Origin of the sequence: Bradyrhizobium erythrophlei (assembly GCF_900142985.1) — a bacterium.
Lineage (GTDB): Bacteria > Pseudomonadota > Alphaproteobacteria > Rhizobiales > Xanthobacteraceae > Bradyrhizobium > Bradyrhizobium erythrophlei_B.
Window position 1 is genome coordinate 1,942,012 of sequence record NZ_LT670849.1, and the last position, 57,513, is coordinate 1,999,524.

General features: G+C 61.9%; 54 protein-coding genes (2 of these 54 cut by a window edge). 15 read left to right on the forward strand and 39 right to left on the reverse strand.

Translation table 11 applies throughout. The features are described 5' to 3' along the window. The 7 genes from BUA38_RS09105 to aspA form a co-directional block, all read right to left on the reverse strand. A protein-coding gene (locus BUA38_RS09105) for an ABC transporter ATP-binding protein (RefSeq protein WP_156898459.1) crosses the window boundary here: on the reverse strand, positions 1-313 show its 5' portion. It extends 422 nt beyond the left edge of the window; 313 of the gene's 735 nt are visible here — the first part of the coding sequence; its start codon is at positions 311-313; its stop codon lies off the left edge, out of view. After that, positions 303-1,049, reverse strand: a complete 747-nt coding sequence (locus BUA38_RS09110) for an ABC transporter ATP-binding protein (RefSeq protein ID WP_072817633.1) — start codon at positions 1,047-1,049, stop codon at positions 303-305. Before BUA38_RS09110 ends, BUA38_RS09105 begins: the two co-directional genes overlap by 11 nt. Beyond that, positions 1,046-1,999 (reverse strand): branched-chain amino acid ABC transporter permease, encoded by a 954-nt coding sequence (locus tag BUA38_RS09115; RefSeq protein ID WP_072817634.1) that lies wholly within the window; start codon positions 1,997-1,999, stop codon positions 1,046-1,048. Before BUA38_RS09115 ends, BUA38_RS09110 begins: the two co-directional genes overlap by 4 nt. Continuing rightward, positions 1,999-2,868, reverse strand: coding sequence for a branched-chain amino acid ABC transporter permease (locus BUA38_RS09120; protein WP_244553295.1), 870 nt, complete (start codon positions 2,866-2,868; stop codon positions 1,999-2,001). Before BUA38_RS09120 ends, BUA38_RS09115 begins: the two co-directional genes overlap by 1 nt. Positions 2,869-2,934: 66 nt before the next feature. Then, positions 2,935-4,179, reverse strand: a complete 1,245-nt coding sequence (locus BUA38_RS09125) for an amino acid ABC transporter substrate-binding protein (protein ID WP_244553219.1) — start codon at positions 4,177-4,179, stop codon at positions 2,935-2,937. Positions 4,180-4,335: 156 nt separating this feature from the next. Beyond that, positions 4,336-5,247 carry a dioxygenase gene (locus tag BUA38_RS09130; RefSeq protein WP_072817637.1) on the reverse strand — a complete coding sequence of 304 codons (912 nt, stop codon included), beginning with the start codon at positions 5,245-5,247 and terminating at the stop codon, positions 4,336-4,338. Between the two features lie 163 nt (positions 5,248-5,410). Then, on the reverse strand, positions 5,411-6,868 hold the full coding sequence (aspA, locus tag BUA38_RS09135; protein WP_072817638.1) for an aspartate ammonia-lyase: 1,458 nt from the start codon (positions 6,866-6,868) through the stop codon (positions 5,411-5,413). Positions 6,869-7,225: 357 nt separating this feature from the next. On the opposite strand from aspA, the gene BUA38_RS09140 reads away from it, so the two are divergent. Continuing rightward, entirely contained in the window at positions 7,226-8,206 is a 981-nt protein-coding gene (locus tag BUA38_RS09140) for a GGDEF domain-containing protein (protein ID WP_072825969.1), read from the forward strand. A gap of 24 nt (positions 8,207-8,230) precedes the next feature. On the opposite strand, the gene BUA38_RS09145 is transcribed toward BUA38_RS09140, so the two are convergent. The 8 genes from BUA38_RS09145 to hisE form a co-directional block, all read right to left on the reverse strand. Further along, positions 8,231-8,941, reverse strand: coding sequence for a hypothetical protein (locus BUA38_RS09145; RefSeq protein WP_072825970.1), 711 nt, complete (start codon positions 8,939-8,941; stop codon positions 8,231-8,233). A gap of 121 nt (positions 8,942-9,062) precedes the next feature. Then, the gene (locus BUA38_RS09150) at positions 9,063-9,311 is read right to left on the reverse strand and encodes a hypothetical protein (protein ID WP_072817639.1); all 249 of its coding nucleotides are present in this window, start codon (positions 9,309-9,311) and stop codon (positions 9,063-9,065) included. 164 nt (positions 9,312-9,475) lie between these two features. Further along, positions 9,476-10,042 carry a dihydrofolate reductase family protein gene (locus BUA38_RS09155; protein WP_244553220.1) on the reverse strand — a complete coding sequence of 189 codons (567 nt, stop codon included), beginning with the start codon at positions 10,040-10,042 and terminating at the stop codon, positions 9,476-9,478. Between the two features lie 21 nt (positions 10,043-10,063). Further along, on the reverse strand, positions 10,064-10,864 hold the full coding sequence (locus tag BUA38_RS38600; protein ID WP_338076349.1) for a metalloregulator ArsR/SmtB family transcription factor: 801 nt from the start codon (positions 10,862-10,864) through the stop codon (positions 10,064-10,066). Between the two features lie 96 nt (positions 10,865-10,960). Continuing rightward, positions 10,961-11,929: an NAD(P)H-dependent flavin oxidoreductase gene (locus BUA38_RS09165; protein WP_072817640.1), complete on the reverse strand. Its 969-nt coding sequence runs from the start codon at positions 11,927-11,929 to the stop codon at positions 10,961-10,963. A gap of 136 nt (positions 11,930-12,065) precedes the next feature. Continuing rightward, positions 12,066-12,653 carry a hypothetical protein gene (locus tag BUA38_RS09170; RefSeq protein ID WP_072817641.1) on the reverse strand — a complete coding sequence of 196 codons (588 nt, stop codon included), beginning with the start codon at positions 12,651-12,653 and terminating at the stop codon, positions 12,066-12,068. Between the two features lie 38 nt (positions 12,654-12,691). Continuing rightward, the gene (locus BUA38_RS09175) at positions 12,692-13,273 is read right to left on the reverse strand and encodes a YqaA family protein (protein WP_072825973.1); all 582 of its coding nucleotides are present in this window, start codon (positions 13,271-13,273) and stop codon (positions 12,692-12,694) included. Positions 13,274-13,350: 77 nt separating this feature from the next. Next, complete coding sequence (gene hisE / locus BUA38_RS09180) at positions 13,351-13,734, reverse strand: phosphoribosyl-ATP diphosphatase (protein ID WP_072817642.1); 384 nt, start codon at positions 13,732-13,734, stop codon at positions 13,351-13,353. Between the two features lie 403 nt (positions 13,735-14,137). On the opposite strand from hisE, the gene BUA38_RS09185 reads away from it, so the two are divergent. The 6 genes from BUA38_RS09185 to BUA38_RS09210 all read left to right on the forward strand — a co-directional run bounded on the left by BUA38_RS09185 (position 14,138) and on the right by BUA38_RS09210 (position 21,653). Beyond that, positions 14,138-15,184, forward strand: a complete 1,047-nt coding sequence (locus BUA38_RS09185) for an ABC transporter substrate-binding protein (RefSeq protein ID WP_072817643.1) — start codon at positions 14,138-14,140, stop codon at positions 15,182-15,184. A gap of 88 nt (positions 15,185-15,272) precedes the next feature. Further along, the gene (locus tag BUA38_RS09190; RefSeq protein WP_072817644.1) at positions 15,273-17,051 is read left to right on the forward strand and encodes a glucan ABC transporter ATP-binding protein/ permease; all 1,779 of its coding nucleotides are present in this window, start codon (positions 15,273-15,275) and stop codon (positions 17,049-17,051) included. Positions 17,052-17,243: 192 nt separating this feature from the next. Continuing rightward, positions 17,244-18,641 (forward strand): D-alanyl-D-alanine carboxypeptidase family protein, encoded by a 1,398-nt coding sequence (locus BUA38_RS09195; RefSeq protein ID WP_425304954.1) that lies wholly within the window; start codon positions 17,244-17,246, stop codon positions 18,639-18,641. A gap of 204 nt (positions 18,642-18,845) precedes the next feature. Further along, entirely contained in the window at positions 18,846-20,531 is a 1,686-nt protein-coding gene (locus BUA38_RS09200) for a long-chain fatty acid--CoA ligase (RefSeq protein ID WP_072817646.1), read from the forward strand. 21 nt (positions 20,532-20,552) lie between these two features. Then, positions 20,553-21,101: a DUF924 family protein gene (locus BUA38_RS09205; protein WP_072817647.1), complete on the forward strand. Its 549-nt coding sequence runs from the start codon at positions 20,553-20,555 to the stop codon at positions 21,099-21,101. A gap of 66 nt (positions 21,102-21,167) precedes the next feature. After that, positions 21,168-21,653, forward strand: a complete 486-nt coding sequence (locus tag BUA38_RS09210) for a peroxiredoxin (protein WP_072817648.1) — start codon at positions 21,168-21,170, stop codon at positions 21,651-21,653. 120 nt (positions 21,654-21,773) lie between these two features. On the opposite strand, the gene rnhA is transcribed toward BUA38_RS09210, so the two are convergent. The 3 genes from rnhA to ispH are packed head-to-tail and all read right to left on the reverse strand — an operon-like array spanning position 21,774 to position 24,193. Beyond that, the gene (gene rnhA, locus BUA38_RS09215) at positions 21,774-22,226 is read right to left on the reverse strand and encodes a ribonuclease HI (RefSeq protein ID WP_072817649.1); all 453 of its coding nucleotides are present in this window, start codon (positions 22,224-22,226) and stop codon (positions 21,774-21,776) included. Positions 22,227-22,235: 9 nt separating this feature from the next. Beyond that, entirely contained in the window at positions 22,236-23,204 is a 969-nt protein-coding gene (locus tag BUA38_RS09220; protein WP_072817650.1) for a homoserine kinase, read from the reverse strand. Positions 23,205-23,227: 23 nt separating this feature from the next. After that, a complete protein-coding gene (gene ispH, locus BUA38_RS09225; RefSeq protein WP_072817651.1) occupies positions 23,228-24,193 on the reverse strand; it encodes a 4-hydroxy-3-methylbut-2-enyl diphosphate reductase in 966 nt (321 codons plus the stop codon). Positions 24,194-24,426: 233 nt separating this feature from the next. Between ispH and BUA38_RS09230 the strand changes: the two genes are divergently transcribed. After that, complete coding sequence (locus BUA38_RS09230; RefSeq protein WP_072817652.1) at positions 24,427-25,119, forward strand: DUF1013 domain-containing protein; 693 nt, start codon at positions 24,427-24,429, stop codon at positions 25,117-25,119. An 868-nt stretch (positions 25,120-25,987) separates the two neighbouring features. Here the strand turns inward: BUA38_RS09230 and BUA38_RS09235 are convergent. The 6 genes from BUA38_RS09235 to BUA38_RS09260 all read right to left on the reverse strand — a co-directional run bounded on the left by BUA38_RS09235 (position 25,988) and on the right by BUA38_RS09260 (position 33,533). Then, positions 25,988-29,101: a multidrug efflux RND transporter permease subunit gene (locus BUA38_RS09235; RefSeq protein ID WP_072817653.1), complete on the reverse strand. Its 3,114-nt coding sequence runs from the start codon at positions 29,099-29,101 to the stop codon at positions 25,988-25,990. Next, entirely contained in the window at positions 29,098-30,276 is a 1,179-nt protein-coding gene (locus BUA38_RS09240) for an efflux RND transporter periplasmic adaptor subunit (protein ID WP_072817654.1), read from the reverse strand. Before BUA38_RS09240 ends, BUA38_RS09235 begins: the two co-directional genes overlap by 4 nt. Positions 30,277-30,317: 41 nt before the next feature. After that, positions 30,318-31,487 (reverse strand): alpha/beta fold hydrolase, encoded by a 1,170-nt coding sequence (locus BUA38_RS09245; protein ID WP_072817655.1) that lies wholly within the window; start codon positions 31,485-31,487, stop codon positions 30,318-30,320. 74 nt (positions 31,488-31,561) lie between these two features. Further along, entirely contained in the window at positions 31,562-31,732 is a 171-nt protein-coding gene (locus tag BUA38_RS36615) for a hypothetical protein (RefSeq protein ID WP_156898460.1), read from the reverse strand. A 39-nt stretch (positions 31,733-31,771) separates the two neighbouring features. Beyond that, positions 31,772-32,425, reverse strand: coding sequence for a permease (locus tag BUA38_RS09255; RefSeq protein ID WP_244553222.1), 654 nt, complete (start codon positions 32,423-32,425; stop codon positions 31,772-31,774). Between the two features lie 13 nt (positions 32,426-32,438). Then, positions 32,439-33,533, reverse strand: coding sequence for an NmrA family NAD(P)-binding protein (locus tag BUA38_RS09260; RefSeq protein ID WP_072817658.1), 1,095 nt, complete (start codon positions 33,531-33,533; stop codon positions 32,439-32,441). Positions 33,534-33,758: 225 nt separating this feature from the next. Between BUA38_RS09260 and BUA38_RS09265 the strand changes: the two genes are divergently transcribed. Further along, positions 33,759-34,262: a winged helix-turn-helix transcriptional regulator gene (locus tag BUA38_RS09265; RefSeq protein ID WP_072817659.1), complete on the forward strand. Its 504-nt coding sequence runs from the start codon at positions 33,759-33,761 to the stop codon at positions 34,260-34,262. Positions 34,263-34,442: 180 nt separating this feature from the next. Here BUA38_RS09265 and BUA38_RS09270 read toward each other — a convergent pair whose 3' ends face one another. From BUA38_RS09270 to BUA38_RS09290, 5 genes are all read right to left on the reverse strand, one after another. Continuing rightward, positions 34,443-34,727, reverse strand: coding sequence for a hypothetical protein (locus BUA38_RS09270; protein ID WP_172806005.1), 285 nt, complete (start codon positions 34,725-34,727; stop codon positions 34,443-34,445). Positions 34,728-34,936: 209 nt separating this feature from the next. Next, a complete protein-coding gene (locus BUA38_RS09275) occupies positions 34,937-36,847 on the reverse strand; it encodes a propionyl-CoA synthetase (protein WP_072825975.1) in 1,911 nt (636 codons plus the stop codon). Between the two features lie 103 nt (positions 36,848-36,950). Then, entirely contained in the window at positions 36,951-37,292 is a 342-nt protein-coding gene (locus tag BUA38_RS09280) for a hypothetical protein (protein ID WP_197685922.1), read from the reverse strand. A 118-nt stretch (positions 37,293-37,410) separates the two neighbouring features. Next, positions 37,411-38,172: a hypothetical protein gene (locus BUA38_RS09285; protein ID WP_072817660.1), complete on the reverse strand. Its 762-nt coding sequence runs from the start codon at positions 38,170-38,172 to the stop codon at positions 37,411-37,413. 6 nt (positions 38,173-38,178) lie between these two features. Beyond that, a complete protein-coding gene (locus BUA38_RS09290; protein WP_072817661.1) occupies positions 38,179-38,982 on the reverse strand; it encodes an SDR family NAD(P)-dependent oxidoreductase in 804 nt (267 codons plus the stop codon). 131 nt (positions 38,983-39,113) lie between these two features. Between BUA38_RS09290 and BUA38_RS09295 the strand changes: the two genes are divergently transcribed. Continuing rightward, a complete protein-coding gene (locus tag BUA38_RS09295; protein WP_244553223.1) occupies positions 39,114-40,439 on the forward strand; it encodes an MFS transporter in 1,326 nt (441 codons plus the stop codon). Further along, a complete protein-coding gene (locus tag BUA38_RS09300; RefSeq protein WP_244553224.1) occupies positions 40,423-41,595 on the forward strand; it encodes a beta-propeller fold lactonase family protein in 1,173 nt (390 codons plus the stop codon). The genes BUA38_RS09295 and BUA38_RS09300 overlap by 17 nt, the downstream gene beginning before the upstream one ends. A 100-nt stretch (positions 41,596-41,695) precedes the next feature. Here the strand turns inward: BUA38_RS09300 and BUA38_RS09305 are convergent, their stop codons facing one another. Continuing rightward, a complete protein-coding gene (locus tag BUA38_RS09305; RefSeq protein WP_072817663.1) occupies positions 41,696-42,598 on the reverse strand; it encodes an HpcH/HpaI aldolase/citrate lyase family protein in 903 nt (300 codons plus the stop codon). 7 nt (positions 42,599-42,605) lie between these two features. Then, positions 42,606-43,082: a hypothetical protein gene (locus BUA38_RS09310; protein WP_072817664.1), complete on the reverse strand. Its 477-nt coding sequence runs from the start codon at positions 43,080-43,082 to the stop codon at positions 42,606-42,608. Between the two features lie 199 nt (positions 43,083-43,281). Here BUA38_RS09310 and BUA38_RS09315 point away from each other — a divergent pair, with 199 nt between their 5' ends. Continuing rightward, positions 43,282-43,578 (forward strand): hypothetical protein, encoded by a 297-nt coding sequence (locus BUA38_RS09315; RefSeq protein WP_072817665.1) that lies wholly within the window; start codon positions 43,282-43,284, stop codon positions 43,576-43,578. 175 nt (positions 43,579-43,753) lie between these two features. Here the strand turns inward: BUA38_RS09315 and BUA38_RS09320 are convergent, their stop codons facing one another. Then, positions 43,754-44,959 carry a hypothetical protein gene (locus tag BUA38_RS09320; protein ID WP_156898461.1) on the reverse strand — a complete coding sequence of 402 codons (1,206 nt, stop codon included), beginning with the start codon at positions 44,957-44,959 and terminating at the stop codon, positions 43,754-43,756. Between the two features lie 60 nt (positions 44,960-45,019). After that, on the reverse strand, positions 45,020-45,994 hold the full coding sequence (locus BUA38_RS09325) for a Bug family tripartite tricarboxylate transporter substrate binding protein (protein WP_072817667.1): 975 nt from the start codon (positions 45,992-45,994) through the stop codon (positions 45,020-45,022). A 152-nt stretch (positions 45,995-46,146) separates the two neighbouring features. Here BUA38_RS09325 and BUA38_RS09330 point away from each other — a divergent pair, with 152 nt between their 5' ends. The 3 genes from BUA38_RS09330 (at position 46,147) to BUA38_RS09340 (ending at position 48,104) form a co-directional block, all read left to right on the forward strand. After that, complete coding sequence (locus tag BUA38_RS09330; RefSeq protein ID WP_072825978.1) at positions 46,147-46,575, forward strand: PaaI family thioesterase; 429 nt, start codon at positions 46,147-46,149, stop codon at positions 46,573-46,575. Between the two features lie 35 nt (positions 46,576-46,610). Continuing rightward, positions 46,611-47,618: an aldo/keto reductase gene (locus BUA38_RS09335; RefSeq protein WP_072817668.1), complete on the forward strand. Its 1,008-nt coding sequence runs from the start codon at positions 46,611-46,613 to the stop codon at positions 47,616-47,618. A gap of 207 nt (positions 47,619-47,825) precedes the next feature. Then, entirely contained in the window at positions 47,826-48,104 is a 279-nt protein-coding gene (locus BUA38_RS09340) for a hypothetical protein (protein WP_072817669.1), read from the forward strand. Between the two features lie 7 nt (positions 48,105-48,111). Here BUA38_RS09340 and BUA38_RS09345 read toward each other — a convergent pair whose 3' ends face one another. The 6 genes from BUA38_RS09345 to BUA38_RS09370 form a co-directional block, all read right to left on the reverse strand. Further along, positions 48,112-49,764: a tetratricopeptide repeat protein gene (locus BUA38_RS09345; RefSeq protein ID WP_156898462.1), complete on the reverse strand. Its 1,653-nt coding sequence runs from the start codon at positions 49,762-49,764 to the stop codon at positions 48,112-48,114. 111 nt (positions 49,765-49,875) lie between these two features. Beyond that, complete coding sequence (locus BUA38_RS09350) at positions 49,876-51,231, reverse strand: sensor histidine kinase (protein WP_072817671.1); 1,356 nt, start codon at positions 51,229-51,231, stop codon at positions 49,876-49,878. Further along, entirely contained in the window at positions 51,218-51,913 is a 696-nt protein-coding gene (locus tag BUA38_RS09355) for a response regulator transcription factor (protein ID WP_072817672.1), read from the reverse strand. The genes BUA38_RS09350 and BUA38_RS09355 overlap by 14 nt, the downstream gene beginning before the upstream one ends. A gap of 24 nt (positions 51,914-51,937) precedes the next feature. Next, a complete protein-coding gene (locus BUA38_RS09360) occupies positions 51,938-53,497 on the reverse strand; it encodes an efflux transporter outer membrane subunit (RefSeq protein WP_072817673.1) in 1,560 nt (519 codons plus the stop codon). 131 nt (positions 53,498-53,628) lie between these two features. Then, complete coding sequence (locus tag BUA38_RS09365) at positions 53,629-54,897, reverse strand: efflux RND transporter periplasmic adaptor subunit (RefSeq protein WP_083587520.1); 1,269 nt, start codon at positions 54,895-54,897, stop codon at positions 53,629-53,631. A gap of 15 nt (positions 54,898-54,912) precedes the next feature. Then, positions 54,913-57,513, reverse strand: partial view of an efflux RND transporter permease subunit gene (locus tag BUA38_RS09370; RefSeq protein ID WP_072817674.1) — the 3' portion only. It continues 609 nt past the right edge of the window; the window shows 2,601 of its 3,210 coding nt (coding positions 610-3,210); its start codon lies off the right edge, out of view — the gene reads right to left on this strand; it ends in the stop codon at positions 54,913-54,915.

The window sequence follows — 57,513 nt, forward strand, 5'->3', positions numbered from 1 at the left end:
TGAGATTTTCCGAAACCGTCAGCCGCGGGAACAGCCGGCGGCCTTCCGGCACCAGCGCCACGCCGAGATCGACGATCGTCTCCGCCGACATCTTGCCGAGGTCGTGCGTGGTACCATCGAGGTCAAGCGTGACGCTGCCGCGCCATGGCCGCACCAGCCCCATCACGCACTTCATCAGCGTGCTCTTGCCGTTGCCGTTGGTGCCGAGCAGCGCCACGGTCTCGCCGGTCGCGACGTCAAGCGAGACGCCACGCAGCGCCTTGACCGCGCCGTAGCCGGCATCGAGATCGCGGATCGCAAGGCTAAGTGCCAAGATAGGCCTCCTGCACCCGCGCATTCGCCATCACGTCGGAGGGCTTTCCGATCGCGATGATCTTGCCGGCCTCGAGGCACATGATGCGCTCGGAGAACCGCATCACCGCCTGCATGATGTGCTCGATCATGATGATGGTGATGGATTCGCCGGCGAGCTTGATCAGGAGATCGAGCACCTCGTCGACCTCCGAGCCGGACAGACCCGCCATCGCCTCGTCTGAAATCAGAAGCTTCGGCCGCGTCGCCATCGCACGCGCCAGCTCCATCTTGCGCAACTCGACCTGGCTCAAGCCCGTGACGCCCGCATTGGCCTTGGCCGCAAGCCCCATTTGCTGAAGAATCGCCATCGCCTGGTCGCGATGATCGTCGACCGAGAGAGTGAGATGACCGCTGGTGAAATCGACCGCGACCATCAGGTTCTCGATGACGGTCATGCTGCGGAAGGGCCGCGGAATCTGGAAGCTGCGCGCGATGCCGCGCCGCGTGCGCACGTGCGGCGGCAGGCGGGTGATATCCTCGCCATTGAAGGTGACGGTCGAGGGCTCGGTCCGGAACGCGCCGGAAATGCAGTTGATCAGCGTCGTCTTGCCGGAGCCATTCGGTCCAATCAGGCCGAAGCGTTCCCCCGGCTTGATGTCGACGCTGACGTTATCGAGCGCGGTGAAGCCGTCGAAGCGTTTTGTCAGCGCTTCGATCCTGAGCAGCGGAAGCTCGGTGACGGGCGCGGGCGTCATGGCTTGGCCTCCGCGCGGCGGCCCCTGCGAAATAGCCCGATGATGCCTTCCGGCGCGCCCACCACGAACAGCACCAGCATGACGCCGAGCACGAGCACGTTGACTTCCGATGAAATCGTGACGGCCAGAAGCTGCTGCGTGACGCCGAGCAGGATCGCCCCGATCACCGGCCCGATCCAGTGCGCCGTGCCGCCGATCAGCGCCATCGCCAGCACCGAGACCGAATAGTTGAGATTGAAGGCCGAACCCGGGTCGGCATATTGCAGATACATCGCCGCCGGCGCGCCGGCCGCGCACATCAACGCGCCGGATATCACGCACGCCGTCATCTTCAGCCGCAGCGTCGGCACGCCGGTGCATTCGGCGGCGAGCTCGTCGTCCCTGAGTGCCTGAAGGCCGCGTCCGATCCAGGAATTCTGGATGTAGCGCGCGATCGCGACCGCGATCACCACGAGCGACGCCTGAACGAACACCAGCATCTGCACATAGGTCGGGAACGGCGCCGTCACCGGCGGCCGCTGGATCTGGATGCCGGCGGCGCCGCCGAGGAAGCGCCAGTTGGTCACGGTGGTTTCAATGACGATGGTCAACGCAATGGTGGCGATCGAAAAGAAGATGCCCTGCATGCGCAGCGTCAACAGGCCGACCGCAAAACCGAGCAGCGCGCCCACCGCGGCGGCCGCCGCAATCTGCACCAGCAGCGGCGCGCCGAGCGCCTTGAACAGCAAAATCGCGGTGTAGACGCCGACGCCGAAAAACGCGCTGGTGCCGAAATTCACATAGCCGGCATAGCCGCCGAGAATGCTCCAGGCGACCGACAGCACGATGAATTGCAGGATCACGTAGCCGGCGAAGAACCAGTATTCGTTGCGGACGAGTTGCGTCGACAGCAAGACGACCGCGAGAAACAGCGCCGCCGAGCCCCAGAAAGCGATGGCGTTCCGTTTCATCATCGCCTTCCCAGAAGGCCCTGCGGCCGCACCGCGAGCACGCCCAGCAGCAGGGCAAAGGAGATCGCAGGCGCCCAGGAGGCACCGAACATCGTCAGCACGATGGTTTCCGCCACGCCGAGAATGATGGCGGCAATCAGCGTTCCGGTCATGCTGCCGAGGCCCGCCATCACCACGACGCAGAAGGTGCGGCCGATATAGGCGCGGTCGAGCGTCGGATCGACCGGCGCCACGATAATAAGGAGCGCGCCGGCTACCCCAAGCACCGCGGTCGCAATTCCGAACGCCCACTGCTTGATACGCACGGGATTGGCGCCCATCAGCCGCACCGCCTCTTCATCCTGCGCCACCGCGCGGATCGCGCGGCCCATGAAGGTGCGCGAAAGATAGGCCGCCAGCAGCACCGTCAGACCGGTCGCGACCGCAAAGGCCACCATCAATCGTAACGGAATCCGCATGTCGCCAAATCGCCAGGACTTGCCGATATAGGATGCGGTGACCGATCGCTGGTCGACGCCGAAATGCAGGATGATCAGCACCTCGATGATGAAGGCGACGCCGAAGAAAAATGCGATGCCGCGCACCGCGGCGTCGCTGCCGCGGCGCTCGAAGGTCTCGTAGTAAATCCGGTAGGCGGCGAGCCCGAAGACAAACAGCAGCGGCGTGATCAGAACTCCGGCCACCAGCGGATCGATATCGTAGCTCTCATTGAGGAAATAGACCGCGTATGACGCCATCACCAGGAAGGCCGGATGCGCCACATGCGGCACGTCGAGCAGGCCGAACGAAACCGACAGCCCGATGCTGACGGCTGCATAGAAGCAGCCGAGCAGCACGCCGGTCACCACCGCGTCGAGCAGCAGGTCCATCGAAAACAAACTTAGGCTCCCCTTGACCCCTTGACTAACCCGCCGCCCAGCCCGTTCGCGAGAGAATTACTTTCGCGCAGCCTCGAACGGCGTGACCAGTTCGCCGGACTTCAGGTTCGGCGGGAACAGGATCACCTGTTTGCCCGGCTTCTTGAACTGATCCATGTTCTTGTCGACGATACCCTGGAATTGCGCCTGCAAGGTCGCGGTCACCTTGCGCTCGCCGTCGGCTGCAAACGAGATCGGACCGACGATGGTTTTGACCTCGTTCTCGTGCAGATATTTCGCGATCGCCTTCTGATCGAGCGAGCCGGTCGCCTTGACTGCGGCTTCGATGAGTTGCCCCTGCGCATAGCCGAACGGCGCCAGGTAATAGCCGAGCGGATCGACCTTGGCCTCGACCGCGCGCTTCGAATAGGTTTCGAAGAACGTCTTGGTGCCGTCGTAATACATGCTGGGTTCGGGCAGCCAGGTGTTGAAGTTGACGACGCCGTTGACCAGCGAGCCGAGGTTCTCCATGACCGGGCCGAATTGCAGGCCGACCATGCCGCCGCCGAACAGTTTGACGTTGTCGCCGATCCCGATTTCATTGATGGCGCGCAAAATACCGGCCGAGTCCGGCGGATAGGACGCAACATAGACGACGTCGGGCTTGGCGGCTTTCAGCGCGCGAATAATGCCGGAGAATTCCACCGTGTTCGGCGGATAGGCCTGGTCGTACACGATCGGCATGTTGCGCTTGGTGGCGACTTCGCGCGCGGTCGTCGCCAGATTTTGCGCGAACTCCTGATCGGCGGTGAGCAACGCCACCGTCTTGCCGCCGGCCTTCTGGCCGATATCGAGAAATGCCGCCGCCCACGAATCCGCCGGTCCCCACGGCGCCACGTTGAACCACATGTCGTGGCCGATCTTGCTGTTGATCTGGAACGAGAAGTTGCCGATCAGCACCATGCCGCGCTGCTTGACCAGCGGCATGATCGGCGCGGTCGGCACCGTCGCGTAGGGCGAGAACAACAGATCGACCTTGTCGACGTCGATGAGCTTGGAATAGATCGCCGGCGTCTCGGCGGCGCTCGACTTGTCGTCATAGACCACGAGTTCGACCTTGCGGCCAAGCAGGCCGCCGCGGGCGTTGATGTCGTCGCGCCAGATTTCGGTGCCGAGCAGCGAGGCCTTGCCGCCGCCGGCCAATCCGCCGGTCTGCGCCATCGACATGCCGATCTTGATCGGCGGCTGCTGGGCGTCGGCGTTCGAGACCAGCGCGAGGCCTGCGATCGCGATCGCGGCGCCAAGAAGCAATCTGCGTTTCATCGTTCCTCCCCTTAAACCCATTCTTGTTTTTCGATTTGTCCGCGCCGGAATTTCTTCGCTTCCTGGCGCAGACTTTAAGATGTCACCTAAGGTTAGGGCCGGGACACGCCCGGCCACAACCCAACTCAAGTTGCAAGGCAACGCGACCCGCTATCGTCAGGCCGGCTGCTTCAGGATCGCGGCCGGATCGGCGCCGACGCGCCCGCCGGCCCGGTCGGCTTCGGTCTCGCGCGACAGACGCATGTCGAAGCGGATGCTCGGCAGGCCCGGAATCGGGCATTCCGGGTCTTTCGGATTGATATCGACCGCAAGATCGCCGGAGGAGCCGAACACGACGTCGTCGGCCAGATGCGGGTCGTCGCGCAAATAAAGCGCGGTCACCAGCTCACGATAGCCGGGCGCCCCGACCAGGAAATGAATATGCGCAGGACGCATGCCGTGCCGCCGCTGCGCCGTGATCATCTCGCCGACCGGCCCATCCATCGGGATCGAATAGCCGAGCGGCTTCACCGTGCGCAGCATGAAGAGCCCTTTGGCGTCGGTGGTGAAGATGCCGCGGTAGTCGACAGAGGCGGGATCTTCCTGAATGTCGTAAAGGCCGGTCGCGCTGGTCTGCCAGAGCGAAACCGTGGCTCCGGCGAGCGGCTTGCCGTTGACGTCCGTCACACGGCCGTAAAGCACGATTTCTGTACCGGGATCGACGTGCCTGGCAATCTGGCTGCCGGCAGCGAGATTCGGCGTGGTTTCGCGATAAAACGGGCCGAGCAGGCTGGTGTTCGTGCCCTCTTCCATCGCCGTTTCGTCGTGCAGGCCGTTCACCAGCGCCGACAGACCAAGCGTATCCGACAGCAGAATGAATTCCTGCCGCGCCGGGGTACAGATTTTCCCGACCGCGGTCATGAAGGCGATGCCCTTGATCCACTCCGCCGGCGTCAGGTTCACGTCCTTGGCAAACGCATGCAGGTGCTTGACCGCGGACGCCATGATCTCCTTCATCCGCGGATTGGGCGTCGAGGCCATCTGATCAAGCACGGCTTGCGTGATGTTTTCCGGCGTCAGCTCTTGCATCAATACCTCCCTCGATTCCTGATCCATGGCGTTGGCGATCCATGGCTTTTTTCCTCTTTGCCGCAGCCTATCGCCCCCTCGGGACAACCGCAAATCCCTGGCCCCGAAATCGCGTCGCGCGCCGGGTTAAATTTTCATCAGATGATAAAAGGCGACAAATTAATCAGTCGGTCTGGTCGCGGCGGACGCTGAGCGGGTGGGTTTCCGCTGTGGTCGTCGCGGTGCCGAACACGCGCGGCTGGGTCAGGATTTCCGGCTGCAAAATCTGATCGAGCTGTTCGCGGGTCAGAAGCTTCTTGGCGAGCACCAGGTCGTAAACGCTTTGGTCGGTCAGAAGCGCCTGCTGCGCGACCTCGGTCGCATTGGCATAACCGATATAGGGATTGAGCGCGGTCACGATTCCGATCGAACGCTCAACGCCGCGGCGCAGATGCTCGCGGTTGGCGGTGATGCCCTTCACGCAGCGCTCGGCCAGTGTCAGGCAGCCGGCGCGCAGATGATTGACGCTCTTGAACAGGCTATGCGCGATGATCGGCTCGAACGCATTGAGCTGCAATTGACCGGCCTCGGCGGCAAAGCTCACGGTGACGTCGTTGCCGATCACTTCAAACGCGATCTGATTGACCACTTCGGGGATCACGGGGTTGACCTTGCCCGGCATGATGCTGGAGCCAGCCTGCATCGGCGGCAGGTTGATCTCGTTCAGTCCGACGCGCGGGCCCGACGACAACAGCCGCAGGTCGTTGCAGGTCTTCGACAGCTTGACGGCGACCCGTTTCAGGACGCCGGACAACTGCACGAACGCGCCGCAATCCTGCGTCGCCTCGATCAGGTTGGAGGCGGTGACCACGGGAACGCCGGTAACGTCGCGCAAATGCTGGCAGACCAGGCGCGCATAGTCGGGATGGGCGTTGATGCCGGTGCCGATCGCGGTCGCGCCCATATTGATCTCGCACACCAGAAGCACTGCTTCCTTCAGCCGCTGTTCATCCTCACCGAGCATGACCGCATAGGTCGAGAACTCCTGGCCGAGCGTCATCGGCACCGCATCCTGCAACTGGGTGCGACCCATCTTGATGATGTCCTTGAACTCCTCCGATTTCGCTTCGAAGGCCTGGCGCAGCACCACCATGGCGTCGACCAGGCGCATGATGCCGGAATAGGCTGCAAGCTTCAGCGCCGTCGGATAGACGTCGTTGGTGCTCTGGCTCATGTTGACCTGTTCGTTCGGGTGCAAAAACTTGTAGTCACCCTTCTGCCGGCCGAGCAATTCCAGCGCGCGGTTGGCAATCACCTCGTTGGCATTCATGTTGGTCGAGGTGCCGGCGCCGCCCTGAATGACGTCGACCACGAACTGATCGTGCAACCGCCCGGCCCTGACCTCTTCGGAGGCGGCAATGATGGCATCGGCCTTGGTGGCATCGAGCAGGCCGAGGTCGCGGTTGCTTCGAGCGGCCGCCAGCTTGATCGAGGCCAGCGCCACAATCAGATCCGGATAGATCGAGATCGGGGTCGCGGTGATCGGGAAATTCTCCACCGCCCGCAAGGTGTGGACGCCGTAATAGGCCTCGGCCGGGACGTCCCGGTCGCCCAATAAATCGTGTTCGCGTCGCGTGCTCATGGAGGCCTCGTCCGGTATGCAAGTGTGACGGTTCAGAAGTCCGCGTGGGTGCCGCAGGTTCGATCGCGACCCTTGCGAGAATCGCGGTCATTTTCAACGAGATGGGGGCGGTTTCCGCCGGGTTTTGAACGCCTGCCGATCCCCGCCGTGCCGCAATGTTTAAAGCATCCTTTAGATGTGAGGTCTACGCTAAGGCGATTGCCCCGATCCAAATCCCTTTACCAAAATTAACAAAACAGCTTTCCGCGATTTAAACCGCAGCGATCGGGGTGCGGGTGGACCGAAGGAATGAGCAGCGCGCCCGACGAGATCGATTTCGATTACGCGACGACGCTTGCGGATCGGGCCAATGGTTTTATGGCGCAGCACCGCGTGCCGCCGACCCCTGAAAATTTTGCCGTCTGGTTCTTCTACGCGATGGGCGGCTCGCTCACGCTCAAGAAGACCATCGACATCCTGATCGCCAACAAGCGGAAATTCGATTCCCTCGTCAATCGCGATCTCTACGTCACCTATGTCAGGCCGTATTCGGACCCCGGCCTGAGCGACGACATCCCCGACCAGGTGCATGCTGTGATCGCGAGCGCGCAGGAATTTCTGGCGACCGCCATCTCCGACAATCGTTCGCAGATGGAAAGCCTCGGCGAAGTGAGCTCGGAATGTCAGGCCGTGGCCGATCCGCGGCCGATCATCGAGAAACTGCTGAAGGAATTGTCGAGTGCGACGTCCCGCTCCACGGCGCTTGAGGCGAACTTCCTCAGGACCACGCAGGACCTCGACCAGATCAGGGATTCGCTGAAGCTTGCCGAGCAACACTCCAACACCGACCCGCTCACCGGGCTTGCCAACCGCCGCTCGCTCGAGGCCTTCCTGCGCACCGCCCAGATCACGTCGATGGAAGCTGGAACGCCGCTCAGCATCCTGATGATCGACATCGACTACTTCAAGACATTCAACGACAGCTACGGCCATCAGGTCGGCGATCAGGTTCTGCGGCTCGTTGGCAGGGTGTTGCAGGAGAGCGTGCGCGATTGCGATCACGCCGCGCGTTATGGCGGCGAAGAGCTGATCGCGGTGCTACCGGGCGCGACGCTCGATGTCTGCGCCGAGGTCGCCGAACGCATTCGCCGCCGCATCGGCGAGGCGCGCCTGACCCGCCGCGCCACCGGCGAGGAAATATCGAGCGTCACGATCTCGGTCGGGGTCGCGCAGTTCCGCATGGCTGAATCGGCGGAAGGCCTGATCGAGCGCTGCGATCGCGCGCTCTATCAGGCCAAGCGCTCAGGCCGCAATTGCACGGTCCGGGAATCGTCGGTCGACGAAGAGATCGCGGCCTAAAGGCTATTTGACCTGCGGGAGCGATCAGATCGCTTGCGCGACCTTCTCCAGACCGATCAGACGGGCCAGCGAGCGCACTTCGCGCTTCTGGTCTTCGCGCAACTGAAACAGCAGCGGCATCGCCGCTGATTTCAATTCCTGAACCTCCGCCCCGTCCGGATCGATCTTGACGGCGGCAGCATTGTTCGGATCGGACAGCCGCGCGGCCTGGATCTTGCGCGATACCGCTCGCAACGCATTCTCGATCCCCGGCCAGTAATATTCCTGGTCCGGTGTCAGCTTCAGCCGATCCTTGATGCCGGCAATCTGCGCATCGCTCAACAAGGCATAGGATTTCTGGGCCGGCGGCTTGGCGGCGGCCACAGGTTTTGATTCCAGAGGCTTCGGTTCCACCGCTTTCGGTTTCTCTGGCGAAGGCGCCGGATCGGTCAGCTTGAGCCCTTCGATGTCGGAGGACCGCGCCTCCGCATAGGCCTGCCGCAGCGGCTCGCTTGGGAGCGCGCCGGTCGTCGCCGTCTCAGGCTGAACAGATGCGGCTGGCGCGGACGCGACCACCGCAACGGTCAGCTTGTCGCCCTTGCCTTGCCGGTTCGACACGATTTCCGGCATCGCGGAGGATGACGTCACCATCGCCGCTCCCGCCGCGGGCACGCTGTCACGGCCCAATATCGCGGCCGTAGCCGCACCAAGGATCAGAAAACCGGTGAGCGCGATAATGGTGACGGCTTTCGACAGGGTGAGAGCTCCGATTTTCGAAATTCGCTCGATACCAATTATTTGCCCCGGCAATCGGGCAGGAAATAAGGCTTAACCGTGCCACTGCGGTGACTATTGTGGCCTTGACAGCAAGCGGCGATCAGGCGGCCGCGACGAGTTCATAGGCGTCCTGGATATCAGCAATGATATCGGATGCCTCCCACAGCGCATCGGGCGCGACCGTGTGCCAGGTGATGGTCCAGTTTCCGCCCTTGGTCGTGCGGGGCATGCCGACCACGTCGAATTTCACCTGGCGGCAGAGCGGGTGGCGCTCGAGGGCATAGGCAACGCGGCGCTTGATCTCGTCGATGGTCGCCGGCGTCTTTGCAAAAAGCGTTTCGAAATCCATGTCACCCCACCCTGCAACTGCCACTCCGCCTGCGCGCGCCGCCTTGCGGGCGCATGGCTCGACGGAATGAATCTTGGGCGGGCGTGGTTAAGGACGGGTTAAATGGCCGGGAACTGCGGCGCAGACCTTCCCGGAGACCAAGGCTCGAGGCGGGCGGTTCTATTTCATGCCATCGGCTCGTAGAACAGCACGACATTGCCATTACTGAAAGTTCGGGAATTGGCGAGCCTCATCGGCAGTTTCTTTTTGACGCCCTCGAACAACGTCCGGCCGTTGCCGACCACGACCGGGTTGAGCACGATCTGGTATTCATCGATCAATCCGGCATCCGCCAATTGCGCAACAACGCTGCCGCTTCCCATGATCACGATGTTTGGACCCGGCTGCTGCTTCAGCTCGCGGATTTCGGTCGCCATGTCGCCCTTCAAAAGGGTTGTATTGTTCCAGGTGACTTTGTTGAGTTTCCTGGAAAAAACGAACTTCTGCAGACTGTTCATTCGCTCGACGACGATGGGATTGCTTTGTGCCGCAAGGGCGGTCGGCCAGAAGCTCGCCATCAGGTCATAGGTCACTCTGCCAAACAGGAGCCGGCCGCCGCCGCTCGCATTCTCCGAAACAAAAGCCTGCCATTCCGGATCACGCTTGTGAGCCCAGCTCATGTCACCGTTTGCATCCGTGAAGTACCCATCCAGTGACACTGCGTTGTAGGCAACCAGCTTTGGCATGTTCATCGTTCCTTCCGTCGATCGCGACTATCGAATTTCAGAGAGATACTGATCGTTGCCTTGCATCCAGCGCAGCGATCCGGGCGTCGTCAAAAGCTCTCCGGATTCGAGCAGCGTCTTGATCCCGGACAGAACCATCGGCCAACCGCCATAGAGCTGATTGTTGGCGCCTTCGCGCAGTTGATCATGGGTTACCGTCAACCGGCATGAATCGCCGATGGCTTCGATCTCCCAGGTGACCCGCGAGGCGCCTTCGCTCTTTACATCCTCGCCCCACAGAGCTCGGAAGCTCTGGACCAGCCGGCGCGGCGGATCGACCTCCAGATTCTCGCCCTCAAAGATCAGGCTTCCATTACCGGAGCCCTCGAAACGCGAGCCGGGCGTCCAATCCGACGTGACGATCGCTCCGAAATTATATTTGCGCCGCATGTCGGTGTCGGTGATGGCGTGCCAGAGACGCTCGGGCGTCGTCTTGATGTAGATTTCGAAAACCTTCTCCATCGTCTTCTCCAATTCTCGCTTGAGTTCGCTCAGTTCGGCTGCCCAAGCCTCGGCGTATTTGCTCACCCACCGGTCGTGGACGAGCCGGATCGGGACCGCGTTTAGAAAGTGCAATTTCTCGCGGCCGCGCCGCTTGCTCACGACAAGACCGGCCTCCTCCAGCAACTTGAGGTGCTTCATCACGCCGAAGCGCGTCATCGGGAGCCGCTCCTCGAGCGCGCTCAAGGTTTGCCCGTCCTCTTTGAAGAGTTCATCGAGCAGCCTTCGACGCGTCGGGTCCGCGAGAGCTCTAAACACAGCATCCATTCGCCGAAAATAGGTGACCATATTGTCACATGTCAAGCCGTGTCGATTGAACGCGCCGGAAACGCGACTACTTGCAACCAATTCAAGGGTTTGCGGTGTCTCGACGTTGCCGCAGTTTTACAGCGGCGGATCGAACGCTTCGTCGTATTCTTTTTTCAAACGCGCGATCAGCTCGGCTGCCGGCACCACGCCGCGGACGCTGCCGATGCCCTGGCCCGAGCCCCAGATCTCCTTCCAGGCCTTCGGCCGGTTGCGTTCGCCGGAAGCGTCGGTGCCGAAACTCATCTTCGAGGCGTCCGACTCCGGCAAATTCTCCGGATCCATGCCGGCCGCGACGATCGACGGCTTGAGATAGTTGCCGTGCACGCCGGTGAAGAGGTTGGAATAGACGATGTCTTCCGCGCCCGATGTCGCGACCATCTCCTTGTAGCGCTCCACCGCATTCGCCTCCCTCGTGGCGATGAAGGCCGAGCCGATATAGGCGAAGTCCGCACCCAGCAGGCGAGCGGCCCGGATCGCTCGGCCGCTGGCGATCGCGCCCGACAGCGCGATCGGACCGTCGAACCATTGCCGCGTCTCCGCCACGAAGGCGAAGGGCGAGATCACGCCGGCATGGCCGCCGGCCCCGGCCGCGACCAGGATCAGGCCGTCGGCGCCCTTCTCGATCGCCTTGTGTGCGAATTTCTGGTTGATCACGTCGTGAAACACGATGCCGCCCCAGCGATGCGCGGCCTCGTTGACTTCCTCGCGCGCACCGAGCGAGGTGATGATGATCGGCACCTTGTGTTTCTCGCAGAGCGCCAGATCGTGCTCGAGGCGGTTGTTCGAGCGGTGCACGATCTGGTTGACCGCGAACGGCGCCGACGGCCGCTCCGGGTGGGCCGCATCGTAGGCGGCGAGTTCCTGTTTGATCCGCGTCAGCCACTCGTCGAGCAGCTCGGGCGGCCGCGCATTCAGCGCCGGAAACGCACCGACGATCCCGGCCTTGCATTGCGCAATCACGAGGTCGGGCACCGAGACAATGAACAGCGGCGCGCCGATCGCGGGGATTGAGAGGCGGCCCTTGAACAGTGCAGGCATGGACATCGGCGAATCCTTGTTTCCTCGTTTTCCGGTTGGCGGGAAATCCGTCTTCCGATCAGAAGATGCAGGACATCATATCAAGAAGGCCATCGCTCCTGTCAAAGGCTAGCGGTCCGATTCTGATATTCGCATCCCTTTGCTACTGGCATAGCGCGCGGATGACGAAATTGTCGGTCCGGCAATCATCGGGCTTGCGGGTGCGGCCCGGAATCAGCACTTTCGCCGAGCAGGCTTCGGTCGAGTCCGTCGACAGGCTCTTGCCGCCCTTGAAGCCCTTGGCCTGGCACAATTTGTCGGCGGCGGCCTTGCAATCGGGCGCGCCGTTGGCAGAGACCGGACACTTGATGCGGCCTTCGGCCATCGACCCGCCGGTCAGCCGCGACAGGCCCTCGCCGGCATTTCTGGCCGCATCCTTGAGATCGTCGAGCGTCTCGCCCGGGCTCTTCAGCGTCGGCAGGACCGAGAGCGACTTTTCCAGGGCCTTGCCCATTTCGTTGAACAGGCCGGGATTCTCGGCCGGCGCAGGGGCCACCGCGGTATTGCCCGGCGGCGGCGCTGCCGGCTGTGGGCCCGGCTGTTGAGGCGCGAACTGCTCTGCAGGGGGCGATGCCGGTTGCGGCGCCGCGGTTTGCGGCCAGCCGTCGGTGGCCGCGATCATCCATAGCAGGGCGGCCAGCGCAATCCGTGCACCTGGCAGCACCTTCAGGGGGCCGGATCGATCGGGCATGGGGTCAGGATATCCCGCTCTCGCCATGCGGCAAGGTTTCAGACCAGCTTGACGGCGATGACGAAGCCCGCGACGAGCACGATCACAAAGGCCGTCACCCACAGGCCAAGACGTTTTTCAATCTCGGCGCGGATCACGTCGCCATAACGGTTGAGCACGATCGCAACAATGAAAAAGCGCCCGCCCCTGGCGATGATGGAGCACAGGATGAAGAGCCAGATATTGTAGCCGGCAAAGCCCGAGGTGATCGTGACGAGCTTATAGGGAATGGGCGTCAGCCCCTTCAGCAGAATAATGACGCTGCCCCATTCGGCGTAGGAGGCGCGGAAGGATTCAACCTTGTCACCGAGGTGATAAAGATTGATCAGCCAGTGCCCGAGCGAGTCATAGAGCAGCGCGCCGATGGCGTAGCCGAGCACACCGCCGGCGACGGAGGCGATCGTGCACAACGAGGCAAACAGCCATGCCCGCGCCGGCCGCGCCAGCGACATCGGCAGCAGCATGATGTCGGGAGGGATCGGGAAGAAGGAGCTCTCCGCGAACGCGACGGCTGCCAAAATCCACAGGGCGTAGGGCTTGTCGGCGGCGGCGATACACCAATCGTAGATACGTCTGAGCATGCCGCGATGAACCACCCCACAAGGCATTTGTCCATCCGCCGTGGGGCGGATTTGTCGGTTGTCGGGATACGGAGAGGTTAGTGGCGCTTGCGCAAGCCGCGCGCCTCGAGCGCGACAATCGGTCGCCGGTCCTGCGGAACCTTGACCGGGGTCTTCGGCATCTTCTCGGCGATGCCAAGCAGATCCTCGCGCATCTCCATCTCGCGCCAGACGTCTTCGGGACGCACGCCGGCGGCGGCCCACAGCACGGTGAGATTATAGAGGAGGTCGGCGCTCTCGCGAATGACGGCGTCGGTCTTGCCGTTCACGGCATCGATGACGACTTCGATCGCCTCTTCGGCGAGTTTCTTGGCCATCTTGTCCGGGCCGCGCTGAAACAGCCGTGCGGTGCGCGAAACCGAGGGATCGAGATCCTTGGCCGCGATAACCGCCTGATAGAGCTTTTCCAGCGAATCACTCATGTCTTCCCGAAAATAAACCAAACCGCTGGCCAGCGTGTTAACGGTCTCACAAGAACGGGAAATCCACTGGCCACGGTGACCAGCGACTTAACTCGGTCGCGAGATTTGAAGGTGCCGGCAAAACAGCACGCGGCGTCATCGCGCGCCATGCATGTCTTGCAGGCCTTGTCATACTGGCGCGGACCGGCCGCGTCACTGCCGTAGTAGTACGGACCGTGGCCATATCCCGCAGATGTGATGGCCCTGCGACAGAAAAGACCGTGCTCACCGGACGGCAACCATAGCTGCTCATCCCCGGTTAAGGTTGGCTGCCGCACAATGTGACAAGGACCGCTGGCGGTGTCATGAAACCGACATAAGCGGCACTTTCATGCCGTACTGGCTTGGCCGTGGTGTGGTGCCAATGCGCGTAATTCGGACCTTTTTTGCCTGCCGTCTGCTGGCCGGTTGCTTGCTGGGCCTCCTCACGGGCCTCGGCGCAGGCGTTGGCCACGCTGAGGGCGCTCACCCGCTTACAGTCACACTGTCGTTCGACCGCCCGATCAATGCCGGCGAAGCGCCGTTCGTCGTCGCCATGACCGATGGGTTGTTTTCCGCCGAGCGGCTGGCGATCATTTCCAACATGACCGTGGGATCGCCCGAGGCGATCGCGCGCGTCGCCTCCGGGGCCAGCGAGTTCGCTTTGGTCGACCTCAACGCGCTGATTCGTTTCCGGAGCCAGAACACCGCCCCGGTGAAAGCGGTGTTCGTGCTGTACAACAAGGCGCCCTATGCGATTGTTGCCCGCAAGAGCCGCGGCATCCACGTGCTCGCCGATATCGCGGGCAAGACGCTCGGCGTCGCCGACGGCGATCTTTCCGTCGGGCTGTGGCCGGCTTTGGCGCGCCAGAACGGCATCCATCTCGGCGACGTCAAGCAAAGCCGGATCAGCGCCGCGGTGCGCGAGCCGATGCTGTCGGCCGGCCAGGTCGATGCCGTCACCGGATTTTCGTTCCAGTCGGCAGTGAACTTGCGCGATCGCGGTGTGCCCGCCGATGACCTCGCCGTGCTGCGCTTTGCCGACTATGGCTGCGAGGCCTACGGCTTTGCCGTCATCGTCAACCCCGCCTTCGCCGATAAACACCCTGACGCTGTCAAAGCCTTCGTTCGGGCGATGATTGCCGCCACCAGCCTCACCCTCCGCGACGAAGGGCATGCGGTCGACCGGGTTCTCACCCGCATGGAGGATGGCTCGCGCGACGTCGAGCTCGAGCGCCTGCACACCGTGATCCGCGACAACATCATGACCGACGAAGTGAACCGCAACGGCCTCGGCGGGGTCGATCCCGCACGCCTGGAGCGTTCGATCGACCAGGTCGGCGAAGGCTTCAAATTTGCGAAACGCCCTTCGGCCTCGGATATCTTTGACGACCGATTCCTGCCCCCGCGCGCCGACCGCCTGATCAACTGAGCAAAAGCCTCTGCAAAGGCTATCTCTCCATGTGGCTCCCTGATTAAGATACAGGCCGTCAGCCGAACCCTCTTAAGTCCGGAATCGCATACCCATGCTTCGCCTCTATCTGCGCGTGCTCGATCTGCTCGGCAAGGAAGCGCGGCTGGGCTGGATTCTGGCCGGCGCCAATCTCTTGCTCGCCACCGCCCAATTCGCCGAACCGGTGCTGTTCGGCAAGATCGTCGACACCCTGTCCGGCAAACCTGTCGGCGGCACCTTCGGCTCGTCCTCGGCCTGGCCGATGCTGCTCGCCTGGGCTGCGTTTGGCCTGTTCACGATCGCCTGCGGCGCCTGGGTGGCGCTGCAGGCCGACCGGCTGGCGCATCGTCAGCGACAGGCCGTGCTGACCAGCTATTTCGAACACATCATGCAATTGCCGCTCACCTTCCATTCCGGCACCCACTCGGGGCGGCTGATGAAGGTGATGCTCAACGGCACCGACGCGCTATGGAAACTCTGGCTCGGATTCTTCCGCGAGCATTTTGCCGCGATCCTGTCGCTCGTCGTGTTGCTGCCGCTCGCGCTCTACATCAACTGGCGGCTCGCGATCCTTTTATTCGTGCTCTGCGTGGTGTTCACCGTGCTGACGACGCTCGTGGTCCGCAAGACCTACGGCATGCAGAGCGACGTCGAGACCTATTACGGCGACCTCTCTGCGCGTGCTTCCGACGCGCTCGGTAACGTCGCGCTGGTGCAAAGCTTCGTGCGCGTCGATGCGGAAGTCCAGGGCGTGCGATCGGTCGCCGACCAATTGCTCGCGGCACAGATGCCGGTGCTGTCCTGGTGGGCGCTCGTCACCGTGATCACCAAGGCATCGACCACGATCACTATACTGGCGATCTTCACCACCGGCATCGTCCTGCACGAACAGGGGCTTACCACCGTCGGCGAGATCGTGATGTTCGTCTCGTTCGCCACCATGCTGATCCAGCGGCTCGAGCAGGTGGTGAGCTTCATCAACAATGTGTTCATGGAAGCGCCGCGGTTGACCGAATTCTTCAACGTGCTCGACGCGGTGCCGGCGGTGCGCGACCGGCCGGACGCCATCGACACCGGGCGGCTGTCCGGCCTCGTCGAATTCCACGACGTGTCGTTCTCCTACGACGGCAAGCGGCCGGCGGTCGAAGACCTTTCGTTCACGGCGCTGCCCGGCCAGACCATTGCGCTGGTCGGCCCGACCGGCGCCGGCAAATCCACCGCGATTGCGCTATTGCATCGCGCCTTCGATCCGCAATCCGGCTTCATCAAGATCGACGGCATGGACGTGCGCGGCCTGACGCTGACGGCGCTGCGGCGGAACATCGGCGTCGTTTTCCAGGAAGCGCTGCTGTTCAACCGGACGATTGCCGACAATTTGCGGGTCGGCAAACCGGATGCGACCGAGGAAGAAATGCGGCTCGCCGCCAGCCGTGCGCAGGCGCTGGAATTCATCGAACGCGGCGAACGCGGCTTCGACACCAATGCCGGCGAACGCGGGCGCATGCTGTCCGGCGGCGAGCGGCAGCGGCTGTCGATTGCACGCGCGCTGTTGAAAGACCCGCCGATCCTGATCCTTGATGAAGCGACCTCCGCGCTTGATGCGGTCACCGAGGCTAAGCTCAATGCCGCACTCGACGAGGTGATGAAAGGCCGCACGACGTTCGTGATCGCCCATCGTCTTTCGACCATCCGCAACGCCACGCTCATTCTGGTGTTTGACGGCGGACGGGTGATCGAAAGCGGAACTTTCGATGAACTTGTCGCGAAAGGCGGCCGTTTTGCCGAACTGGCAAAGGCCCAGTTCATGGTGCAGGAAACTGCGCGCGCGAGCCTGCGCACGCCTTAAACCAACCTCACATCACCGTCATGACTGATTTACCGTCGAAATTCGGCCCCGATCGGCGCGGAATTAGTTATTGAGCCCCCCTAGCGAGCCGGTATAGGTTGGCGACCGCCGCCGGACACGCTTGAAAACCGAATGTCAGACGATGAGGACCTCCTTTTGCAAAGGCGGGTCTCAAAGGACCGGAATCGGATAGTGCATTTTCATCGCCCGTCACGTTTCACACTGTCGCCGCGTTCGATGTCGCTGCGTTCGATGGCGCTTGTTTCGACCGTCACGCTTGCCATGATCGGCGCGGCGAATGCCGAAGCGCTGCTGCTGGTCGAAGCCGAAACCGGCAAGGTGCTGCAAGCGGAGAACGCGACCTATCCGTGGTATCCGGCGTCGGTGACCAAGCTGATGACGGCCTATGTGACATTGAAGGCGGTCAAGGAAGGACGCATCACCCTCGACACGCTGTTCAGTGTGTCGCCGACCGCGGCCTCGCAGTCGCCGTCGAAAATGGGTTTTCGGCCTGGCACGCAGGTCACCGTCGACAATGCGCTGAAGATGATGCTGGTGAAGTCGGCCAACGACATGGCCGTGGTGCTCGCCGAAGGCGTCGGCGGCTCGATCGACGGCTTTTCCGCGTTGATGAATCAGAACGCGCAGCGGCTCGGCATGACGCAGACGAGCTACGTCAATCCGAACGGGCTGCCGGCCGACGGTCAGATCACCTCGGCGCGCGACCTTGCGATCCTGGCGCGGGCGATCATCAAGGACCTGCCGGAATACGAATACTTCGTCCACATTCCCTCGATCCGCTACGGCCGCAGGATCACCCAGAATTTCAACAAGCTGATCGGACGCTATCCCGGCGCCGACGGTTTCAAGACCGGCTTCATCTGCGCCGCCGGTTATAACCTCGTGGCGTCGGCAACCCGCAACGGCAAGCGGCTGATCGCAGTCGTGCTCGGCGCCTCGTCCGGCCAGGCGCGCGCGGTCAAGGCCATTCAACTGCTCGACCGCGGCTTCTCCAACGATCAGCTGTCGTGGCTAAAGCCCTCGCTCGGCACGGTGGATGCGCTGGCGCCGATCGATGCCTCGCCGCCGGACCTGCGCGACGAGATGTGCAACGGCAAACGTCACCGCCCGGCGAGCGACGAGGATCAAGACACCACCGCCGCCAACGGCGGCGCTGCCGGAACTTCGCCGGCGCTCGCCTTCTTCGCGACCGGCCAGGCGCCGGCCTTGAAGCCGTCAGAGTTGCTGGCGGCAGCCCCCGCGGCATCCGAACCGATCCCGGTCTATACCGGACCGACCCGAAGCGGCCCGGCCCTGATCGCAGCCGTTGCCGCCGACGTGGCCGCTGACGACGCGGCCGCCGCTGCGCGCCGTCACGGCAAGAAAACGCGCCATGCCGGGAAGCGCCCGCCCGAGGCCGGGGCCGATGACGCGACCGCCAAATCCGCCTCCAGCAAGCAGGCCAAGCACGCGAGCGCCAAGCCCGATGCAAAGACGGCCGACAAGCCGGCGGCGGGCGACAAAGCGGCAAAGCCGAAGGCGGCCGCAAAGCCCGGCAAGCCCAAAAACAGCGACGCCAAGAACAGCTAAGCCAAGAACAGCTAAGTCGAGGCTGGCGGCGAGCCCGGCTGATCCGCCCCGCACGGGGCGCGGCAACTTTTTCGTGACCCTTAACCGTGGGGCCCGGCGGCGGCTTGCCATTGGCGGCCGCAACGCTCAATATTGCCAAAAATAACATGCCACGCCGCAACGAGCGGGCAGAATCCGAGGGAAGAAACCGAGAGGGGAAGCGACATGGAGCGCATCTGGCTCAAGCAATATCCGGCCGGCGTACCCGCCGATATCGATGTGACTCAATATTCATCTCTGGTTGATCTGCTGGAAGAAAGCTTTGCGAAGTTTCGCGAGCGCAAGGCTTTCATCTGCATGGACAAGTCGATCACCTACCGTGACCTCGACGAGATGTCGCTGGCGCTCGGCGCCTATCTTCAAAGCAAGGGCCTGCAAAAGGGCGCGCGCGTCGCGCTGATGATGCCGAACGTGCTGCAATACCCGGTCGCGACGGCCGCCGTGCTGCGCGCCGGCTACGCCGTCGTCAACGTCAACCCGCTCTATACACCGCGCGAGCTCGAGCACCAGCTCAAGGATTCCGCCGCCGAAGCCATCGTCGTTCTGGAGAATTTTGCCACCACCGTGCAGCAGGTGCTGGGCAAGACCGCGGTCAAGCACGTCATCGTCGGCAGCATGGGCGACCTGCTCGGCCTCAAGGGCGTCTTGGTCAACCTCGTGGTGCGGCGCGTCAAGAAAATGGTGCCGGCCTTTTCCATACCCGGCGCGGTCTCCTTCAACGATGCGATCGCCGCAGGCCGGACCATGACGTTCCAGAAGCCGCGGCTGATGCCGGACGACGTCGCCTTCCTGCAATATACCGGCGGGACCACCGGCGTCTCCAAGGGAGCGACGCTGCTCCACCGCAACATCCTCGCCAATGTGCTGCAAAACGATGCCTGGTTGCAGCCGGTGTTGAAGAAGCCGCCGCAAGTCGATGAGCTCTTTGTGGTCTGCGCGCTGCCGCTCTACCACATCTTCGCGCTGACCGCCTGTTACCTGCTCGGGGTGCGCTCCGGCGGCGTCAACCTGTTGATCCCCAATCCGCGCGACATGGCGGGCTTCATCAAGGAGCTTGCAAAATATCAGGTCAATTTCTTTCCAGGGGTCAATACGCTTTACAACGGCCTGCTGCACACGCCCGGTTTCGACAAGCTCGATTTCTCCAAGCTGAAAGCCTGCAATGGCGGAGGCATGGCGACGCAAAAGCCGGTCGCCGAAAAGTGGCTGGCGGTGACGCACTGCCCGCTGTCGGAAGGCTACGGCCTGTCGGAAACCTCGCCGACGCTGACCTGCAATCCCGCCGATATCGACCGCTTCACCGGCTCGATCGGCATTCCCGTTCCCTCGACCTGGATCTCGATCCGCGACGATGACGGCAACGAAGTGCCGCTCGGCGAGGCCGGCGAAATCTGCGCCAAGGGCCCGCAGGTGATGGCCGGTTACTGGAACAGGCCGGACGAGACCGCCAAGGTGATGACGGCCGACGGCTATTTCCGCACCGGTGACATCGGCGTGATGAGCCCGGACGGCTACACCAAGATCGTCGACCGCAAGAAGGACATGATCCTCGTCTCCGGCTTCAACGTCTATCCGAACGAGATCGAGGAAGTGATCGCAAGCCATCCGGGCGTCCTGGAATGCGCCGTGATCGGCGTGCAGGACGCCAAGTCCGGCGAAGCGGTCAAGGCCTTCGTCGTCAAGAAGGACCCGAACCTGACGGCCGAAGACGTGATCAAGTTCTGCGGCACGCAACTCACCGCCTACAAGGTGCCGAAGCAGATCGAGTTCAGGACCGGCTTGCCGAAGACCAATGTCGGCAAAATCCTGCGCCGCGAGCTGCGCGAGGAGACCAAGGCTGCGGCCGCCTGAGCAAGGCAGCAAGGCGGTGTCGTGACGGGACCCCTCACGGACTCTCGCATCGGCGATGTCCTCGCCTTTTGGCGCGAGGCCGGTCCTGACCGCTGGTACACGCGCGATGCTGACTTCGACAAAAGCATACGCGAGCGCTTCCTCGGTCTCTGGCGTGAAGCGGTCGCGGGCCGGCGGTCGTCATGGGAAGACAGCGACGACGGCGCGCTGGCGCTCGTCATCGTGCTCGATCAATTCCCGCGCAACATGTTCCGTGGCGACGCCAGCGCGTTTTCAAGCGATGGACTGGCGCGCGAGGTCGCCACCCGCGCGCTCGTCCGCGGCGTCGACCAGCGCATCGCCCCGCCGCTACAGCAATTCCTCTATCTGCCGTTCATGCATTCGGAAGAACTGGCCGACCAGATCCGCTGCGTCATCCTCTTTCAAGCCAGCGATGATCCCGAAAACCTGCGATATGCCGAGGAACATGCCGACATCATCCGCCGCTTCGGCCGCTTCCCGCACCGGAACGGCGCGCTCGGGCGCACCACAACGCCGGACGAGCAGGCCTATCTCGACGCTAGCGGGTAGCGCTCGCGTATTGTGCCTTGCACAGGCCCGGTCTAAAACGTCCGCCTCATCCGAGGAGAAACGACAATGACGATCAAAGTTGGCGACAAGCTGCCCGAGGCCAAGTTTCGCGTGATGACGGCGGAAGGCCCTCAGGTTCGGACCACCGACGACGTGTTCAAGGGCAAGAAGGTCGCGCTGTTCGCGGTGCCCGGCGCCTATACCGGCACCTGCCACAAGATGCACCTGCCGAGCATTTTCCTGAACGCCTATGCCATCAAGGACAAGGGCGTCGACACCATCGCCATCGTCTCCGTCAATGACGCCTTCGTGATGAACGCCTGGAAGCGCGACACCGACCAGCGCGACGAAGCCGTCTTCCTCGCCGACGGCAATGCCGAATTCGCCAAGGCGATCGGCATGGAGCTGGATGCTTCCGGCAACGGCCTCGGCATTCGTTCCAAGCGCTACTCGATGGTGGTCGAGGATGGCGTCGTCAAGAAGCTCAACCTCGAAGCCGCTCCGGGTAAGGTCGAGGTCTCCGGCGGCGACACGCTGCTCGGACAGCTCTGAGTTTCTCGTCATTGCGAGCGAAGCGAAGCAATCCAGAAATACAAGACTGGATTGCTTCGTCGCTAACGCTCCCTTGCGCAAACGCTTCGCGTTTGTCGCAGGCAATGACGAAAAGAAGTACTACCCCTTCAGCCTTGCCATCGCGACGCCGTCGCGCGCGAGCTGGTCGGCGCGTTCGTTTTCGTCGTGGCCGGCATGGCCCTTGACCCAGTGCCAATTCACCTTGTGCGGCTTCAAGGCTTCGTCGAGCCGCTGCCATAGCTCGGCATTCTTCACCGGCTTCTTGTCGGCGGTGCGCCAGCCGTTTTTCTTCCAGCCGTGAATCCAGCCCGTGATGCCCTGACGTACATACTGGCTGTCGGTGTAGAGATCGACTGCGCAGGGCTTTTTCAACGCTTCCAGCGCCGAGATCGCCGCCATCAACTCCATGCGGTTGTTGGTGGTGTGGGCCTCGCCGCCCTTCATCTCTTTTTCGACGTCGCCGAATTTGAGAATGGCACCCCAGCCGCCCGGCCCGGGATTACCCGAGCATGCGCCGTCGGTGTAGATGATGACCTGGGGAAGCGCGCTCAAGTCAGACCCTCAAACGAGAACGCCGTAATCGCGGATCGACGATACGCTTTGATGGAAGCGCAGCTTGCGGACGTATTCGAGCGGATCTTTCGGCCGCACCAGCGCGCCCTTCGGCACGTTGAGAAAATCGACGAGCCGCGTCAACAGGAAGCGTAATGCCGAGCCGCGCGCGAGCAGCGGCAGCGCATCCTCTTCGGCTTTTGACATTGGCCGCTCGCGGCCATAGGCCGACAGCAGCGCGCGCGCCTTGGTGACGTTGAACGAGTAATCAGCCTCGAAGCACCAGGCGTTGAGGCAGATCCCAACATCATAGGCGAACATGTCGGTGCAGGCGAAGGTGAAGTCGATGATCCCGGACACGCGATCGCCGAGAAAGAACACGTTGTCCGGAAACAGGTCGGCGTGAATGACGCCTTGCGGCAGATGCTGCGGCCAGACGCCGCTTTCGAGATAATCAAGTTCGGCGCCAAGAAAATCGTGCAAACCGGATTGAACCTCGTTGGCGCGCGCCGCCGCCTGATCGAACAGCGGCCGCCATCCCGACACCGACAGCGCATTCGCCCGCGACATCGCAAAGTCGGCGCCCGCCAGATGCGTCTCGGCCAGCACCTTGCCGGCACCGGCGCAATGGGCGGCGTTCGGCTTGCGCGGCCAGACGCCTTCCAGAAAGGTGATGATCGCCGCCGGCCGACCGGCGAGCGTTCGCAGCGCCTCGCCGCTTTTGTCCTTCACCGGCTGCGGGCAATTGACCCCACGCGAGGCGAGATGCGTCATCAGGGAGAGAAAGAACGGCAGGTCGCCTTTGGCGACCCGCTTTTCATAGAGCGTCAGGATGAAAGAGCCCGACGTGGTGTGCAGCAGGAAATTGGAGTTCTCGACGCCCTCGGCGATGCCCTTGTAGGACAGCAGCTCGCCGATTTCGTAATCCTTCAGGAAGTCCGCAAGCTCATCGGCGGCGACGTCGGTGTAGACCGCCATTTGCGTCTATCCTGATCCCAAGCTTATTCCGCCGCGTCGGGCCGCAGCGAACGCGGCAACGGGAAGAACTCGTTTTCTTCCGCGGCCGACACCGTCTCCACGTGCAATTCGTAGCGCTCGGCGAAGGCGCCCATGATCTCCTCGACGATCACTTCCGGAGCCGAAGCACCGGCCGTGATGCCGAGGCTCTTGATGCCGTGAAACCGCGACCAGTCGAGATCGCTGGCGCGCTGCGCCAGAATTGCGATCGGGCACCCCTCGCGCTCGGCGACCTCGCGAAGGCGCTGCGAATTCGACGAGTTCGGCGCGCCGACCACGATCAGCGCATCGACCACCGGCGCGACCTTCTTCACCGCGAGCTGGCGGTTGGTGGTCGCATAGCAGATGTCTTCCTTGTGCGGCCCGGAAATGTTCGGAAACCGTCCCTTCAGCACGGCGACGATTTCCGCGGTGTCGTCGATCGACAGCGTGGTCTGCGTCACAAAAGCGAGGTTGTTGGGATTCTTCGGGGTGAAGGTCTCCGCATCTTCCGCGGTCTCGATCAGCGTCACCGCGCCCTGCGGCAACTGGCCGAGCGTGCCGACGACTTCCGGATGATGCGAATGGCCGATCAGCAGGATTTCGCGGCCGCGCTTGAAATGGATCGCGGCTTCCCGGTGCACCTTGGTGACCAGCGGACAGGTGGCGTCCAGCGAGAAGAAATTTCGCGTCTGCGCCTCGGCCGGAACCGACTTGGGAACCCCGTGGGCCGAGAATACCACCGGTGCGTTGGTATTGTCGGGGATCTCCGAAAGTTCCTCGACGAAAATGGCGCCCTTGGTTTTGAGGCTGTCCACCACATATCGGTTATGCACGATCTCGTGGCGCACGTAGACCGGGGCGCCATAGATCGTGAGCGCCCGCTCGACGGTATCGATGGCCCGGACCACGCCGGCACAAAAGCCGCGCGGAGAACAAAGCACGATTCTAAGGGGTGGTTTGACTGGCATGAGACGGCCTCGGACCGGGTCGGCCCTTAAGCCTTAACCATGGCCGGAGGGGTCGTGGAACGGTCGATTCAAAAGGGATATCCGGAGAAGGACTTGGGACGGCTTTCGGGCGCTGTCAAGGGCAGCCATTGCGCAAGCAGCCCGGGACGGCTTATAAGGGGCGCAATTCCCGTCATCGTTGATGACCACGGCTTCGCCTCCGAGAGGTGGGCGAAGCGCAAAGGAGATTTGTCATGAGCAATGCACCGCTGATGCCAAAGGCAACTGCCGTGTGGCTGGTCGATAATACCGCCCTGACCTTCGATCAGGTGGCGGATTTCACCAAAATGCACCCTCTGGAGGTGCGCGCCATCGCCGACGGCGACGCCGCCCAGGGCATCAAGGGCATGGACCCGATTTCGACCGGGCAGTTGACCCGCGACGAGATCGAAAAAGCCGAAAAGGACCCGAACTACCGGCTGAAGATCGCCGAGAGCAAGGTGACCCTGCCGCCCCAGGCCAAGAAGAAGGGCCCGCGCTACACCCCGGTCTCGCGCCGGCACGAGCGGCCGAGCGCGATCCTCTGGCTGGTGCGCAACCATCCCGAATTGAAGGACGCGCAGATCATGCGCCTGGTCGGCACCACCAAGACCACGATCGCAAGCGTCCGCGACCGCACCCACTGGAATGCCTCGACCTTGACGCCGATGGACCCGGTGACGCTCGGCCTGTGCTCGCAGATCGAACTCGATTTCGAGGTGCAGCGCGCGGCCAAGGAGAAACCGACCGATATCGGTCACGGCGGCCCGACGCTGCTGCCGGCCTCCGAGACCACTCGCAAGGAGCCGGAGCTGGAGACCACCGAAAAGGGCAGCGACGACCTCAATGTCGATGCGGTGTTCGCCAAGCTGAAAACCATCGGCGGCAAGAAGCCGGACCAGGAATAACGTTCCTACCAACATCAGCGTCGTCCCTGCGAAAGCAGGGACCCATACGCCGTGTCGGTTGTGCTGAGAGGCACTGTTCAACGGCTTTTCGCGCAACGACCGAAGCCAGTGGTTATGGGTCCCTGCTTTCGCAGGGACGACATCGATAGTCATTTCAGACACAGCTCCGCGATCTCGCCGCGCATCCGCGCGAGTCCTGAACTTTCCCGCCCTCAGAGATCAGAGGGCGCAGGGAATGCCGGACGCCCGAAGCGCCCGCAGCCTCGCGTGCAAAAATAAAAAGCACACGAGTAAGTACACCACGGTCACGCCGGTTCGCCCGGCATTCCCCGCGCAATGGTTTTAACGGGTTCCTTCGTGCTCTCCCCGGCGACCGGGCTTTATTGTCACCGTCGCCCCTGAGAAGCGTTAGCTTCTTAAGAACTTGACGCCAGCGTCGGGACGTCAGGACCACACGACTTCGCCGTCCGCCGATTGGCGCGTTCGTCAATGCGCCATCAACGTCCACCGCATCCCACCGCCTACGTCCGTGACGATCGCGAAACGCCCCTCCAGAGGAGGCGGGACGGAACCGCTATATTTCTGTTTCTACCAAGCCGTCAAGTAAAATTCGGAAAATCCGAAATAAGTCTGCCGTCCGAACCGACGCCTTCAGCCAGCAAAATCGGACAACCGGTACTTCCGAGATTACCTCGTAACCGGACGTATCCCGGACATGCTGAACCGACGCGAATGACCCCAACTCGGACATCGCGGCAACGCAATCACGGTCTGATTCAATCGCCTAGCATAGGCGACTTTTGAGCCCCCATGCCGAAGTGCCCATGCGCGCGCCGCGCGGTCGATTTCTGGGACGAGTGGACGGCGATCATTCGGCTGCGATCGGCTGCTGTACGAAGCGCTGGGCCTGCGTCGCAGGCGGAGTTCTTGTGAACCGATGAAGATAAAGATAAACGACCGGCGTCGTATAGAGCGTCAAGAATTGCGACACGAGCAGGCCGCCGACGATCGCATAACCGAGTGGCTGCCGTATTTCCGAACCGGTGCCGTGACCGAGTGCAAGGGGCACTGCGCCCAGTAACGCGGCAAATGTCGTCATCATGATGGGCCTGAAGCGCTTCAGCGCTGCCTTATAGATTGCGTCTTCTGGTGAGGCTGCTTCCACTTTTTCGGCTTGGATCGCGAAATCGATCATCATGATCGCATTCTTTTTGACAATGCCGATCAACAGAAGGATGCCAATGAGCGCGATAACACTGAGTTCATAGTTAAACGCCATCAAAATCAAGAGCGCGCCGACGCCGGCCGACGGGATGGTTGAAAGGATCGTAATCGGGTGGATCAGGCTCTCGTAGAGAGCACCAAGGATAATGTATACGGCAATCAGCGCGGCCAGGATCAGCAAAGGTTGTGTACGAAGCGAATCTTGGAAGGCCTGCGCATTTCCCTGGAAGGTGCCGAGCAAGGTCGCGGGAACGTCGAGATCCCGTTTCACTTTTTCAATCGCTTCAACGGCCTGTCCGAGCGCAGCGCCGGCCGCGAGATTGAAGGAGAGGGTGATCGCGGGGAACTGGCCTTGATGGTTGACCGAGAGCGATCGCACGGTTCGTTTCGGTTTGACTAGTACACTCAAAGGAATCTGCTTACCGCTCGTTGACGGCACATAAATCAAGTCAAGCGCATTAGGATCGAGCTGAAAACGTGGATCCACTTCAAGCACCACCCAATAGCTGTTCTGCTGCGTAAAGAATTGCGCGACCTTGCGCTGCCCGAACGCGTCATAAAGCGTGTCGTCGATTGTCTGAGTCGCAACGCCCAGGCGCGATGCGGTATCCCGGTTGATTTCAAGCTGGAGCGTTGGACCGGAGATCTGCTGATCGGTCGCCACGTCACGCAGCACCGGAACTTGCTGAAGCGCGCCTAACAGGACCGGCGCCCAGTGATCGAGCTCATCAAGGTCGCTGTCCTGCAAGGTGTACTGGTACTGCGTCCGGCTCGCCCGACCGCCGACATTGATGTCTTGGGAAGCCTGCATAAAGAGAGCGATTCCCTGTATTTGTGCCAGCTTCGGCCGCAAGCGGTCGATGATCTGGCTGGCGCTGGCGTCGCGAAGATCACGCGGTTTGAGATTAATGAACATGCGGCCATTGTTCATCGTTTGATTGATGCCGCCGACACCGACAGCCGAAATGACACCGTCTACGCCCGGATCTTCAAGTAGAATGCGGACCAGCTCCGACTGCCGCTCGGCCATGGCGGGATAGGAGATATCCTGCGCGGATTCCGACACGGCGACGATAAAGCCCGTGTCCTGCTGCGGAAAGAATCCTTTTGGAATCAAAATGTAGAGATAGCCGGTAAGGACGATGGTCGCGATCGTCGAGCCCAGCGTAACGGCGCGGTGGCGAAGAACCCAACGCAGGCCCGCTTCATATGTCGAAAGCATGGCGTCGAACACACGCTCACTGAGAATATAAAGACGGCCGTGTTGTTCGTGGTTTTCGTGGCGGAGCAGCTGGGCGCACATCATTGGCGTTAGCGTCAATGACACAACCGTCGACATCAAGATGGCTACGCTGACAGTCACAGCAAATTCGCGAAACAAGCGGCCGATGATGCCGCCCATAAGCAGAACGGGAATGAACACCGCGATCAGCGATAAGCTGATGGAGACGATGGTAAAGCCGATCTCACGTGAACCCTTGAAAGCTGCTTCGAGCGGCGAGTCTCCTTGCTCCAGATATCTAGCGACATTCTCGACCATTACGATAGCGTCATCCACGACAAAACCAGTCGCGATTGTGAGCGCCATCAGCGAAAGATTATCGAGACTGTAACCGAGCACGTACATCACGGCGAACGTACCGATCAGCGAAATTGGCACGGTGATAGCCGGAATCACCGTTGCCAAAAGGTTTCGCAAGAATAGAAAGATCACCATCACCACAAGAGCGATGGTAAGGATCAGCGTGAATTGGACGTCTTCGACCGAGGCGCGGATCGTCTGAGTGCGATCGGTTACAATACTAACATCGATAGCCGCCGGGATTGACGCCTTAAGCTGCGGAATGGCCGCCTTGATGTGGTCGACCGTGTCGATGACATTTGCGCCCGGCTGCCTTTGTACGATCAGAATGATCGCCTTCTTGCCATTATAGGTGCCGGATCCGCGGATATCTTCAGCGCCGTCGACGACGCTAGCAACGTCTCCGATCCGCACCGGGGAGCCGTTGCGCCACGCCACGATCACGGGTCGGTAGCTGGCGGCGTTGAACAGCTGGTCGTTGTTTTCCAGCGTATAGCCCTGGCGGTCGCCGTTAAGTGTACCCTTAGGGGCATTGAGAGTGGCGGCATTAATCGCAGAGCGCACGTCCTCCAAGCTCAGTCCTCTGCCGGTGAGTTCGATCGGGTTAGCTTCGACACGCACAGCCGGTTTCTGTGCACCGGCGATCAGAACGGTCGCCACGCCATCGACGAGCGACAATTGTTGCGCAAAGATGTTGTCGGCATAATCGTCGACAACGGTGAGCGGAAGGGTGTCGGACGTCAGCGCCATCACAATGATTGGCGGATCGGACGGATTGGTCTTGCGGTAAGTAGGTGGGCTCGGAAGGTTTTTGGGAAGTTGGCCCGCCGCGGCGTTAATCGCCGCTTGAACGTCTTGGCCGGCCGCGTCGATGTTGCGCGAAAGTTCGAACTGAATCGATATTACGGAAATGCCGATTCCGCTGACCGAAGTGAGTTGAGCGATCCCGGACATTTGAGCCAGTTGCCGCTCCAGCGGGCTGGCCACCGACGAAGCCATGGTCTCGGGACTTGTTCCCGGCAACTGCGCTGTGACCTGGATGGTTGGAAAGTCCACCTGAGGCAATGGTGCAACGGGTAGGAGAAGATAACCGACCAGTCCGACCAGCGTCAGGCCGGTCATGATGAGCGAGGTAGCAATAGGTCGTCTAATGAACGACTCGGAGATATTTGTCATTCACGTGCCTGTGGCGTTGACGCCGTTCGTCGACTCGTCGTCTGTCCTCCGGTCGTTGCGACCACTCGGCTTCCAGGGCGAAGCCGGTATTGCCCGTCCGTGACGACCGATTCTCCAGAGCTAATGCCGCCGGCAATAAGTGCTTGTCCATTGCGGCTCGCTGAAATCTGGATGGGCCGCACCTCGACAGTTGAATCCTGCCGAACGACGAAGACGTAACTTCCATTCGGGCCTGATTGCACCGCAGATTCTGGAATAACCGGTCCGCGCCGGGAGCCGACGACCAGGCGTGAGCTTATGAATTGACCCGGCCAAAGCGCTCCATCCCGATTTTCGAACGTCGCTTTCAGCCGCATCGTCCCAGTCGCCTGGTCAATTTGGTTGTCAATCAGCGAAAGCTGACCTTCCGAAAGCTTGGTTTGGTCATCTTGGTCGTAAGCCGAAACCGTCAGTGGTCCGCGCCGCGACGCTTCGAGAACTTCAGGCAGGTGCTGCTGCGGTAGTGTGAAGACGACGCTAATGGGTGTCATCTGGGCGATGACAACGATACCTACCGAATCGGTCGCGTGAACGATATTGCCTTGGTCAACAAGCCGTACGCCGGTGAGCCCCTTAAGGGGTGAAACGATCGTTGTGTAACCAAGTTGCACACGGGCGTTATCAATCACCGCCTCATCGTGAGCGATCGCAGCCTGGTACTGCGCAACTAAGGCCTTTTGTGTATCGACACTTTGGTGTGTCGCAAACTCCTTGACGACGAGCGAGCTGTATCGTTCTAGATCGAGCTTGGCGTTTGCAAGCAGGGCTTCATCACGTGCTCTATCGGCCTCCGCCTGCTGCAACAGCGCCTGGTACGGCCGCGGATCGATCACAGCCAGAAGGTCGCCGATCTCCACAGCCTGACCTTCCTGAAAGGCAATTTTCTGAATCTCACCGTCGACCCGGACCTTTACGGTGACGGTGTTGTAGGCTTGCACGGTGCCCATACCGGTGTGTGAAATGGGAAACGCATTCTCCTGCACAATGACGGTCGTCACCGGCACTGGTCGTATGGCCTGCGCATTGGCCGCCGCCACCGTTTTGCTGCTGACAGATATGATACCGCTATGCCAAGCGTATCCGGTGGCCGCGAGCATGATCGCGATGCCTGCACCCCAAAGCTTCCGCGTTCCCATCTTAGCGCCCCTATTTCTCGCTGCTAAACGGAGTTAGGGGGCTAGTTGCTCGCCCGGGAAGGCGTATCGCCAAGCCACAGCATGAATTCGCCGACATGCTGCGCCCAAAGATCGGGGCGCGTCATCGTGAAATGGCCGGGAGACGTTGCGGTTTCCTGCTGAACGACGTAACGGCCGTGCTCCAGCTTAGGCATGACCGTCTGGAGAACTCGCAGCCGGTCAGGATTGAATTCGTCGTCGGAGAAATTGAGTGCGAAGAGTTTCGTCTTGATCCTGAAAAGTTCCGGCTCTGGATCGTAGCTGAATGACGATTTGAGCGAATAAAGAATATCGTTCGCATCGACGTGCTCCGCCGTGAAACGATTGACATCCAGAAATTTATCAGCCGCCGGGCCGTCAGCCACTTCGTGCTGAAGAGCAGAAACGCTGTCGATCATCATTCGGAGAATATTGTACCCGATGATCCACCCGTGCGGCGTCGTCGTATAGTCGCCGTTTTTCCATTCCGGGTCGGAACGGATCGTGTCGATGACCATGCGCCGCCATAGCAGGTTGCGGCCCGACACGGGTATCGGCAAAGAAACCACAGGCATCACGCCGTCCATCATGTCGGGATAGGCCTCGGCCCACTGCCAGGCATTCATGCCCCCCATCGAGATGCCGAGGATGGCATGGAGATGCTTGATGCCAAGGGTTTCGGTGACCAGCTTGTGCTGAAGGTCGACGATGTCGCCATAGTCGTAATTGGGAAATTGGGCTTTCAGGCCATCGCTCGGCTTGCTCGATTGCCCGTGCCCTACACTATCGAGAAAGATCAGGTAGTAGCGGCTCACATCGAGGGGGCGTCCCGGCTCGAAAAGCGCCTTTGTAAAGGTTGGGCTCAGAAGGACCCGGCTATCAGCACCGGTCCAATGCAGCACAAGGACGGCATTGTCGACGTCACCCTGAGCATTGCGATGCGGCTTGCCGAGAGTAGCATAATGGATCTTCACGCGATCCAACGTCTCTCCGTCCCGAAACTTGTAATTAGCGAACGAGGCCTCTGCCTGCGTTGCCACCGCATTTGGCTGCTGGTCCCAGGGAGAGGGTGCTGCATTGTTGGCCGTAGCGGGCGGCGCAACGGATTGAGCAAGTCCCGAGCCGCAAAATAACGTTGCAATTGCCAGGACGAGCAGCAGTCGGGTTGCTACGGGAGCACGTTGAGGCTTCATAATGGCTTTCCTGATATTGCTCGTTTGTTTGTCTGGTCTGACCGCGAATTGTGATGCCGCTTCAGCCGGGATGCTCACGGTTTCGATTTTCGCTCAAGGTCCGCTATCCGGCGCGCAAGATCATCCCGCGGGTCAAAATTCAGCGCTTCATCAAAGCGCAGGACGCCCTGCCACAACCGACTGAGGAAGCTCGGTTTCCCGGGCAATTCTCGTGTGTTCAGCGCTTTTATATTTAACACGGTCATGTCTCTTCCTTTCACGGCTCGTTGCGTTTGTGCGCGCCGTTACGCTTCTACAGCGGCGTGCTTCACCTTGCTTGCCGAACCCTGACGCAGGAGATCAAACGCCATGATATGGCTCGCGCCCGAGATGCCGACGCCATAGAGCGGAATAAGAGCCATCGGCAGCGTCTGGATGGCCGCCATTCGGGGATCGTTGAGAAGAAAGAGAGCCAGACCCGTGCCAACCGCGACTACGAAGTCCGCGAACCCAACGATATGAAAAATGAGGTACCTGGTGCGATTTTCAGGCAGCATCACGACAAACAACGCAAGAAAACCTGCGATTAAGTCGCCCCATCCTGCGTTCCGCACAAAGGCCTCGGGGAGCAGGTTGTGCGTGCCGTACCAGAAGAACACCAGCGCAGCAGCGATACGCCAGATATGAAACGCTGTAATCGATCGCAGTCCGACGGCTGCGATGTAGGCACGGAATCGCTCAGACATCGCGTAGACAATGACGGGGATCACGATACCCAACGCGATTAGCGGAGCGAGCAACAGAGACGGAATGGCGCTGTAGAATCCTGTCTCCGCTGCGACGCAGACACCTACTCCCCAAATGGCGAGCACACTTAGCAACACACGTGTCCCACGCGCCTTGTCGACATTTCGTGTCTGATTCATAATTTCGTTTCCTATCTCATTGTCGTCAGACAAGCCGGTTCGCGCTCTACAGCTTTCCCTGCCTCTTATCTTCCGTCAGTTTCAGAAGCGGAGGCGCTTTGTATAAATTCTGAGGCTGGATTCGTTCCCAAAGGCTTCCCTTGCCAAGTTCTCGTCCGAGTTGATCTTCGCGGCGAAGCCATTGCTCGACGCTTTTGATGCGATTGGGATGAATTTCATCGAGCAACGCGTAGTCGCGCTCGATGATCTTGTGCTTCCAGATGTTCCAGAAGCCGGTGAAGTTGTCCCGGAAGCTCATAGTGCTCTTGTCGCCGGGATCTGCGTTGTATCCGGCTGGCAGACTCGCAGCCATCTTGAGCGGACCATTCCAGTAGGAGTCGAGATCCGTGTCGATGTACCGCGCGGGGCGCCCCGTCACCTTCTCGAACGCTGCGGCTAGCCTTTGGTAGTCAACGTCTTCAATGGCTACCTCAAGATCCATTCCACTGGCCCGCTCCGGGTTGTCAAACAGCCAGCGAGCGTAGTAGCCGCAATCTTCAAGGGCGACGTGAGGTACTGCACCATTGCCGAGCGGCACCCGCCAAGTCACGACACCTTCTTCCACCGAAGGGGTCATGGGCGTCATGGCCGAGACTGCCATCTCCATGTACGGGCCGGTCGTGAACACTGCCGCGCCCATCCTGGTTTTGTTCGTCTGGTTTTGAGACAGAATCCATTCGCCTATGCGGCCCTTGCCGTCATAGTGCCCCGCGCGGAATCTCGAATCATAGCCGGATTTCTTGAGGGCGTAGTCGAGGTTTCCGTAAACGAAGAACTTAATCCCTTCTTCGATGGCGATTTCGTAACTGCGGATAGCCCAGTAGATTTCCGTCTTCTCGCCAGTATTGAAGCCATCGATATTGATGTACGCGCCATCGCACCCCCTGAAACCTTCCCTAAGTGTGGCCTCGTCGGCGAATGTTCCTTCCAGAATGGAGACATTGCCGAGCGCGACAAGTTCCTTTGCGCGCCGGGAAGCCGGGTCACGGCTAAGCGCCCGAACAGAATATTTTTTGTCCGCAACAAGTGCGCCGATAACGGGCAGCCCCTGGGCGCCTGTTCCACCAACGACAAAGATCCGGGACGGGGCATGGACGGACATCACTGTCTCCTCGATTCAATTGACGGATCGTCAGGCACGCCCTTCTGAGCCGCTTCTGCCGTCGCGCATGTCGACTATTGCCGTATAACAAGTAACTCTTATAATAAGAGTGATAGATCGAAAGGCAAGGGCTTTGTTTGCCCGCTCGCGAAGCTGTTATCGCGGTTGGCTTCTATCCCCGGATTTGTGCGACAATCACGTCCGGGTACGGAAAGGGATTAGTGAATGCGCTCCAAGGGCTTCGATGGAATGATCTGCTCAATCGCCGGTGTCATGGCGGCGATTGGCGATCGTTGGGGTCTGCTGATCCTTCGTGACCTCGTCCTCGGCCTGAGGCGATACGAGGATTTTCGTCATTCCACGGGCGTGACGCATGCGACACTAAGCGACCGGCTGAAGCATCTAGAAGAAAACGAACTGATCGAGCGGCGGCGCTATCAGACGAATCCCGAACGATTTGAATACTTCCTGACGAAGAAGGGTATGCAAATCGCCGCTGTGATGCCGGTGCTCGCACAGATCGGGGACCGTTGTGATGTCTCAGGCGCTTCGGCCCCGCCCCTGAAATTTGTGAATCGCAAAACCGGCGCCGACATAGGGTGGGGGTTTTTCGATAAAAAGACCGGCGAGCAGCTAGACGCCAAAGACCTCGCAATCAAGGAAGGTCCGGGATCGGACGAACTGGTTCGCTGGCGACTCTCCCACGCCGAGCGCCTCCATAAAAAATAGCTCGACGACGAGAGACACTCCCCAAGCGGCCGCGGCAGCAGACGCGGTCTGCTTATGGCACTTTTCGGACATGATCTGAACTTCGAGATGAGTCCGTTGTGCGAGCAACAGCGGACATCAGCCAAGGCACTGAATTTATGGGTTCGCGCCCAGCTTCTTGCGCCTCTGACGTTCGCGCCGTCAGTACGGCTTGGTCGGATTGTTCAGCATGTATTCGCCGAGGTCGCGCTGCTTCTTGTCGGCGCGGTCGATGGCGGCGCCGCGCAGCGCATCGCGATCCTTGCGGCAGTTGACGTATTCGGGCGAACCGGACGCGACCTGACCGCCCTTCCGGCAGAAGGTGTCGTCGTCCTCGCTCAGGGTTGCGCTGGCGGTCGCCGGCAGTTCGCCACGGCGGGCGCAGGACGCAAGCGCGAGCGCCGTGAGCACCAGCGCCACCGGAAACGTTAACGTCGAAAATCGCATGCCAAATCCCGTGATGTAGGGGATCAGGTGTACCCCGAATTGTGGGATTTGTAAGCCGCCGCTACACGGACAATTCTGGCCGTCATTCCGGGGCGCGCGATAGCGCGAACCCGGAATCCATTTCTCCACGCGTTCATGCGGTACAATGGATTCCGGGCCCGCGCCTGTCGGCGCATCCCGGAACGACGAAAGTGCTGACGGCAAGAGCCTTACACCCTGCCCTTCAAGGCATCCGAGATCTCGTCCAGCACCTTGGGGTCCTCGATGGTGGCGGGCATGGACCATGGCTCGCCGTCGGCGATCTTCTTGATGGTGCCGCGCAGGATCTTGCCCGAGCGCGTCTTCGGCAAACGTCCCACCGTGATCGCCAGCTTGAACGCCGCCACCGGGCCGAGTTTCTCGCGGACCAGCGCCACGATTTCCTTTTCGATCTCAATCGGCTTGCGCGCCACGCCGGCCTTCAGCACCAGGAAGCCGCAAGGCACCTCGCCCTTGATCGCGTCCTTGATGCCGAGCACGGCGCATTCGGCGACATCAGGATGCGAGGCCAGGATCTCCTCCATGCCGCCGGTAGAAAGGCGGTGCCCCGCGACATTGATGATGTCGTCGGTGCGGCCCATCACATAGACGTAGCCGTCTTCGTCCATGTAACCGGCGTCGGAAGTTTTGTAGTAGCCGGGAAATTCGCTGAAATAGGCTTCCTTGCAGCGCTCATCCTGCCGCCACAAGGTCGGCAGGCAGGCCGGCGGCATCGGCAGCTTGATCACGATGGAGCCCATGGTACCCGCGCTCACCGGCTTGGAGGCTTCGTCCACGACCTCGACGCGGTAACCCGGCATCGGCACGGTCGGTGAACCATGCTTGACCGGCAACATCCCCAAGCCCACCGGGTTGCCGGCGATGCACCAGCCGGTTTCGGTCTGCCACCAGTGATCGATCACGGGCACTTTCAATTGCGCCTCGGCCCATTCCACCGTCGGCGGGTCGGCGCGTTCGCCGGCCAGGAACAGCGTGCGGAATTTCGACAGATCATATTGTCGGATGAATTTGCCGTCCGGATCCTCTTTGCGGATGGCGCGGAACGCGGTCGGCGCGGTGAACAGCGCCACCGCCTTGTGCTCGGCGATCACGCGCCAGAACGCGCCGGCATCGGGCGTGCCGACCGGCTTGCCTTCATACATGATCGAGGTCGCGCCATGGATCAGCGGGCCATAGACGATGTAGCTGTGGCCGACCACCCAGCCGATGTCCGAGCCGCACCACCAGACCTCGCCCGGCTTGATGCCATAGAGGTGGAACATCGACCATTTCAGCGCGACCAGATGCCCGCCATTGTCGCGCACCACGCCCTTGGGCCTGCCGGTCGTACCTGACGTGTAGAGAATATAGAGCGGATCGGTCGCCGCTACCTGAACGCAGTCGGCGGATTTGTTCGCTTTTGTCGCCGCTTCACGCAAGTCAGCCCAGTCGTGGTCGCGGCCGCTCGTCAGGTCACAGGTCTGCTGCGGCCGTTGCAGGATGACGCAGGCTTCCGGTTTCACGCTCGCGAGCTTGATCGCCTCGTCGAGCAACGGCTTGTAAGCGACGATGCGGCCGGGCTCGATGCCGCAGCTTGCGGAAAAGATCAGCTTTGGCGCGGCGTCCTCGATGCGGGTCGCCAATTCCTTGGCCGCAAATCCGCCGAACACCACCGAATGGACCGCGCCGATCCGCGCGCAGGCCAGCATTGCCACCACAGCTTCCGGCACCATCGGCATGTAGATGATGACGCGATCGCCCTTGGTGACGCCGAAATCCGTCATGACGCCGGCGAGCGTCTTCACCTCGGCCAGAAGTTCGGCGTAGGTAAATCTGGTGACACGGCCGGTGAGCGGCGAATCATGGATCAGCGCGAGCTGATCGGCGCGGCCGCCCGCGACATGACGGTCGAGCGCATTGTAGCAGGTGTTGACGACGGCGCCGGCAAACCAGCGGCCATAGAGACCCTGGGCAGAATCGAAAATCTTCTCCGCCGGCTTGATCCAGTCGATCTCGCGCGCCGCCTCGCCCCAAAAGCCCTCGGGGTCGCGGAGCGAGCGCGCATGGACCTCGTGATAGGTACTCTTGTGCTGAATGTTCATGGCGCCTCTCCCGAAGGCTTTCGGCGCCATTGTCACCCGAAGCGGCAGCTATTCAAGCCGAAATTGCGACGGCCTGACGTCAGCACATCGTCTAGTCGTTGCTTTAGGGAAGTGCGCCGACCAGCCAGATCAGCGCGGCGAAGTTGGCTACGGCCGTGCCAGCCGGCCCAAACGTTTTCATGCGGTCCTTGATCGTCCAGCCGACGACGGCATCACAGGCCTGAACGATGATCATGCTCCATGCAATCGCCAGCAGCCATTGATGGGACCCGGTCAGAAACGGCACGAGACTCACGATCATCAAGGCCACGCTTCGCGCGCTGGCGTACAGCGCCAGGGTTTTGGTCTCGCCGGTCGAGCCGAGAATCGCCGCCACCGAAAATCCGAAACTGATGATCGCACTGATTGCGGTAATCAACGCACAAACGATAAACGGCACAGTCATTCGAACATCCGGTGATATGAGCGCTCAGCATATCCCGGCGAAAACGAACCATCTAAGACCGGCAAATTCACGTTCGAGTGAAAGCTGGATTGTCGTCGCGGCAACAACACCGCGAGGTTCAATGCTGGGCGAGCCCTAAGAGACGGTCGAGCCGGTCCCGCATGGTCTTTTGCAGGTCGAAATCGGGCTTGCCGAATTCGGCATTGCGTCGGGCAAGAAACTCGTCCTGCTCGCGCTGCATCGCGCGCCCGGCACGCGGATTGCCCTGGGTGGCCTCGCGGACGACCTTGGTATTCACGGCGTTGATCTCGCGGTCGAGATTGGCAAGTTCGGGATTGCCGCAGATCGCCTTTTCGACCGGCCGTCTTGCCGTGGCACAGTTGAAGCTCGGTCTGTTGTTGACCGCCATCATCGCACCGATACGCTCGATCTCGAGCGACAGCGCTTTATAATTGGCGCGGGCTACCGCATGGTTCGGGTCGAGCTTGACCGCGGTGCCGAAATCCGAGAGCGCGTGCACCCGATCGCCCTTGCGGCGAAACAGTTCGCCGCGCGTATTGAACACTTCGGCCTGGGTGGCATCGAGCCGCAGCGCGATGTCGTTATCGCCGATCGCGCGGTCGATCTCGCCCCTGCGGTCGTAGGCGGCGGCGCGTGCGATCGCGGCCTTGACGCGGTCGGCCTTCGGCGCCTTGTCGTTGCCGATCAGCGCGCCGCAGGAGGCAATGACCTTGTCGTCGTCAGCGGCGTTCAGCGCGGCCGTGCAGGGCGCGGAATCGATCTGCTCGCCGGTCGGCTCAACCGGCGCGGCGAACGCTCTGCCTGCCGTGATCGTGCCGGCCATGGCAAGGCATGCCAGAAGTGTGAGGGACCGCCGCATCGGACTTTAAATCACCTTGAGCGTGATTCCGCCGTCGACCACGAGCTCGATGCCGGTGACATACCGCGATTCGTCGGAAGCGAGAAATAGCGCGGCATTGGCGACATCCCAGGCGTCGCCCATATGCCCCATCGGCACCTGCGCGTCGCGGGCGCGCCACATCGCCTCCACATCGCCCTGGGCGTAGCTCGCGGCAAGGCCCGCGGAATGGGCCACCATCGGCGTCTTCATCAAGCCAGGCAGGATCGCGTTGACGCGAACCCGCTGGCGAGCGAATTCGACGGCCGTGGTGCGCGTCATCTGGTTCATCGCGGCTTTCGTCGTTGCATAGGTGACGTAGGAGATTCCGAGATGACGTATCGAGGCAATTGAAGAAATATTGATGACCGAGCCGCCGCCCTGCGACACCATGACCGGAATGACGTGCTTCATGGCGAGATACGCGCTCTTGAGGTTGACGGCGAAGACGCGGTCCCAGTCGGCCTCGGCCACGTCCACCACGCTGCCGGTTTCGGCGATTCCGACATTGTTGTCCAGCACATCGATACGGCCATAGGCCTTCAGGCAGGCGGCCACCATCGCGGCGATATCATCACCACGCGAGGCGTCGGCTGCGAACGCTGTGGCCTCGCCGCCTTCCTTGGTGATGATCTCGACGGTCTCGGCGGCGGCTTTGGCATTGCGATCGACGCAAAACACCCGCGCGCCTTCGCGGGCAAAGGTCACGGCGGTCGCCTTGCCGTTGCCCCAGCCGGGCCCGATCGACCCCGCACCGACCACGATCGCTGTCTTGCCGTCCAGACGCCCCACGCGACACCCCCCTCAACGTTTGGCGGAAATTGACCAAGCTAAGGGCCGCGGTCAACTGTTCAATCGCAAGCCTGCCGGAACCTGTGACGGGTCATTCTTGTTGGGGAGCCATCACGAGAGTGAGGATTAGCTTGCGGCAGGCGGACAAACACGTTGAGCGCAAGCTGGATGCGCTGAATTTCTTTCTCGCCGATGTGCGCGACGGCCTCGGCCCTTACCTCGCGATTTACCTGCTGACCGAACGGAAGTGGGACGAGGCCAGCATCGGCGAGGTGATGTCGCTGGCGGCACTCGCCGGCATCCTGGCGCAAACGCCGGCCGGCGCACTGATTGACCGCAGCCGCGCCAAACGCAGCTGGATGGTTGCGGCCGCCATCGGCGTCACCGCGGGGAGCCTCACGCTGCCATTCACCGATCAATTTATACCGGTCGCCGCGACGCAGGTGTTGGCGCACGCCGCTGGCAGCATCTTCGCGCCCGGCGTTGCTGCGCTGTCGCTCGGAATTGTCGGGATTTCGGCCTTCGCGCGCCGCATCGGCCGCAACGAGGCCTTCAATCACGCCGGCAACGCCACCGGCGCCGCGATTGCCGGGCTTTCAGCCTATTTCTACGGACCCGTGACGGTGTTCTGGCTCATCGCCGCGATGGCGCTGGCGAGCGTGCTGGCAACGCTTTCGATCCCGCGTGAGGCCATCGACGATGATGTCGCACGCGGCCTCGACCATACCAACGCGGACGATCCGGCCCCGCACGATCAACCCTCCGGCTACCGCGTATTGTTGACCTGCCGGCCACTTCTGATCTTCGCGGTCGCAACCGCGCTGTTTCATTTTTCGAATGCAGCCATGCTGCCGCTGGTCGGCCAGAAGCTCGCTCTCGTCAATCGCAACCTCGGCACCACCTTGATGTCGGTGTGCATCATCGCAGCCCAGATCGTGATGGTGCCGTTCGCGATCCTGGTCGGCAAAAAAGCGGATGCCTGGGGCCGCAAGCCGATCTTTGCCGCGGCGCTCGCCGTGCTGATGCTGCGCGGCGCGCTCTATCCGGTCTCCGACAACCCGTACTGGCTGCTATCGGTGCAACTGCTCGACGGTGTCGGCGCCGGGATTTTCGGCGCGCTATTTCCGCTCGTGGTCGCCGACCTCACCCATGGCACCGGCCACTTCAACGTCAGCCAGGGCGCAATTGCCACCGCGACCGGAATTGGCGCTGCGCTGAGTACCGGCGTCGCCGGCTTCATCGTGGTCCATGCCGGATATGACGCAGCTTTCCTGTTTCTCGCCGCCGTCGCGGGCATTGGCCTCGGTTTGTTCGCAGCTCTGATGCCGGAGACCGCGCCATACCAAGGTCGAATCCGGAAGACTAGCAACAGCGATGCGGCCCGCGTAATGTCCCCCCGCGAACCGGCCCGTGAGAGGCCGGTGCCAGGGAGAACATTATATGTCTGTTTTTCGTAACCTCGGATTTGCGCTCGCGACCACGATGCTGTGCGGCGCGGCCGTCACTTGCGTCCATGCCAAGCCCTTCATGATCGTCGGCATCGACGAGAAAGTGACATGGGACAACGACGGCAAGACCATCCTCGCCGCTCCGGGCAAGGATTCCGTTCTGATCGTCGACCTCGCCAATCCGGAAGATCCCAAGATCGTGGCGACGCTGCCGCTGGAGAATTCCGTGGTCGGTCCGCCCGTCAACCTCGACATCGATCCGACCGGCTCGGTCGCACTGGTCGCGAATTCGGTTGACGTCGTAAAAGATGGCGACGCGCTGAAGCAGGTGCCGAACAACCAGATCTTCGTGATCGACATGAAGGCCAATCCGCCGATGCTCGCGGCCACCATCACCGGCGGCAAGCAGCCATCGGGCCTGAGCTTCAGCCCATCGGGCAAGATGGCGCTGGTCGCCAACCGCGCCGATAATTCGATCAGCGTCTTGTCGGTGAACGGCACCGACGTGAAGATCACCGATACCATCACCTTCCCAGACAGCGTCGCGCATGTCATTTTCACGCCCGACGGCAAGCATGCGCTCGCCGTGCGCTTCCCCGCGCACAAGGTCTCGGTGCTCGACGTCGACGGCGACAAGGTGACCTATAACAAGGTCGACCTGCCGACCGGCCAGTGGCCATATAACGTCGTGGTCACGCCCAACAGCAAGATCGCGCTGACCTCGGACAACGGCAATTCCGGCGCTTCCGACGGCAGCGTCGACACCACGAGCGTGATCGACCTCGAAGCCAACCCGCCGCGGATCATCGATCGCGTCGTGGTCGGCGACGGCCCCGAGGGGCTTGCCATGTCGCCCAAGGGCGATCTTGCGGTCGCGGCGATCCTGCGTGGCTCCAACGCCAACAAGAAGGCGTTCTTCTACCAGAAGAACGGCAGCCTCTCGATCCTGAAGATCGACGGCAAGAAGGTGACCAAGACCCAGGACATCGAGGTCGGAGGATTGCCGGAGGCGGTCGCATTCACACCGGACGGCAAGTATCTTCTGGCCGGAAATTATATCGATCAGGATTTCTCGATCCTGAAGGTCAACGGCACCAAGGTGACCGACACCGGCAAGCGCTTCAAAGTGCCGGGTCATCCGGCCTCGGCGCGGATGGGGCATTAAGAAACAACCGTCATCGCGAGGAGCATTGCGACGAAGCGATTTAGGACCACAAAGAAAACTGGATCGCTTCGCTGCCGCTCGCGATGACGGGCTATGTCCGCTAACTCGAACTGCCCCGCTCATACGCCTGCATTGCCTCGTGACGGGCGAGCAGGCGTTTGGCGGTCTGATAGGCCGGCATTTCGACCAGCGCCCCATCGAGCTCGACCCGCCCCTGCCCCGCTGCACGCGCAGCGTCAAATGCCGAAACGAGGCGTTTGGCGCGCTCAACCTCGTCCACGCCCGGCGACAGGACGCCGTTGACGACTAGCGCATGCGCCGGATCGACCAGGCTTTTGGCGACATAGCCCAGCCGACGCGCCCAGCGCGTATCCTGTGCCACGCCTTCCGGATCGCTGAACGTATAGGGACAATCGACCGCGACGACGTCGGCGGCGACGCACTCGACCAGAAAGCGCTGACGGCAATAAGCCAGTTCAACACCGTCCGGCCCCCGCTCGGCGCCGAGATCCGCGGCCATGTCTTCGGAGGCCATCAGGCAGGCGCTGGTGCGCCGGCTGGCCTTCGCTATGGCAACGGTCTGCACCAGACCGCGGGCGAATTCGATATTCGGCAACAGCGCGGTCGAGCCTTCGGGGATGCCGTAGTCGCGCTCGAACCGCGTCACCGCTTCGTCGAGCCGCGTGACATGAAAAGGTTCGGCCACCTTCGGCAGCGCGACGATGTCCGGCGCCCCACGCATCACGGCGGCGAGATCGTCCATGCCGTCCTGATCGAGCGGATTGACGCGAACGCCGGCGATCTGGCCGGCCGCGCGCCATGCCCCATAGAGATCAGGCGCCAGCGTCCGCGCGGCGGGACGCAATTCAGGTGGCGTGAAATCTTCCAGCTCCTGGATCAGGACGTCGGCGCCGCTCTCCGGCGCGCGGCCCAGCACCGCTTCATTGGCGCCTTCGAGAAGGAGCCAGGACCGGCAAAATCGCGCTGGCCGCAGACGGCGCATCGGGGGTTCACTGGAACGTCATGTCGAGACATTTCGAAATGTCCGAGCCGAGCCCCGAAGAGATGGTGATGCAGCCGCGCACTTTCTGCTTCGTATTGTCGCTGACCCAGATCGAGTAGCCGCCGGGCCCGAAGAACGAATTGGTATTCGGCGGCTCGGTCTCGGTGGCGTCGAAGGAATAACTGGAATCGGCTTCGAAAACGCGCGGTTTCTTGGCGCAGCCACCGTCGGTCTGGACGTTGATGACTTCCTTGTTGTCGCGCGTCAGCGCCAGTGTGACCTGGCAGCGGAAATATTCCGAGGTCTTGGTATTGAAGACATAGGCGTAGGACTTGCAGGTCGCGGTGTTGAGTTTGCCGGCGGACAGGCCGCGGCTACAGGAAATGCGCTGATTGTTACTGAGTTTGAAGTCGTCGGCGCATGCCGCGTCCGCAAGCGGCAGCAACAACGCAACGCAGAAACCAATTTTCACAAAATGCTTCATTCGAATCGCCCCCAAACGTTTTCCGCAGCCCATTGCTACCAAAGATAATGGTGAAGCGTGGGGCAGGAAATGACAAAGTCATTGGCGTTGCGTCTCTCGTGTCGCATCGTGTTGACGGCACGACACCGTTCGTGATTTGTTCAAAATACGTGGGCTGCGTGAGATGGGCTGGACGCCATCCTGGGGAGGATATGAGGACATGACGCGAATTTCGATCAAGCCGTTGATGGCGGTAGCCGTGCTCGCCGCGCTGTCGGCGCCGGCTTTCGCTGAGGAGCCGGCGGCCTGGGAGCTGAAGCCGGACATGGGCTACGCCTACGACAAGGACGGCAAGACCCACATCTACAAGATGGGAACCAGCAACGCCGGCCTGCTGCTGAAAGGCGCCAAGAAAGTGCCGAAAGGCACGCTGTTCTTCGTCGGGCACAACGGACAGCTCTATATGCGCACCGGCCCCTATCTCGAGGGCGATAAATTCATGTTCGGGTCGAATTAAGCAGCAGCCCATCCTCTGCCCGTCGTCCCGGCCAAGTGAGCGGTAGCGAACGCTGAGTCGGGACCCATACTCCGCGGCCTTGATTGATACGACGTGGCGAACGTCCGGACCGCTTCATTGGAGCCGGTGGTTATGGGTCCCGGCTCGCGCTTCGCTTGGCCGGGACGACGTCGAACTAAAACGCCGAGGAGAGCTCCCTAGCGCCCGGCAGGCTGCTGTTTGAGTCCATCCGGTTGTCGGTGATCGCAAGCAGCTTGGCGACCGTATTGTGGCGGATCGCCACCGGGTTGCGCTCATAGCCGCCGCGTTGAAAGAAATTCGAGGTCGGCACCTGCTCGCGCATCGCCTGCGGCATCGTCACCATATCGAGCCCGGTGCCGTCGCCGGTGAGATTCATCATCTCGAGTTCGGCCGCCGTCAGGGGGCGCGTGTAACCCTTGGTGCGTGCGAAGATGACCGACGTCAGAAGCTTGTGGGTCTGCAACATCGGACCGACATCGATGTCGAGCACCATGGCATGCAACGCCCAGCCTTGCGGCGTATCGGCAAGCTTCTCATGTGCCGCCCATTCGTCGGGTACCGAACGCGCATAAGCCACCATCTTTTTCAGCACCGCGACCTTACGGTCCATCGCCTCACGGCGCGGGCCTGACGATGCGGCGGCTCTCTGCGAGAGTTCGTTGACCAGTTCAGGTCCCTTTTCCGCAAGCAGTTCGATGCTGTTGGTGGTGAGCAACTGGTTGTAGCCGATCGCAGTCGAGATGGCGCGTCTGCCGCCGTGCTCTATGCCCGCTTGCACATCGTAATTGCCCGTGCCGCCGGTCTCGAACGAATAGACCCGCACTGCCTGCTCGCGCGTCAGCCCCGCGGCCAGCGCGTAGCGCGCATAAGCGCGCTTGAACTCGACTTCGCTCGCAGGCTTCTGTGGCGTCCACTGGAAGTGCTCGTTCGCCGCCTGCAGGAGATCGCCGACCACGGGAATCGGCTTGCGCGGTCGCGGCGGTCTTGCTTCCGGCTCTTCCGGCTCGGGATTCACCGGCCGCCTCGGTCCGGTATAGCTAGGGGGCTGCGTCAACACATAATCGTCGAGCGCGATCGGAATATGTTCGCGACGCTTGGCGTTGCGGCCGCGGCGCTTCTCGGCGATCGCATTCCAATAGGCACTTGCCGCTTCCTCGTAGGCCCCGCGCGCCTCCTGATATTCGCGCAACAGCCTGCGGTATTCCCCGACCGACAGCGGCGAGGCCTGCGCCATGGCGTTGGCCGGAGATGACGTTGCGCTATCGGTGGCCTGCGCAGGAAAAACCACGAGCGACGAGGCGGCGAGCGGCAACGCAAGCACGAACGAGGCGGCGCGAAGACGAATCATTTGAAGGGGCATGCCTGGATTCTAAAGCATCAAGACGCCAGGTGGGAACGGATTTTGCGCCCAAAAGCCGCACTACTCCGGCTCGACCCCGCTCGCCTTTACGAGCTCCGACCACTTCTTTTCGTCCTTGTCGATGAAATCGGCATATTCTTCCGGCGTGCTCGGCGTGATCTCGGTTCCGTCAAGCTCGAGCTGCTTTTTTACCTCATCGGAGGCAAGCGCCGTTTGCAGCGCCGCGTTGAGCTTGTCGATGACAAAGCGCGGCGTGCCCGCGGGCGCCACGAGACCATAGGCGAGGACCGCATCGAAGCCTGTGACACCGGCTTCGATCATCGTCGGCACATCGGGCAATAACGGGTTGCGGCGGACCGAGGTCACGGCAAGGCCGCGCAACAAGCCCGCCTTGACGTTGCCGGCGGTGGTCGCGATCGGCGAGAACGACATCGGAATATGTCCGCCCAGGAGGTCGCTGACGGCCGGTCCCGATCCCTTGTAGGGGATGTGAACGATCCGGATTCCGGCCGCACGCGCAAAATACTCGCCCGTGATATGGCCCACCGTGCCGATGCCGGCCGAGCCGAAGTTGACCTTGCCCGGATTGGCTTTGGCATAAGCGATCGCCTCGGCCACGGTCTTCGCGGGAAACGACGGATGCACCACGAGCGACGACGGCGCGCTGCCGATCATGCCGATCGGCACAAAATCCTTGCGCGGATCGTAGCCGGCACTGCGGTAGAGAGACGGGGCGATCGCAAGCGTGCCGGTGTAACCGACCATGAGCGTGTAACCGTCCGGTTCGCTCTTGGCGACCGCCTTGGCGCCGACCGTGCCGCCTGCCCCGCCTCTGTTGTCGACAATGATGCTTTGGCCGAGCAACTGGCTCATCCGGTCGGCGATCACGCGTCCGACGAGCGAGGTCGAACCGCCCGGCGGAAACGGGACCACGAATGTGATCGTGCGGCTCGGATAGGTTTGCGCGCCGGCGACCCCACTGCCGACGCCGAGCGCGACCAACAACTGGGCAAGCAACGCGCTCACACCGCGCATGGGCAGACCTCCCGAATATTCCCTATTTTCTCTCATCGTCGTCGAAAGCAGAGGCCTCTGCAAGGCGACCATTCCGCTTGACTAAGAGGTACTATCGATTGAAGAAATGGCCGCAAAATGCGAACAAAATCACGCCTGCAAGAAAGCTTCCGATGACGACAGAACCGGCCCACGAAAAGCTGAAAGCGGCCGGCTGGACCGAGGTCGAAACCAGCGGGTTCCTGAACCTGATCGGCCCGCTGTGGGAGCGTGCCGAGGATGGCAATCACGAATACGCGATCCTCGCAGAGCACAAGCATCACAACCGCCGCGACCGGGTGCAGGGCGGCGTGTTGATGACGCTGGCCGACCGCGCCTCGGGCATGATCGCGCGGCTGGTTTCCGGACGGCCGACGCTTGCCACGGTTCAGATGGACGTGCATTTCATCGACGCGGGACAAATCGGCGAACTTCTGATCGCAAAGCCGCGCGTGGTCCGCGTCACGCACACGCTGATCTTCACCGCCACCGAGGTCGTGGCCGAAGGCCGGGTCGTTGCGACCGCCAGCGGCGTCTTCAAGATCCTCAAAGACAACTCCTGACCTGATTTCGGATTTTCAATCGAAAGGAACGCCACGTGGAGTATCGTCAACTTGGCCGCAGCGGCCTCAAGGTTTCACCGATCTGCCTCGGCACCATGATGTTCGGCGGGCCAACCGATGAAGCGACCTCGATGCGCATCGTCGCGAAGGCGCGCGAAGCCGGCATCAACTTCATCGATACGGCGGACGCCTATTCGAGCGGCGGCTCGGAGACCGTGGTCGGCCGCGCCATTTCCAACAACCGGCCGGGCTGGGTGCTAGCGACAAAACTCGCCAATCAGATGGGCGACGATCCCAGCCGCGGCGGCCTGTCACGGCGTTGGGTGCTGCAAGCCGCCGACGAAAGCTTGAAGCGGCTCGGCACCGACTACGTCGACATCTACTATCTGCACAAGGAAGACCATGCGACACCGCTTTCGGAAACCGTGCGCGCGATGGGCGAACTGATCAAGCAGGGCAAGGTGCGCTATTTCGGCGTCTCGAACTTTCGGTCCTGGCGCGTCGCTGAAATCTGCAACATCTGCGACGATATCGGCATCGATCGCCCGATCGTCAGCCAACCCTATTACAACGCGATGAACCGCATGCCGGAAGTCGAGCACATTCCCGCCTGCAATTATTATGGGCTCGGCATCGTCGCCTATAGCCCGCTCGCGCGCGGCGTACTCACCGGCAAATACAAGCCGGATGCCGCGCCGGACGCCAGCACGCGCGCAGGTCGCAGCGACACCCGCATGATGCAGACGGAATGGCGGCCGGAGTCGCTGCAACTGGCGCAGGAAATCCGCAAGCATGCGGAAGCGCGCGGCATCACCGCGGGCCAGTTCGCGGTCGGCTGGGTGCTCAACTCGGCCTTTGTCACTGGCGTCGTCGCCGGCCCGCGCACCGAAGCGCATTGGGACGACTATGTGCGCGCGCTCGACTATCGTTTCACGGCCGATGACGAAGCCTTGATCGACCGGCTCGTTGTCACAGGTCACCCGTCGACGCCCGGCTACAACGATCCGCAATACCCGATCGAAGGCCGGAAGACGCGCGGTTAGGCTCTGGCGTACCCACACCAGCAACAAAGCGAAACATTTTCGGACGGAAAGATCGTCCCCGGCAGGCAAAGCTTGCCGGGGTCTTAATGGCGCACGCGCAATTGGGCGTTGATTTACAAAGCTAATTTATCTGGCCTGAGCTTTGCTTTGCTCATGTATGGGGGTTCGTGTCGGTTGCGTGAGTTTGCTCACAAAAGGCCATGAGACATGTCAAAACATCACACACTGCCGCCGATCATCTATACGCCGCCGCCGAAGCCCAAGAAGACCGAGAAGAAGCGCCGCATCGGCGTCGGGCTGACCGGCGAACTCGACGAGACGGCCGAGACGCGCGAGAGCGGCGCGGCGAACCAGCCGATGCCCATGCGGCTTCCGGCGCAGAACTTTCCTGAGATCGAGGGAGCTGACCGCAAGCCGCGCCATCCGTCGGGGCGGCTCAGCCAGGGCACGCTATCGGTGCTGTTGCAGGCGCAGGAATTGAAATAACGCTCGGCTAGCGCGGTTTGACCAGCTTTCGCAGCATCGCGTCATAGGCAGACTTGATGCGTTCCACCGCCGGCGTCTTGTAAAGGAAGCCTTCGTTACGGGCGTGGACCAGCATCGAGGCGTTGACCTCGAACACGACGACATTGCCGTCGCGATCGAGCCCGCAATCGATCCCGAAATAATCCAGACCCATGCGCGCACGAATATCATGTAGCGCCTGCATCTGCGCTTGCCCGAATACCGCGCCGGCATCGCCGAGAAACGCCGCCTCCTCCTGCTGCATCCAGGCGTGATGGGCCATGTCGGTGTTGATGTGATGCAGCTTCCAGTCGCTCCCGATGCAGAGATGATAGGGAAGGACCTGATCGTCCACGAAGATGAACCGGTACTTCCGGAAATGACCGTCAGCCGAAAGATAGTCGATATATTCGATCAGGTAGTGGTCGTGGTCCGCCCGTTGCGACAGGAACGCGGACAGGCCTGCGAGATCCTCGACCTTTTCGAAATCGTCGCCGCCATGGGTGCCGACCGGCCGCGCCAGGCAGCTCGACGTGAACGGCAACATCGCCTCGAGCGCCGCTTCGGAATGATCGCTACCCGCTTTCAGCCGCAGCGCTTGCGGAACGCGGCAGTGCGGAATTCCCCCAAGCAGTTTCGCAACCGCATCGCGTGTCGTCTGGGCAACCTTGCGCGGATGATTGACGGTCGGCAGACCGAACCGGTCGACCAGGTCGGCCGCGAGCGGCAACAAATCCCCGGTCTGGTCCGCGTCCGACACCAGATTGATGACGAGGTGGATGTTCTCCCCCAAGGCAGCCGTGTCGTAGTCACGGTCGGGGAACAGCGACAGCGTATCGGTGTCGAAAAACGCGTTTTCGAAAAGATATTCGGTCGGCGTGTTGCCGCCGAACGGCGCGTACAGCGCCAGCACGCGAAATTCCGCCGGCTGCCTGGCGGCGGGACGGCGGATCAGCGGCTCGATCCGCGCCGCTTCCGCATAGGCTTGTTGCGCGGCCTTGTCGTCGCCGGCCGCCTGTCTGAGCGCACCGATCCAGTTGATGCTCTCGGCGTCCTGCGGATTGAGCGCAACGGCCTCCTGAAAGCTTTCGATCGCGGGGCCGATCTCGTTCAGCTCGAAAAGCGTTTTGCCGAGCAGGTGGTGGATTCGCGCGTCCTGCGGGCGTTCGCCCTTCAACTCGATGAGGATCGCCTTGGCGACGAGATATTGCTTTGCCGCCATCAGCGCCTGAACCATGTTGGCCCGGGCCGCCCAATGGCGTGGGTTGATCCTCAAGGCCTGAAGGTAGAGCTCGATGGCGCTCTGGTGCTGCCCGCATCTCAAATGCAGATCGCCAAAGCTGCACCAGCAATTCGTCAGATGCGGCGCGATCGTCAAGGCCGCCTGATAACTGGCGCTGGCGAGCCCGACATCGCCGGAGGCCGCTGCGACGTTGCCTAGCTTGGAATGCAGTTCGGACACGATCTCGGTGGATTCGGTCCCGCTCTTTTCGGCCTCCGCAAGCCCGTGCCGGAACGCGGCGATGGCGTCCGCGGCCCTTCCCTGCTTGTACAGGTCAAGACCAAGACGCAGTTGCTGCTGGGCGGCGGAACTGGTGACGTCATTATCCGGAGAAACGCCAGCAGGCGCTGAGGTCTGCATCGAGGTCGCCTTTGTCGTAAAGCGGTGAATCGGCCAAGGTGAACGCGGAAATACCGCGCCGAGCTTTGCCAATTCTTGGTTAACGACTTGTTACCAAGCCCGCCACCGCCACTAGCGCCTGCGGCCGACCATTTCGAACACGGCGCCGGGGTTATTGTCGTTGAACCGCAGGTCGAGCTCGTGGAGGTTGGCGATGGCCGCGGTGATACTCAGGCCAAGCCCGCTGCCGGGAACGCGGTGCCCGCTCGAGGTCCGGTAGAAACGCTGAAATATCTTGTCACGCTCCGCCGGTTCGACGCCGATCCCGCTATCGCGCACCCGCACCACCGGCAGGCCGTTCTCCCGGAACACCGCAATGCCGACGCTGCCGTTCTCGGGCGTGAACTTGATGGCGTTGCCGATCAGGTTCGAGACCGCCTCGCGCATCAGGTCGCCATCGCCCTGGATCTGGACCGGCGATTTCGTTTCCAGCGTCATCTTGATCGATTTCGACTCGGCCAGCGGCTCGTAGAACTCGAACAGATCGGCGCAGATCGCCGACAGGTCGATCGATTGAAAGTTGCGCGATGTGGGGCTGTATTCGACATCGGCCAGACGCAGGAGCGCCGCCACCGTCAGCATGGCCTTGTCGATATGGGCGAGCGCCTGTTTCGCAACGGTGCGCAGTTGCTCGTCGCTCGAACTTTCGAGCCCGCGCTCGAGCTGGGCGTGAACGACGGCGAGCGGACTGCGCAAGTCATGGGCGATATTGTCGCCGACGCCCTTGAGCTGCACCAGCAGCCGTCCGATTTCGTCCAGCATCAGGTTGACGTCGCGCGATATCCGGGCGATCGGATCGCGCCGCGAACCGACCGGCAGCCGCAGATCCGTATCTCCCTTCATGATGCGGGCAATGGTGTCATGAATGGCGGTGAGCCGGCGCGACGAGCGGCGGGCGAAGTAGGCGCCGATGGCAAGCGCCAGCAGCAGCATCGGCGCAAGCCCGGCCAGCAGCGCGCTTTGCACCGTGCGGCGGAAGGCCAGCGTTTCCAGCAAGCTGCGGCCAAGCACCATGATGTTGCCGTCGGGACGCTGACGCGCGACGAAAATGACCGGCTCGATCCGGTTGTCGCTGCCGGGCACATGCGTCGCCGCAACGTAATGCGCTTTGCCGTCCACCGGAATCGGAGGCAGGGCGTCGATATTGCCGAACATCGCCTTGCGATTGGAATCGAACAGCGCCGCATAATCGATGCGCCGCAGATCGTTCGTCAGCCTGACTTCAAAGGCGCCCCTTAATTCCTCGACGGAGCGGTCGACGCTCTTGGCGGCCTCGGTTTCCAGGATGATGCGGTTCCTGGCTTCGTTGGCCTCGCCGATCCGGAAGTACACGAGACCGAACACCGCCGTGGTCGCCACGGTCGTGACCAGCACGAAGGCGAGCGCGACGCGCACCGCCGAGGAACGGAAAAATTCAAGGATTCGCATTCAGCATAAAGCCCGCGCCGCGTATGTTCACGATCAGCGAGGGTGTCCCTTTCGTGTCGATCTTCTTGCGCAGGTTGCTGATGTGGACGTCGACCACGTTGGTCTCGAGCGAGAAGTGATACTGCCAGACCTCCTGCAACAGCATCGCCCGCGTGATGACGCGCCCGGGATGGCGCAGAAAATATTCCAGCAGGCGAAACTCGCGCGGCAACAGCTCGATCCTGTTGCTGGCGCGATGGACCGTCTTTTCGATCAGATCCATCTCGAGATCGCCGACCCGCAATTTCGTGGTGCGCACGTCATCGAGGCGCCGCAGCATGGCTTCGACCCGCGCAGAAAGCTCGACCATGGCAAACGGCTTGGTCAGGTAGTCGTCGCCGCCGGCCTTCAGGCCCTTGACCTTCTCGTCGACGGAAGACAAGGCCGAGATCACCAGAACCGGCACCTTGACGCCTTCCCTGCGCAAGGCTTGCAGCGTCACGATGCTGTCCTCGCCGAACACGATCCGGTCCATGATCATCATGGCAGCGTCGCCGACCCGCGCTGCGTCCGCGGCCTGCGCGATGGAGGCCGGCCGGACCAGATAGCCCTTGCTTTCAAGCTCGCCCCTGATCTCGTCTACCATCGCCGGCTCGTCCTCGACGAGCACGATGGTCTGAGCGCGGGCCTCGGCTTTGTTCATCACAGGCTCGATCCCTACCTCACGTCAGGGCGTCAATCCCGGCGGTGGCGGATCCGGCCGCGCATGCGGCGGGTCCTGGGCAAGACGCTTGACCGCCGCGATCACCGCGGGATCCGGGCGTCTGACCGGCGGAATGATTTCGTCCGGCGGCCAGCCGCCGCCGAGCGCCTTATAGAGCGCCACAAAACTGTCCCCGGCAAGCCGGACGATTTCGGCGCGTTGCTGCTCCAGCGTAAATTGCTGCCGTTCGGCGTCCAGGACGTTGAGGAAGTCGGTCAGGCCGCGATCGTAGCGCTCGGTCGCCACCCTGGTCGCCTGACGCGCCGCATCGAGCGCGAGGTCGAGGCTACGCAAGCTTTGACGGAAGCCCTGATAGGCCGAGTTTGCTTCGTCCACCTGCTGGATCGCGGTGAGGATCGTCTCCTTGTAGACGCCCGCCAGTTCGTGGGCCCGGTAGTCGGCGATCTCGATTCGGGCGTCGAGCGCGCCAAAGTCGAGGATGGGCGCGTTGAGCGTCGGTCCGATCGAGGCGATCCAGATGATCGGAACGGTCGAACCCGACCGCGGGCCGGTCTGCCCGCCCGCGCCGGCGGTGATCGCGACGGTCGGGAACAGTTCCGCCGTCCGGGCGCCGATATCGGCCACCGAAGCGGCGAGCAGGCGCTCGGCCTCGCGAATATCGGGACGGCGTCGGATCAGGTCGACCGGCGTTCCGGCAGGTGCGCGGGCCGGCAGGCGCGGAACCGCGCCGGGCCGCAGCAGGCGGCGGGAAATGTTTTCCGGATAGTCGCCGACCAGAACGGCGATGGCGTAGGCGCTGGCGGCGATCTGCGCCTTGAGCGGCTCGACGTCGGCCTGCAAGGTCTCGACCTGACGCTTGGCGAGCAGCACGTCGAGTTCGTTGGTCAGGCCGCGATCCAGACGGGTCTGCGCGAGATCGAGGATCTTTCGCGACGCCTCGATGTTGCGGTAGAGGATTTGCAGCCGGTCCTGGCGCGCCCGGAGGTCGAAATAAAGACGGGTGACGTCGGCCGCGACCACCACATAGACCCAGTCGCGCGCCTCCTTCAGCGCCTCGGCGGTGTAGACCTGCGCCTCGATGCGGCGCGCGATCTTGCCGAAGATGTCGATCTCCCACTCGGCGTCGAGGCCGCCGACGCCGGTGATCTTCTTCAGGCCGGTATTGTTGTCGCCGTCGCGCAACGCCTGCGCGACCCTGCCCTTGGTCTCATCGGTGCCGGTGCCGGTGCCGGCGCCGACGCCGCCATTGAGCTGCGGCACGGCTTGCGCGCCGACCACGATCAGTTGCAGGCGCGCCTGCTGCAAGCGATCCAGCGCGATCTTGAGGTCGATATTGTTCTGGATCGCAAGGTCGATCAGCTCGTTGAGCTGCCGGTCATGCAGCGTCCGCCACCATTGCCAGAGTTCGGGACCGGCGCCGCCGGATTGCGGCCCCTGGCCCGAAGGCGGCGCTGTGAAGCTCGCAGGGATAGCGGCATCGGGCGTGAAATATTCCGGACCCAGGGCGCATCCCGCCAAGGCTCCGGCACACACGACCACACAGGCGAGGCGTTGGACTCTCATGCACCTATTCCGCTATGCCCCAGAGGCGCGAGTTGCCAAACATCGCCGATAGGACGTCGTCCGCCCGATCTTCGTCAACCCACCCGCAGAATTTTGCTGAAGCCTTGTTGTCAAATAGCAACGGAAGCTGCTCATCGCACTTCGGCCTCGTGGGCCGGCGGCGGTGGCGCATCCTTCGAAACCCGAACCTGCTCGCCTTGCGATAGCGAATCCGGCGGGCTGTTGATGACCGTGTCCGACGCCGAAAGACCTGCCAGCACCTCAAACTCGGTTCCCAGGTTGCGGCCGAGCTTGATCGAGCGCAAATCGACCTTGTCACCTGGCAAAAGGATCGCCAATTGCGGGCCGTTCTCGCGGAAGATCAGCGCACTGGTCGGGATTCGCAGCACGCCCGGCGTATCGGCGAGGTTGAACCGCACCTGGGCGAAGGTGCCCGGCTGCAAGAGATTGTCGGCGTTCTTGGCATGGAGCTCGACCAACAGCGTCCGCGCCGTCTTGTTGATGGCTTCCGACGTCGTCGACACCACGGCGTTGAACGTCTTGTCCGGATACTGCGGCAGGATCATCTCGGCGGTGAGACCGGCCTTCATGTTCGAGGATATTTCCTGCGGGACCTGCACGAACACCCGCATCTCGTGCACGTCGGCGACCCGGAACAATTGCGGCCCGTTGCTGGTGCTGCTGCCGGCATTGATCAAGGCGCCGATGTCGGTATTGCGCTGGGTCACGACGCCGTCGAAAGGAGCGATGATACGCTTGAAGGCCTCTAATGCCGTAAGCCGGTCGACTTCGCTCTGATTGACATTGGCTTCGGCGATCGACGCCTTGTACCGCGCATCGGCGCTGCCGAATTCCGCTTTCTTGGCCTCGGTCTCCTGTTGGGAAACGACGCCCCGCGGCGAGTCACGCCAGCGCGCATAGGTGGTTTCGGCGAAGTTACGCTCGGCCTCTCTCACCTTGACCTGGGCTTCGGCCGAATTCAGCTTCGCCTTGGCCGCCGCCAATTGCGCATCGAGATCGGGCGCGTCGATTTCCGCCAGCAAATTCCCCTTCTCGACATGCGCACCGAAGTCGAAGTGCCACGCCTTCAGATAGCCGCTGACCCGCGCATAGATCGGCGCCTCGAACCAGGCCTCGATATCGCCGGGCAGATTGATTTGCTGCCCCGTGACGCCCTGCTTCGGCGAGACGGTCGCAACGATCGGCACGGCAAGATCGGCCGTCCACTTCGCAACCTCACTCTCCTGCTGACGGCGCCACAGGATGCCCGAGACGGCGATTCCCATCGCGACGAGCACCGCAACGATGGCGATCCAGCGCGACTTGCCGGGTGGCGGCGCTATCTTGTTTGGCCGGGTGTCTTGTTCCGGCGGGGCGTGATGCGGATGAGCGTCAAGCAAGGTTATCTCTCCCAATCACCGGCTCGGCTCGCCCGACGGCACGATAGCCGTCGCCGGCACCTGGTCGCTCTTGCGGTGAAGAACGCTGAAGACGACCGGAACGAAGAACAGGGTGGCAAGCGTTGCGACAGCAAGTCCGCCGATCACCGCGCGGCCGAGCGGGGCGTTCTGTTCGCCGCCCTCGCCCATCGCCAGCGCCATCGGAATCATGCCGATGATCATCGCGAGCGCCGTCATCAGCACCGGACGAAAACGGGTAAAGCCGGACTCGAGCGCCGCGGTGGTCGCGTTCAAGCCGTTCTCAAGTCCTTCGCGCGCGAAACTCACCAGCAAGATACTGTTGGCGGTCGCAATGCCCATGCACATGATCGCGCCGGTGAGCGCCGGTACCGATAGCGTGGTACCGGTCATGAACAGCGTCCAGACAATGCCGGCAAGCGCGGCGGGCAGAGCTGTGACGATGATGAAGGGATCAAGCCAGGACTGGAAATTGACGACGATCACGAGATAGATCAGCACGATCGCACCGGCGAGGCCGAGATAGAGCTGGCTGTAGGCGTTATTCATCGTCTGAACCTGACCGCGCACGGCCGTGTAGGAACCGCGTGGCAGGTCTTTCTTGGTCTCGGCCAGGATCTTCTCGATGTCGGCGGAGACGGCGCCGAGGTCGCGGCCTTGCGTGTCGCCAAAGATGTCGATCACCGGCTGCACGTTGTAGTGCGACACCACGCCCGCGCTCGGGCCCTGGCTAATCTTGGCGAGTCCACCGAGATAGCGCTGCGCGACCGTGCCGTTCTCCGACGTGGTGATCGGAATGTTGGACAGGTCGGAAATGCTGTTGATGCGATATTGCGGCATCTGGGCCACGATCGGATAGGAAACGCCGTTTTCCGGGTTGAGCCAGAAATTCGGCTTCACCTGCCCGCTGCCGGACAATGTCACCAGCAGGCTGTTGGCGACGTCGCGCTGGGTCAGGCCGACGTCGGCGGCCATGGTCCGGTCGACATCGATATTGATCTGCGGATAGTTGAAGATCTGCTGGATGCGAAGATCGGCGATGCCCGGCACCTGGCGAATCTTCTTCAGCAGGTCATTGGCATAGGCGTAGTTGGCTTTCTGGTTGTTGCCGACGATTTGTATGTCGATCGGCGCCGGCAAGCCAAAGTTCAGGATCTGCGACACGATATCGGCGGGCAGGAACGAGAAGCTGGTGCCCGGAAATTTCTGCGGCAGGATCGTCCGCAGTTTTTTGACGTAGTCGGCGGTCGGACCGTGGTCCTCCTTCAGCGAGATAAGCGCATCGCCGTCCTCCGGTCCGATCGTGCCGGTGTTCTGATAGGCCATGTTGATGCCGGAGAACGGCAAGCCGATATTGTCCACGATGTTGGCGAGTTCCTCGTGCGGAATCGTCGTGCGCACCGTCTGCTCGACTTGTTCGAACAGGCGGGCCATCTCCTCGATGCGCGTGCCGGGCTGGCCGCGCACATGCATCAGGATCTGGCCGGAATCGACCGCCGGAAAGAAGTTCGAGCCCAGAAACGGCACCAGCACGAACGATACCGCGACGCAGGCCAGAAAACCGACAATGAAGGCTTTCGGCGCTTCGAGCGCCCTGACCAGCAGCGCGCGGTAGCCGCCACGGAACCGTTCGAAGTACCGCTCGAAGCCTTGCTGGAATCGCAGCAGTGGATTGCGCGACCGAATGGGCAGCCTGTCGTGGCCGATGTCGGTTTCGATGGAATGGTGATGCGCGCTCATCAGGAAGTTGGCCATCGTCGGCACCAGCGTGCGCGACAGGATGAACGAGCCGATCAACGCGAACACGACCGCCTCCGCCAGCGGCTGGAACAGATAGCCTGCGACGCCGCCGAGCTGGAACATCGGTACGAAGACGATGCACAGACACAGCAAGGTGACGAAGGCCGGGATCACGATCTGCTGCGCACCGTCGAGAATCGCGGGCTCGATCTCCTTGCCCTGCTCGAGATGATAGTTGATGTTTTCGATGGTCACGGTGCCGTCGTCGACCAGGATGCCGACCGCGAGTGCAAGTCCCCCCAGCGTCATGACGTTGATGGTTTCGCCAAGCAGCGACAGCGCCGTGAGCGAGAACAGCACGGCGAGCGGAATTTCCGTGAGGATGATGACGGTCGAGCGCCAGCTGCCGAGAAACAACAGGATCATCACGCCGACGAGCACGGCGGCCAGGATGGCCTCGCGAATGACGCCGAACACCGCCGCCTTGACGAACACCGACTGGTCGCCGACGGCTTCGAGATTGAGACTCGGCGGCAGCGTCTCTTTCACCCGTGTCAGCAGCGACTTGACGCCCTCGATCACGTCCAGTGTCGACGCCGCGCCGGCCTTCAGGATCGTCATCAGCACGGCGCGCGAGCCGTTCACCCGCACGAGATTGGTCTGCGGCGGCGAGCCCTGATGGACATAGGCGACGTCGCGGACGAAAATGACCGTGCCGTTGGATTTCTTCACCGGCAGGTCGTTGATCTTTTCGAGATTGACGGGGCTGGCATTGAGCGAGACGTTCCAGTCGAACTTGCCGATCTTCTGGTCGCCGGCAGGAAGAATCAGGTTCTGCACCGAAACCGCATTGACGAC

What these genes read in the sequence shown, in the direction of transcription:
- BUA38_RS09175 (WP_072825973.1), bottom strand. Translation starts at nt 13,273, where the DNA reads ATGCTCAGACGTATCTACGATTGGTGTATCGCCGCCGCCGACAAGCCC.
- BUA38_RS09280 (WP_197685922.1), bottom strand. Translation starts at nt 37,292, where the DNA reads ATGACTGTGCCGTTTATCGTTTGTGCGTTGATTACCGCAATCAGTGCG.
- BUA38_RS09120 (WP_244553295.1), bottom strand. Translation starts at nt 2,868, where the DNA reads ATGGACCTGCTGCTCGACGCGGTGGTGACCGGCGTGCTGCTCGGCTGC.
- BUA38_RS09220 (WP_072817650.1), bottom strand. Translation starts at nt 23,204, where the DNA reads ATGGCGGTCTACACCGACGTCGCCGCCGATGAGCTTGCGGACTTCCTG.
- hisE (WP_072817642.1), bottom strand. Translation starts at nt 13,734, where the DNA reads ATGAGTGATTCGCTGGAAAAGCTCTATCAGGCGGTTATCGCGGCCAAG.
- BUA38_RS09130 (WP_072817637.1), bottom strand. Translation starts at nt 5,247, where the DNA reads ATGCAAGAGCTGACGCCGGAAAACATCACGCAAGCCGTGCTTGATCAG.
- BUA38_RS09350 (WP_072817671.1), bottom strand. Translation starts at nt 51,231, where the DNA reads ATGCGAATCCTTGAATTTTTCCGTTCCTCGGCGGTGCGCGTCGCGCTC.
- BUA38_RS09345 (WP_156898462.1), bottom strand. Translation starts at nt 49,764, where the DNA reads ATGCAGACCTCAGCGCCTGCTGGCGTTTCTCCGGATAATGACGTCACC.
- ispH (WP_072817651.1), bottom strand. Translation starts at nt 24,193, where the DNA reads ATGCCAGTCAAACCACCCCTTAGAATCGTGCTTTGTTCTCCGCGCGGC.
- BUA38_RS09110 (WP_072817633.1), bottom strand. Translation starts at nt 1,049, where the DNA reads ATGACGCCCGCGCCCGTCACCGAGCTTCCGCTGCTCAGGATCGAAGCG.
- BUA38_RS09285 (WP_072817660.1), bottom strand. Translation starts at nt 38,172, where the DNA reads ATGCGGCGGTCCCTCACACTTCTGGCATGCCTTGCCATGGCCGGCACG.
- BUA38_RS09210 (WP_072817648.1), top strand. Translation starts at nt 21,168, where the DNA reads ATGACGATCAAAGTTGGCGACAAGCTGCCCGAGGCCAAGTTTCGCGTG.
- BUA38_RS09330 (WP_072825978.1), top strand. Translation starts at nt 46,147, where the DNA reads ATGACGACAGAACCGGCCCACGAAAAGCTGAAAGCGGCCGGCTGGACC.
- BUA38_RS09230 (WP_072817652.1), top strand. Translation starts at nt 24,427, where the DNA reads ATGAGCAATGCACCGCTGATGCCAAAGGCAACTGCCGTGTGGCTGGTC.
- BUA38_RS09325 (WP_072817667.1), bottom strand. Translation starts at nt 45,994, where the DNA reads ATGCGCGGTGTGAGCGCGTTGCTTGCCCAGTTGTTGGTCGCGCTCGGC.
- BUA38_RS09200 (WP_072817646.1), top strand. Translation starts at nt 18,846, where the DNA reads ATGGAGCGCATCTGGCTCAAGCAATATCCGGCCGGCGTACCCGCCGAT.
- BUA38_RS09305 (WP_072817663.1), bottom strand. Translation starts at nt 42,598, where the DNA reads ATGCGCCGTCTGCGGCCAGCGCGATTTTGCCGGTCCTGGCTCCTTCTC.
- BUA38_RS09270 (WP_172806005.1), bottom strand. Translation starts at nt 34,727, where the DNA reads ATGCGATTTTCGACGTTAACGTTTCCGGTGGCGCTGGTGCTCACGGCG.
- BUA38_RS09165 (WP_072817640.1), bottom strand. Translation starts at nt 11,929, where the DNA reads ATGTCCATGCCTGCACTGTTCAAGGGCCGCCTCTCAATCCCCGCGATC.
- aspA (WP_072817638.1), bottom strand. Translation starts at nt 6,868, where the DNA reads ATGAGCACGCGACGCGAACACGATTTATTGGGCGACCGGGACGTCCCG.
- BUA38_RS09355 (WP_072817672.1), bottom strand. Translation starts at nt 51,913, where the DNA reads ATGAACAAAGCCGAGGCCCGCGCTCAGACCATCGTGCTCGTCGAGGAC.
- BUA38_RS09150 (WP_072817639.1), bottom strand. Translation starts at nt 9,311, where the DNA reads ATGGATTTCGAAACGCTTTTTGCAAAGACGCCGGCGACCATCGACGAG.
- BUA38_RS09115 (WP_072817634.1), bottom strand. Translation starts at nt 1,999, where the DNA reads ATGAAACGGAACGCCATCGCTTTCTGGGGCTCGGCGGCGCTGTTTCTC.
- BUA38_RS09240 (WP_072817654.1), bottom strand. Translation starts at nt 30,276, where the DNA reads ATGGGAACGCGGAAGCTTTGGGGTGCAGGCATCGCGATCATGCTCGCG.
- BUA38_RS09320 (WP_156898461.1), bottom strand. Translation starts at nt 44,959, where the DNA reads ATGCCCCTTCAAATGATTCGTCTTCGCGCCGCCTCGTTCGTGCTTGCG.
- BUA38_RS09300 (WP_244553224.1), top strand. Translation starts at nt 40,423, where the DNA reads ATGTCTGTTTTTCGTAACCTCGGATTTGCGCTCGCGACCACGATGCTG.
- BUA38_RS09245 (WP_072817655.1), bottom strand. Translation starts at nt 31,487, where the DNA reads ATGAAGCCTCAACGTGCTCCCGTAGCAACCCGACTGCTGCTCGTCCTG.
- BUA38_RS09260 (WP_072817658.1), bottom strand. Translation starts at nt 33,533, where the DNA reads ATGTCCGTCCATGCCCCGTCCCGGATCTTTGTCGTTGGTGGAACAGGC.
- BUA38_RS36615 (WP_156898460.1), bottom strand. Translation starts at nt 31,732, where the DNA reads ATGACCGTGTTAAATATAAAAGCGCTGAACACACGAGAATTGCCCGGG.
- BUA38_RS09140 (WP_072825969.1), top strand. Translation starts at nt 7,226, where the DNA reads ATGGCGCAGCACCGCGTGCCGCCGACCCCTGAAAATTTTGCCGTCTGG.
- BUA38_RS09360 (WP_072817673.1), bottom strand. Translation starts at nt 53,497, where the DNA reads ATGAGAGTCCAACGCCTCGCCTGTGTGGTCGTGTGTGCCGGAGCCTTG.
- BUA38_RS09170 (WP_072817641.1), bottom strand. Translation starts at nt 12,653, where the DNA reads ATGCCCGATCGATCCGGCCCCCTGAAGGTGCTGCCAGGTGCACGGATT.
- BUA38_RS09125 (WP_244553219.1), bottom strand. Translation starts at nt 4,179, where the DNA reads ATGAAACGCAGATTGCTTCTTGGCGCCGCGATCGCGATCGCAGGCCTC.
- BUA38_RS09315 (WP_072817665.1), top strand. Translation starts at nt 43,282, where the DNA reads ATGACGCGAATTTCGATCAAGCCGTTGATGGCGGTAGCCGTGCTCGCC.
- BUA38_RS09235 (WP_072817653.1), bottom strand. Translation starts at nt 29,101, where the DNA reads ATGACAAATATCTCCGAGTCGTTCATTAGACGACCTATTGCTACCTCG.
- BUA38_RS09310 (WP_072817664.1), bottom strand. Translation starts at nt 43,082, where the DNA reads ATGAAGCATTTTGTGAAAATTGGTTTCTGCGTTGCGTTGTTGCTGCCG.
- BUA38_RS09275 (WP_072825975.1), bottom strand. Translation starts at nt 36,847, where the DNA reads ATGAACATTCAGCACAAGAGTACCTATCACGAGGTCCATGCGCGCTCG.
- BUA38_RS09155 (WP_244553220.1), bottom strand. Translation starts at nt 10,042, where the DNA reads ATGAACATGCCAAAGCTGGTTGCCTACAACGCAGTGTCACTGGATGGG.
- BUA38_RS09265 (WP_072817659.1), top strand. Translation starts at nt 33,759, where the DNA reads ATGCGCTCCAAGGGCTTCGATGGAATGATCTGCTCAATCGCCGGTGTC.
- BUA38_RS09340 (WP_072817669.1), top strand. Translation starts at nt 47,826, where the DNA reads ATGTCAAAACATCACACACTGCCGCCGATCATCTATACGCCGCCGCCG.
- BUA38_RS09185 (WP_072817643.1), top strand. Translation starts at nt 14,138, where the DNA reads ATGCGCGTAATTCGGACCTTTTTTGCCTGCCGTCTGCTGGCCGGTTGC.
- BUA38_RS38600 (WP_338076349.1), bottom strand. Translation starts at nt 10,864, where the DNA reads ATGGTCACCTATTTTCGGCGAATGGATGCTGTGTTTAGAGCTCTCGCG.